Source organism: Streptomyces tropicalis, from assembly GCF_029269835.1.
Classification (GTDB): Bacteria; Actinomycetota; Actinomycetes; order Streptomycetales; family Streptomycetaceae; genus Streptomyces; species Streptomyces tropicalis.
The window spans coordinates 170,874-227,591 of record NZ_JARJBB010000009.1; the positions used below are offsets into that span (position 1 = coordinate 170,874).

A 56,718-nucleotide genomic window follows, 5' to 3' on the forward strand; every position below is an offset into this window, starting at 1 on the left:
CCGCCGGCCGCCATCGGGATCTGGCCGGACACGTACACCTGGCTGCCGCTGCGCACCGCGGGCGCGTAGACGCCCCTGGGCGGGCTCACGCCGGGCAGGGAGAGCCCCAACTCCCGCAGGCGCGCACGGATGTCGAGCATCCGCCGATGCTACCGTCCGCTTACGGGCGGACGCCAGGAGTGAGGGCGGTGCTACTTGCGGGCGCGCAGGCCGAGCGGGTCCGCGATCTCCCGCACCATCACCCGTCCCGCCTCGACCTCCAGCGCCTCGTCGCCGACGCCCTGGTCGGTGTCCAGGCCGTCCAGCTCCTCCAGGGGCTGGTTCAGCCGGACGTGGGCCACCAGGGACTGCAGGGCGCGCAGGGCGGCGGAGGCGGTGGAGCCCCAGTTGGAGAAGTACGAGAACTGCCACCACCACAGGGCCTCGGTGGTGCGGCCGGCCCGGTAGTGGGACATGCCGTGGCGCAGGTCGGTGACGACGTCGGCCAGGTCGTCGGAGATCCGCGCGGGCACCGGCGCCCGGCGGGGCTCGTAGGGGTCGAAGACCTCGGAGTAGACGTCGATCGGCTCCAGCAGACGGGCGAGGTTCTCGCGCATCACGTCCACGTCCTGCTCCGGACCGGAGTCGGGCTCGTAGCGCTCGTCGGGGACGATGTCCTCGTGGGCGCCGAGCCGGCCGCCGGCCAGCAGCAGCTGCGAGATCTCCAGGAGGAGGAAGGGCACCGCCGAGTCCGGCTCGTCGCCCTTCGCGACCTCCGTGACCGCGACCAGGAAACTCTCGATCTGGTCCGCGATCTGGACCGCGAAGTCGTCGGGGTTCTGGCTGGTCGCGTGCAGCGTCGCGTCAGACATCTAGGAGTCGTCTCCCCTCGAAGGCGCGGCCGAGGGTGACCTCGTCCGCGTATTCCAGGTCGCCACCCACCGGGAGGCCGCTGGCCAGGCGTGTGACCTTCAGGCCCATCGGCTTGATCATGCGGGCGAGGTACGTGGCCGTAGCCTCGCCCTCCAGATTGGGGTCCGTGGCCAGGATCAGCTCGGTGACGGTGCCGTCCGCGAGCCGGGCCAGCAGCTCCCTGATGCGCAGGTCGTCCGGACCGACGCCCTCGATGGGGCTGATCGCGCCGCCGAGGACGTGGTAGCGCCCGCGGAACTCACGCGTGCGCTCGACGGCGACGACGTCCTTGGGCTCCTCGACGACGCAGATGACGGCGGGGTCGCGGCGGGCGTCGCGGCAGATGCCGCACAGCTCCTCCTGCGCCACGTTGCCGCAGGTCGCGCAGAAGCGGACCTTCGCCTTCACCTCGAGCAGGGCCTGCGCGAGGCGCCGTACGTCCGCCGGCTCCGCCTGCAGGACGTGGAAGGCGATCCGCTGGGCGCTCTTGGGACCGACGCCGGGCAGCCGCCCCAGCTCGTCGATGAGGTCCTGGACCACGCCTTCGTACAACGGGGAAGCCTTCCTCGATCCGGGTGCGGGCGGACGGGGCCGCGCGCACTGTCAGTACGTACCGTAGTCGGCGACCGGCTTCCCGAGGAAGGCGGTCCGAAGGGGCGCGTGGGGTGAACGCCGGACGTGCGGGGCGAACGTCAGATCGGCAGTCCCGGAATGCCCCCGCCGCCGAGCCCCTGGGCCAGCGGGCCGAGCTTCTGCTGCTGGAGGGCCTGGGCGTTGGCGTTGGCCGCCTGGACGGCCGCGACGACCAGGTCGGCGAGCGTGTCGGTGTCCTCCGGGTCCACCGCCTTCGGGTCGATCCGCAGGGCGCGCAGCTCGCCCGAGCCGGTGACGGTGGCCTGCACCAGACCGCCGCCCGACTGGCCCTCGACCTCGGTCTGCGCCAGCTCCTCCTGCGCCCGCTGCAGGTCCTGCTGCATCTTCTGGGCCTGCTGGAGCAGCTGCTGCATGTTGGGCTGGCCACCACCGGGAATCACGATCGGCTCCTGCTTTCTCACGGCTGTCCGGGGCGGGGCCCCGTGCGGAACCCCGTTGTGCACGAGCCTACGTGCTCCGGGCGGACCGCGCCCCGCCACTCTTTCGGGTGAGTTCCGGGTGTGTCCTCTACCTGATCACGGCCCTCTTCCGGGCGGAAAACCGGCGCATCCGGCCGCTTCGCCACCCGTTGGGCGGTAGGAAGGGGTCCGGCGCACGGGCGGCGGGCGCCGGTTCGGGTCGGGTGGACGCCGTACGGCCGGGGCGGTGTCACGCACCGTGGTCAGGAGGGAGTGCCGGGTGGGTCAGCCGGAGATGCAGCCCGAGGGGCCGGCTCACGACGGACGGGGCGAGGGGGCGGCCGGGCTGCGGCCGGGCGGGCCGACCGGGCGGCCCTTCCCGCACGGCGACTGGGGGGAGCCGGCGCACCGGCTGGACGAGCTGTACCGGTGGGTGGAGCAGGGGGCGCTGCAGACGGCGTCCTGGTACCTGGCGGACCGGGTGTGGAAGCGGCGCGGTGCGCGCGGCCTGAGGTGCGGTGCCGCGGCGGGGGCGGTCGCCGCGGCGGCGCTGCCGCTGCTGGACCTCACCGGCGCGGTCGGCGGGGTGGCCCCGTGGGGGTATCTGGCGCTGCTGCTGTCGGTGGCGTGCGTGGCGATCGACCGGTACTTCGGGGTGACGTCCGGCTGGATGAGGGACGTGGCGACCGCGCAGGCGGTGCACCGGCGGTTGCAGGTGCTGCAGTTCGACTGGGCCTCCGAGAGCGTGCGGGAGGTGCTGGGCCCGGCGGAGGGGACGGCCGGTGAGGCCGCCGAGCGGTGCCTCGGGGTGCTGCGGCGGTTCTCCGAGGACGTGACGGAGCTGGTGCGCACGGAGACCGCGGACTGGATGGTGCAGTTCCGGGTCGGGGCGGCGCCGCTGGGCATCCAGTCGGCGGTTCCGGGCGGTGCCCGCCCGGAACCGCAGGGCGGACACGGCCGCTTCCCGCTCCCCCCGCCGAACGGCGCCCGCCCGAACATGCCCCGCCAACGGCCCCCGGAGCCACGCTGACCGACCGCCGGGTCTACGGCCCCCCGGGGCCGGGCGCCGGGTGCCGGGCGCCGGCCGGGACCACGGTCCGGCGGGCGCACCGCCGGGGTCCGGCCGGCACCCCACCGGGCACGGGCCGGCGCGTCGACGGGGCGGCCGGCCGGACCGCCGGGCCCCGGCGGCACTGGGCGGCCCGGGCCCGGAGCCGGGGCCTCAGAAGGCCGACCGATGAGGCCCGCGGGTCCCGCGGCCGCGGTGATCCGGCCGTCCCGGCTCCGGCCGGATCACTGCCGGGTGTACGTGAGCGATTCGCCGGTGTCCGTGTTGACCCGGCGGAGGGTTCCGTCCGGGAGGAGGGTGACCTCCGTGGCCGCGCCCGGGGTGCAGGCCGACATGGGGTGGCCGCTGGTCACGGCGGACGGGCCGATCTCCAGGGGACCGCCGGTGTCGGGCTGCTGGGTGAGCCGGGCCTCGAACACGCAGTGGTAGCTGCCGCCTCCGTCGGTGGGTCCGTCCGCGACGAGGGTGAGCACGGCGGCGCCGACCCGGCCCTGGGTGAGGGTGAGCCGGCGGGGGTTCTCGCCGAAGGCGTTGGTGATGGACGCCGTCCAGGTGCCGAGGTACCCGGCGGGGACCGCCCCCTCCGCGGCCGGCGGCGGGTCCGGCTGCCCGTCGGCCGGGGTGGTGCCGGGCGCGGTCGAGCCGGGGGTCGCGGGGGCGCCGTCGGCCGTGGTGACCCCGCCGGCACCCTTGCCGTCGTCGCTGCCGCCGCCCCTCATGAGCGCGTACACCGAGCCGCCCGCGCCGAGCGCGACGACCAGGGCCACCGCGACCAGCAGCGCCGTGGAGCGGCCCGAACCGCGCCCCGGGGTCTGCGCCGGGAAGGGGGCGGGGCCGTAGGGCGGGGTGGATCCGGCCGGCGGCGGCCCGTACGGCGGGGTCGCGCCGAGGCCGCCGTACGGGTGCGCGGCGGGGGTACCGGCGGACGGGGACCCGGCGGGCGGGTGGCCGTACGCGGCGGGTCCGGGGTGCTGGTGCGGATAGCCGTAGGCGGGGTAGGCGGGCGCCGGGCCGGGCGGCGGGGACTGGCCCGCGACCATGGTCGGCAGGTGGTTCACCGGGGGCTGCGCACCGCCCGGGGCGCCCGGGGGCCGAGGGGTCGGCGCGGCGGCGGAGGGTGCCGGGCCCGGTGCGGGACCGTCCTTCCCCGCCCCCCGCACGTCCGCCGCCACCTGCGCGCCCGCCGCCTCCGCCGCGTCCTCAGGGGTTTCCGCGTCCAGCAACTGCACCGCTCCGCGCCCGAGTTGGGCGACCAGGGCGCTCGGCAGCCAGGGGTCGCGGAAATGCCCCTCGGCGACGGTGTCCTCCGCGCCGGTGCGGGCGAGGATCTCGTCCAGTGCGGGCCGGCCGGCCGGGTCCTTCCTCAGGCAGGCGCGGACCAGGTCGGCGATCCCCTCGGGCACGCCGTCCAGGTCGGGCTCCTCCTCGGCGATGCGGTACATCAGCGCGTGCACGCCGCTGTCCGCGCCGCCGAAGGGCAGGGAGCCGGTCGTGGCGTAGGCGAGCACCGAGCCGAGGCAGAAGACGTCGCACGCGGTCGTCACCCGGTCGCCGCGGACCTGCTCGGGCGCCATGAAGCCGGGCGAGCCGACCAGCGCGCCGGTGCGGGTGAGCCCGCCGTCCGTGACGGTCTCCAGCGCCCGCGCGATGCCGAAGTCGATGACGCGCGGCCCGTCGATGGTCACCAGGACGTTGGACGGCTTGAGGTCGCGGTGGATCAGCCCGGCGGCGTGGATGTCCTTCAGCGCGCTGGCCAGCCCGGCCGCGAGGATCCGCACCGACCGCTCGGGCAGCGCTCCGTGGTCGTGCCCGACGACCTGCTGGAGGCTGGGTCCGGCGACGTATCCGGTGGCCACCCACGGCACGGCGGCCTCGGTGTCGGCGTCGAGCACGGGCGCGGTCCAGTGCCCGCCGACCCGCCGCGCGGCCTGCACCTCCTGGCGGAAGCGGGCCCGGAACTCCTCCTGCTCGGCCAGCTCCTGCCGCACCAGCTTCACGGCGACGGTGCGGCCCCGGTCGGAGCGGGCCAGGTACACCTGCCCCATCCCGCCCGCGCCGAGCCGCGCCAGCAGCCGGTAGGCCCCGATGCGCTGTGGATCACCGGCTCCGAGTTTCTGCACGACTCCGCCGCCTCCCCCGATATCCCCCGATACGCCCCTGTGCGACAGATCGAGGATAGTGCGGCACCGGGGAGCGGCGCCGGGACTGCTGTCTACGGTTCCGTAACGGCGCGGCTGTCGACAACCTGTCGCGGAAACCCGCGGACCGCAGACAGGACGCCGATACCGCGTCCGGATCGCGGGCATTTACGCTCGCCCGCATGACCCCTCAGCCGAATCCCGAAGCCGGGGCAGCCGTCAAGGCCGCCGACCGCGCGCACGTGTTCCACTCCTGGTCCGCGCAGGAGCTCATCGACCCGCCGGCCGTGGCCGGCGCCGAAGGCTCGTACTTCTGGGACTACGACGGCAAGCGCTATCTGGACTTCAGCAGCGGGCTCGTCTTCACGAACATCGGCTACCAGCACCCCAAGGTCGTCGCCGCGATCCAGGAGCAGGCCGCCACCCTGGCCACCTTCGCCCCGGCGTTCGCGGTCGAGGCGCGGTCGGAGGCGGCCCGGCTGGTCGCCGAGCGCACCCCGGGCGACCTGGACAAGATCTTCTTCACCAACGGCGGCGCGGACGCCGTGGAGCACGCGCTGCGGATGGCCCGGCTGCACACCGGCCGCCCGAAGGTCCTCTCGGCCTACCGCTCGTACCACGGCGGCACCCAGCAGGCCGTGAACCTCACCGGCGACCCGCGGCGCTGGCCGTCCGACAGCGGCACCGCCGGCGTGGTCCACTTCTGGGCGCCCTTCCTCTACCGGTCCCGCTTCTACGCCGGGACCGAGGAGCAGGAGTGCGCCCGCGCCCTGGAGCACCTGGAGACGACGATCGCCTTCGAGGGGCCGTCGACCGTCGCCGCGATCGTCCTGGAGACGGTGCCGGGCACCGCGGGGATCATGGTGCCTCCGCCCGGCTACCTCGCCGGGGTGCGCGAGCTGTGCGACAAGTACGGGATCGTCTTCGTCCTGGACGAGGTCATGGCCGGGTTCGGGCGGACCGGTGAGTGGTTCGCGGCCGACCTGTCCGGTGTGGTGCCGGACCTGATGACCTTCGCCAAGGGCGTGAACTCCGGCTATGTGCCGCTGGGCGGTGTGGCGATCTCGCGGGAGATCGCGGACACCTTCGGCAAGCGGCCCTACCCGGGCGGCCTGACGTACTCCGGGCACCCGCTGGCGTGCGCCGCCGCGGTCGCGACGATCAACGTGATGGCCGAGGAGGGCGTCGTCGAGCACGCCCGGCGGATGGGCGCCGAGGTCCTCGCGCCGGGCCTGCGGGAGCTGGCGCAGCGGCACCCGAGCGTCGGCGAGGTGCGCGGCACCGGCATGTTCTGGGCGCTGGAGCTGGTCCGCGACCGGGAGACCCGGGAGCCGCTGGTCCCCTACAACGCGGCCGGCGAGGCCAACGCGCCCATGGCCGCCTTCGGCGCCGCCGCGAAGGCCGGCGGCCTGTGGCCGTTCATCAACATGAACCGCACCCACGTGGTGCCGCCGTGCAACGCGAGCGAGGCCGAACTCAAGGAGGGCCTGGCCGTCCTGGACTCCGCGCTGTCGGTGGCCGACCGGTACACGGTGTAGTTCCCGGGGCCCGGATCACCGGTCGGGCGGGCGGCCCGAACGCGTAAGGTGGCGTGTTCGTAGACCTACACGTACGAGCACGCCACCGGCACGCGCAAGGAGACGCCCCGACCATGCCCGGCATCAGCGGCACCGGCGCCGTGACGCGCAGTACCCTGCGGCAGCAGATCGCGGACGCACTGCGGGACGAGGTCCTGGGCGGACGGCTCCAGCCGGGGCAGGAGTTCACGGTGAAGGAGATCGCCGAGCAGTACGGCGTCTCCGCGACTCCGGTGCGGGAGGCGCTCGTCGACCTGTCGGCGCAGGGCCTGCTGGAGGCCGTCCAGCACCGCGGCTTCCGGGTGCACGAGTACTCCCTGGACGACTACCGCGAGATGCTCCAGGCGCGCGCCCTCGTCATCGACGGCATGTTCCAGGCCCTCGACGCCGGGCACGAGGCCTTCCGCGACCCCGGCGACCCGCGCACCGCGGCCACGCTCGCCGTGGTCCGCCGCCGCGGCGAGGAGGCGCAGCGCGCGGCCGGAGCCGGCGAACTGACCGTGCTGATCGGCTACGACCTGCGTTTCTGGCGCGAGTTGAGCGCGCTGTTCGGCAATCCCTACCTCGGCGACTTCCTGCACCGGCTGCGCCTGCAGTCGTGGGTGTGCGCGGTGCAGTACCTGCGCCGGCTGCCCGATCTGCGCGGGGTGCTGTGGGCCGGGCACACCGGTCTCGTGGACGCCCTCGGGGCCCGCGACACGGTGGCCGCCCGTGCGGTCGTCGCCGCCTACAACGCGCACTCCCTCGGCCTCCTCGAGCGGCTGGCCGCCGCATGAGCAGGTCCGCCACCGGCGTCGTGGACCTGTCCGTGGTCGTACCGGCCTACAACGAGGAGCGGCGGCTCGGCCCCACCCTCGACGCGGTCGGCGCCTACCTCACCGACAACGAGGGCCGCTTCGGCAGCTGGGAGATCGTCGTCGCCGACGACGGGTCCACCGACGGCACCGGCGGCCTGGTGACCGCCCGCCAGGATCCGCGGGTCCGGCTCGTCGCGGCGGAGCGCAACCGCGGCAAGGGGCACGCGCTGCGGATCGGCGTCGCCGCCACCCGCGGCCGGCGGGTGCTGGTCACCGACGCCGACCTGGCCGCCCCGATCGAGGAGCTGGAACACCTCGACAAGGCGCTCGTCGAGGGCTGCGCGGCGGCGATCGGCTCCCGCTCGGTGTCCGGCGCGACGATAGAGAGCCGCCAGCACCGGGTCCGCGAACTGCTCGGCCGGGCCGGGAACCTGCTCATACGGCGGGTCGCGGTGCCCGGGATACGCGACACCCAGTGCGGCTTCAAGCTCTTCGACGGCGACCTGGCCCGCACCGCCTTCGCCGCCTCCCGGCTCGACGGCTGGGGCATCGACGTGGAGGTGCTCCAGCACTTCCACCGCGCCGGCTGGCCCGTCGCCGAGGTGCCGGTCCGCTGGTCCCACCAGTCCGGCTCCAAGGTCGGCGCGCTCGACTACGGCCGGGTGCTCGGCGAACTCGCCCGGCTCAAGGCCCGTTCGCTGCGTCCGGCCGACCTCCTCGCCACCGCCCTGTTCCTGCTGATGGCGGTGGCGCTGTACTCGGGCCGCCTGGTCGACCCCGGCCACCGCTACCTGCCGGACTCGCTGCAGGACCAGAACCAGTGGGAGTGGTTCTTCGCGGTGACCGCGGACAGCACGGCCCATCTGCGCAATCCGTTCTTCAGCGACCTGCAGGGCTTCCCCGACGGCGTGAACCTGATGGCCAACACGGCCATGCTGGGCCTGTCGGTGCCGTTCACACCGGTCACCCTGCTCCTCGGGCCGGCCGTCGCACTCAGCGTCTGCATGACCCTGGGCCTCGCCGCCACCGCCGTCTCCTGGTACTGGCTGATCGTCCGGCGGGTGGTGCGGCGGCGGGCGGCGGCCTGCGTCGGCGCGGCCCTGGCCGCCTTCGCGCCGCCGATGGTCAGCCACGCCAACGCGCACCCCAACTTCGTGATCCTGTTCATGATCCCGCTGCTGATCGACCGGGCGCTGCGCCTGTGCGAGGGCACCCGCGTCCGGCGGGACGGGATCGTGCTCGGGCTCATGGCCGCGTACCAGATCTTCCTCGGCGAGGAGCCGCTGCTGCTCGCCGCGATCGGCATGGCGCTGTTCGCCGCCGCGTACGCGGCCGCGCGCCCGGACGTGGCCCGGCGGGCCTGGCGGCCGCTGCTGCGGGGGCTGCTGATCGGCGCCGCGGTGTGCCTGCCGGTCGTCGCCTACCCGCTCCACTGGCAGTTCGCGGGACCGCAGAGCTACCGCAGCGTCCTGCACGGCGACAACGCCGGCAACAGCCCGCTGGCGCTGCTCGCCTTCGCCGAGCGGTCCCTCGCCGGGAACGCGGCCACGGCGAACCGGCTCTCCCTCAACCCCACCGAGCAGAACGCCTTCTACGGCTGGCCACTGGCCCTGCTGGCCTTCGCGATCACCGTACGGCTGTGGGAGCGGGCCCTGGTGAGGGCGCTGGCCGTCACGGCGGCGGGCGCGGCGCTGCTGTCCCTGGGCCCGAGGTTCCGCATCCCGCTGACCGACACGGTCTACCCGGGACCGTGGGCGCTGCTCGCCCACCGGCCGCTGTTCGAGTCGGTCATCGAGGGCCGGGTGGCGATGGTCTGCGCGCCCGCGCTCGGCCTGCTGGTGGCCCTCGCGCTGGACCGGCTGGCGGCCGTCCGCCGCGTGGGCACCCTCTACACGGGCCTGCTCGCCGTCAGCCTCGCGCTGCTGCCGATCGTGCCGGCGCCGCTGCGCACCGAGGAGCGCCCGCGGGTGCCGGAGTTCATCGCCGACGGCCTGTGGAAGCCGTACGTGCGCGCGGGCGAGTCCCTGGTCCCGGTGCCGCTGCCGGACCCGGCCGGGGCGGAGGCGCTGCACTGGCAGACGGCCGCGCACCTCGGCTTCCGGCTGCCCGGCGGCTACTTCAACGGCCCCTACGGCCCCGACCGGATCGGCATCTACGGCGCGTCGCCGCGCTACACCTCCGACCTGCTGCGGGACGTGCGCTACAGCGGGTCGGTGCCGGCGATCGGTCCGAACTGGCGGGCGCAGGCACGGGCCGACTTCGCCTTCTGGCACGCGGGCGTGCTCGTCCTCGCCCCGCAGCCGAACGACGGGCCGCTGCGGGAGACGGTGTCGAAGCTGGTGGGCCGGCCCGGGAGGTGGACGGGCGGCGTATGGGTATGGGACCTGCACGAGGGACGCTGAGCCCGGCCGCACCGACTACGCTGCCATGACCACGGTGCGATGGGCCGCCGTGCGACCGATCTTCCGTGCGTCCGACCCGCGCGCAGCCGCCCACCGCGCACCGGTTCTGAGTTGAGGAGCCCTCTTTGGCCTGTGACCTGTGGCTGGTACCGCTCGTCGACGTGTTGTGCCACACGCCCGACAACCCGTTCGCCGAGGAGCTCGCACAGTACAACGCCGTACTCGCCGAGAACGGTCTCCCGCCGGTCCCGGTGTACCAGTACATGCCGGGCCTGTCCGGGGACGTCGCGCCGGTGGCGGGCTTCGACTACGACGCGCTGCACTTCCTGCGCCGCGCCTACCTGCTGCAGCTGTGCGGGCTGCCGCTGACCCCGGTCGGCGAACTGGGCGGCGACTACGAGCAGTTGCTGGAGATGTTCGAGTCGACGGCCCAGCAGTCCCACCTGGTGTGGCACTACGACCACGCCGGCGCCTACGTGCCGCTGGACTTCCCGCAGCCGCTGTCCACCGAGGACATGCTCGCGGGCGGGGGCCCGCTGGGGTCCTCCCAGGCCCTGCTGCGGGAGCTGGAGCAGGTGGCCCCGGCCCTCGGCATCGACCCGGCCAATCCGCCGGCGGCGCCGGAGCCGCCGTCCGCGCCCACCGAGCTGGAGCAGCCGGCCGCGCCCGCGCCGTACGATCCGAGCCCCTTCGCCCGGGAACGCCACGTGTGGCTGGGGCTGCACGCGGCGGCGACCCGCAGCCTGGCCCAGGGCTCGATGATCGTCTTCAGCTGACCCGGTCCCGGCGGCGGCGGACTGCGGGGCGGGCGCCCCGAGGGGCGCCCGCCACCGCGGCCCGGCCGGTGTCCCGGCAGGCGCTAGAAGACCGGCGTGCCGGCCTGCGTCAGACGCCAGTTGACGGCGGCGAAGTCCGCCGGGTCGAGGCTGCCCTTCGCGGTCACGTAGTCGATCATCAGCTGGCGGATCTCGTTGGTGGAGCTGTAGGCGATGTCGGCGGCCGCGATGTGCGGGTAGCCGGAGCCGCCGTTGGCGCGGTAGTTGTTCACCGCGACGACGAAGACCTGGTCGGCTGCGACGGGGGCGCCCTGGTAGGTGAGGTTCTTGATCCGGGAGCCCTCCGGCTGGGCGATGTCGATGTCGTAGTCGACGCCCGACGCCGTGTCGTACATGTAGTCCCAGAAGTTGTTGGCGTTGGTGAGGGTGGCCGTGTCCACCTTCGTGCCGGCGGGGACCTGGTGGTAGTACTTCGCCGCGTACTCGAGGTAGTCCTTGAGCTGCGCGCCCGTCAGCTTCTTGCCGTACAGGGTGTTGTCGTAGATGTAGAGCCCGGCGATGTCCTTGATGGTGACGCTGCCCTGGGGGATGTCCGCCGTGCGGCTGAAGGGCGCGGCGACCGAGATGAGCGGCAGCGCCGCGTCGGCCGCGGACAGGCCCGCCTTCACCGTGTCCGCCTGGACCTTGTGGATGAAGTCCATGATCGGCACGTCCTTCCAGCAGGAGTCCGCCGCCGAGAGGTCCTCCGTGCAGGTGCCGACCGCCGTGTTGACGTACTTCACGACCAGCTCGTGGTCGGCCTCCAGGAGCCGCTTGATCTCCGGGTCCTCGTCCACCGTGTTCGGGTTGAGGGTCTGCGCCTTCTTCCCGGTGACCTTCCACTGGCCGTGGTGCAGTTCGAGCTCGAAGTCGAAGACGCTGAGGCGGTAGCCCCAGCAGTACGGCTCGGACAGCAGGACGTCCTCGCCGGTCTGCTCGTTCTTCACCGTGTACGACGGGACCTCGGTGTGGGTGTGGCCGACGAGGATGGCTTCGATGCCGGGGACCTGCGCGGCGACGAGGTTGGAGGCGTTCTCCACGTAGGGGAGTTCGTCGCCGTAGGAGGACGAGCCGTCGAGGCCGGAGTGGTCGGTCAGGAAGACGACGTCGCAGCCGAGGGCGCGCAGCCGCGGCACGTACTTCTTCGCCTGCTCGACCAGGCCGGGGAAGACCATCTTCCCGCTGACGTTGTCCTTGTCCCACAGCGCGATGCCGGGGTTGGTCAGGCCGAGGATGCCGACCTTGATGTCGGGGGCTCCGGGCACGCGGATCCGCTTGACGGTGTACGGCTGGAAGGCCGGACGGAGCGTCTTCGCGTCCAGGGCGTTGGCGCCGAGCAGCGGGAAGCGGCACTGGCTCTCGAACTTGCGCAGGACCTCGATGCCGTAGTTGAACTCGTGGTTGCCGAGGGCGGCCGCGTCGTAGCGCATGTGGTTCATCGCGACGGCCATGGGGTGCCGGGGGCCGCGCTTGCCGCCCGTGCCGGTGATCGGGTCGACGCGGGCGAAGTAGTAGGCCAGCGAGGTGCCCTGGATGATGTCGCCGGCGTCGACCAGCAGGACGCGGTCCTCGCCCTTGGCCGCGCGCTGCTGCTTGATGAGGGTCGCGACCCGCGCCACGCCCACGGAGTTGCCCGCCTTGTCCTTGTAGGGCGCGTCCGCGTAGTAGTCCCAGTCGAAGACGTGGCTGTGCAGGTCGGTGGTGCCCAGGACGGAGAACGACCAGGTGCGCGGCGGTCTTCCGGGGGTGGGTCCGGAGGGCGCGCGCTCGGCGGCCGCGGCCGGCGTGGGCGCGGCCGCTCCGGCGACCGAGACGGCCGCACCGGTGACGGCCGACTTCTGGATGAACTGCCGGCGGTTCATCGGGTTGACGGGCATTCAGGGCTCCTCGGTCTGGGACGGCGGAAAACGGCACTACCCGCGTAGATGCTTGCGCCACCCAGGTTCCGCGGGAAACCAGGAAATCCCCATGTACAGGTCAAGGAAGCGTATGGCACGACGACGCCCCCGGGGCGGCCGGGGCCGTCTCCGGGGGCGTCGTGTGCACGGGCGCGGGACGGACCGCACGCCCTGCCCGCTCTACAGGAACGAGTTGACCTCGATCGTCTCGTCGCGGCCGGGGCCCACGCCGATCGCGGAGATCGGGGCGCCGGACATCTCCTCCAGCGCCCTGACGTAGTTCTGCGCGTTCTTCGGCAGATCGGAGAAGGACTTCGCCTTGGTGATGTCCTCGGACCAGCCCGGCAGGTTCTCGTAGATCGGCTTCGCGTGGTGGAAGTCGGTCTGCGAGTACGGCAGCTCCTCGACGCGCTCGCCGTCGATCTCGTAGGCCACGCAGACCGGGATCTGCTCCCAGCCGGTGAGCACGTCGAGCTTGGTCAGGAAGAAGTCCGTCAGGCCGTTGACCCGGGTCGCATAGCGGGCGATGACCGCGTCGAACCAGCCGCAGCGGCGGTCCCGGCCCGTGGTCACACCGCGCTCGCCGCCGATCCGGCGCAGCGCCTCGCCGTCGTCGTCGAAGAGCTCGGTCGGGAAGGGGCCCGACCCGACACGGGTGGTGTACGCCTTGAGGATGCCGATGACCCGGCTGATCTTCGTCGGCCCGACACCGGCACCCGTGCAGGCGCCGCCCGCGGTCGGGTTGGAGGAGGTGACGAAGGGGTACGTGCCGTGGTCGATGTCCAGGAGCGTTCCCTGGCCGCCCTCGAAGAGGACCACCTTGTCGTCGTCCAGCGCCTGGTTCAGGATCAGCACCGTGTCCGCGACGTACGGCTTGATCTGCTCGGCGTAGCCCAGCAGCTCCTCGACCACCTGGTCCACGGCGATCGCGCGCCGGTTGTACAGCTTGGTGAGGACCTGGTTCTTGACGTCGAGGGCCGCCTCGACCTTCTGCGTGAGGATCGACTCGTCGTAGAGGTCCTGCACGCGGATGCCGACGCGGTTGATCTTGTCGGCGTAGGTCGGGCCGATGCCGCGACCCGTGGTGCCGATCTTGCGCTTGCCGAGGAAGCGCTCGGTCACCTTGTCCACCGTCACGTTGTACGGCGTGATGACGTGCGCGTTTCCGCTGATCAGGAGCTTGGACGTGTCGACGCCACGCTCGTTCAGACCGCTCAGCTCGGAGAGCAGGACCGACGGGTCGACGACGACGCCGTTGCCGATGACCGGCGTACAGCCGGGCGAGAGGATGCCGGAGGGGAGGAGGTGCAGGGCATACTTCTGGTCCCCCACGACCACCGTGTGGCCGGCGTTGTTGCCGCCCTGGTAGCGGACCACATAGTCGACCGAGCCACCGAGCAGGTCGGTGGCCTTCCCCTTGCCCTCGTCACCCCACTGAGCACCGAGCAGCACAAGTGCGGGCACGCGCGTACACCCCTTCCGGGCGGGGCATGTCCAAGGTCAGGGGCGTACGCGGCGGGTCGACCACCGCGTGCACCGCGACCGCCGTTGGCCGCACGAACCGTCGGACCGGATGCCCCGGAATAGACGAAGCCCCTGGCGCAATAGCGCAAGGGGCTCTTGCACAAAGATGCTACCCGAGGAAGCGAGGCAGGACCGAGGTGGCGACTTCCGACCAGTTGCTGGTGGTCATCGACCCGGTCGCCCGAAGGACCGACGGCGAGTCGGTGCGCATCGCGAAGGACGTGCTCGGCGCGGGTGCGCACACCAAGGTGTGCCTGCCCGAGGGGCCCGAGGAATTCGCCCGCGCCCTGGCCCGCCGCGGCGCCCGCCGGCCCGTGGTGGTGGGCGACGACCGGGCGCTGCTGCGGGCGGTGTCGGTGCTGCACCGGCAGCGCGAGCTGGCCGAGTGCGCCCTGTCGGTGGTGCCGGTGGGAGGCGTGCTGTCCCTGGCCCGCGCCCTGGGGCTGCCGACCGGGGCGGTGGCCGCGGCGCGGGCGGTGCTCGACGGCGCCGAGCGGCGCCTGGACCTGCTCGTCGACGACAGCGACGGCGTGGTGCTCGGGGCGCTGCGCATCCCGCCGCTGTCCCCGGGGGAGGTCCCGGCGGGTGCCACGGCGCTCTCCGCCGAGGCGGACCGCCCGTTCCTGCGCACCTGCCAGTCCCTGGTCCGCACGCTGGTGGCCCGGCCGCCGCGGACGGCGGAGCCGGCCGTGACCGGGCCCGCCCGGCTGCGGGTGGAGGTCGACGGGGCGACGGTGGTGGACCTGGACCAGCCGGTGGAGGCGGTGTCGGTCCGGCCGGGCGCCCCGGGGCTGGCCGAGGTCGTGCTCCAGCCGGTGTCGACGGGCGTGGAGGCCGCCGCGCTGCGGGTGGAGGGCCGCTCGGTGACCGTCTCGGGCGCCGACTTCCGCTACCGGGCGGACGCGGTGGTCTCGGGGCCCGTCCGCACCCGGACCTGGACGGTGCGCGAGGCGGCCTGGCGGCTCACGCTGCCGGCGTGAGCGGCCGCCGGAAGCCGCCGGGGCGTCCGGCGGGGGATCCGGCGGCGGGGGCCCGTCACGGGGTGCCGAAGAGGCGCTCCCGGTGGGCCCGCCAGCGTTCCATCATGGTCTCGACCTCGTGCTCGACGAACTCGAAGAAGGCCAGCGTCTCGGTGAGCCTGCGGCCCGCCGGGGTGTCCGCGCCCAGGCTGGCCACGCCCTCGCGCAGCGCGTCCTCCCACCGCTTGATGATGGCCTCGCGGCTGGTCAGGGCCTCGTACCACTGGTCGCCGTGGACCCGGTACCGCTCCCGCCGCGAGCCGGGCGCCCGCTCGCGCGACACCATGTGCACCTGGGCCAGGTAGCGCACGGCTCCGGACACGGCCGCAGGGCTGACCTTCAGCTGCTCCCCCAGCTCGGCGGAGGTCAGCGCGCCGGTGTCGGAGGCGAGGAGCGCCGCGAAGACCCGTCCGGGCATGCGGGGCAGGCCGGCCTCGACGAGCTGCGCCGCGAAGTGCTCCACGAATCGCGACACGGACTCCGGGTCCCGCTCCGCCGCCTTCGGCTCGGTCATGTCCGGATCATCTCCCCTGTTCGGACGCGGTGGTCAGTCTACCGGGCGGTTTCCATTGTTTTATAGCTTCACAAATTTCTGAAAGAAGCGTACGTTCTGAAGCATGACCAAGGCCATCACCGTGTCCGGGCTGCACAAGTCCTTCGGCCGGACCCACGCCCTGGACGGGCTCGACCTCGACGTCGCGGCCGGCGAGGTGCACGGCTTCCTCGGCCCCAACGGCTCCGGCAAGTCCACGACCATCCGGGTGCTGCTCGGGCTGCTGCGCGCCGACGCGGGCGCCGCGCAGGTGCTGGGCCGGGACCCCTGGCGGGACGCGGTGGAGGTGCACCGGCGGATCGCCTACGTCCCCGGCGACGTGACCCTGTGGCGCAACCTCACCGGCGGCGAGGTCGTCGACCTGTACGGGCGGCTGCGCGGAGGGCTGGACCGGCGGCGCCGGGCGGAGCTGGTCGAGCGGTTCGAGCTGGACCCCACGAAGAAGGGCCGGACGTACTCCAAGGGCAACCGGCAGAAGGTCGCCCTGGTCGCCGCCTTCGCCTCGGACGTCGACCTCCTGGTGCTCGACGAGCCGACCTCGGGACTGGACCCGCTGATGGAGGAGGTCTTCCGGCGGTGCGTCGAGGAGGAGCGGCAGCGCGGGCGCACCGTCCTGCTCTCCTCGCACATCCTCGGCGAGGTCGAGGAGCTGTGCGACCGGGTCAGCATCATCCGCCGCGGCCGGACCGTCGAGAGCGGCTCGCTGGCGGACCTGCGGCACCTCACCCGCACCAGCGTCCACGCCGAGCTCGCCGGGCCGCCCGACGGCCTCTCCGGGCTGCCCGGCGTCCACGACCTCGACGTCCGGGGCCGCCGGGTCCGCCTCCAGGTCGACACCGACAAGCTCGACGCGGTGCTGCGGTCGCTGACCGCGTCCGGGGTGCGGTCCCTGACGTCGACCCCGCCGACGCTGGAAGAGCTGTTCCTGCGCCATTACACCGGCGACGGCGACGGCAGCGCGGACGCCGGGGACGGCGCCGGCGCCGCCGGTCCTCGCGGCGGGACGGCCTCCGGGGTGACGCGATGACGGCCGTGACCGCCGCGCTCCGGCCGCGGAGCGACCGCCCCTGGGCGGGCACCGGCACCCTGCTCCGGTTCGCGCTGCGCCGCGACCGGGTGATGCTGCCGGTCTGGGTCGCGGTGACCGCGCTGATGGTGCTGTCCATGCCCGGCGCCCTGGCCGGCCTGTACGGCACCCCGGCGGCCCGCGCCGACCTGATGCACCAGATGGCCGCCAACACCTCCCTGCGGGCGGTGGTCGGCCCGGTCCTCGGCGACTCGCTGGGGGCGCTGACCGCGTGGCGGGTCGGCGTGTACGCGGCCGCGCTGGCCGCGGTCATGAGTCTGCTGGTCGTCGTCCGGCACACCCGTGACGAGGAGGAGAGCGGGCGCCAGGAGCTGCTGTCGGCGGGGGCGGTGGGGCGCCGGGCGCCGCTGGCGGCCGCGCTGCTGACCGCCGCGGCCGGCGACGCGGTCCTCGCCCTGCTGATCGCCGCGGGCCTGACCGGGCAGGGCACCGCCGGGGCACTGGCCTTCGGGCTCGCGGTGGGCGGCGCGGGCCTGGTCTTCGCCGGGGTGGCGGCGATCGCCGCCCAGCTGACGGAGAGCGCCCGGCTGGCCCGGGGCCTGACCGCGGCCGTCCTCGGCGCCGCGTTCGTGCTGCGGGCGGCCGGTGACTCGGCCACCACCGACGGCTCGTCGGTGCTGACCCGGCTCTCCCCCCTGGGCTGGGTGGAGAACGTCCGGGCCTACGCGGGCGAGCGCTGGTGGGTGCTGCTGCTGTTCGCCACCACGGCGGCGGCCCTGGCCGCGGCCGCCCACGCCCTGGCCGCCCGCCGGGACGTCGGCATGAGCTTCCTGCCCACCCGGCCGGGACCCGCCGAGGGCCGGCTCGCCACCGCGGGCGCGCTGGCCCGGCGGCTGCAGCGGGGCGGTGTGCTCGGCTGGAGCGCCGGCTTCTTCGTCGCGGGCGTCGTCTACGGCGGGCTGACGGACGGCGCCGCGAAGCTGGTCGGGGACAACGCCCGGGCCCGTGAGATCTTCCAGCGGATGGGCGGGCAGGCCGGCCTGGCGAACGCGTTCCTCGCGGCGATGGTCGGCATGCTGGGCGTGATCGCCGCGCTCTACGTCACGGCGTCCGTGCTGCGGCTGCACGGCGAGGAGACCGCGGGCCGCGCCGAGCCGGTGCTGGCGGCCTCCGTGGGGCGGCTGCGCTGGGCCGCCGGGCACCTGGTGATCGCCTTCGGCGGGACGGTCCTGATCATGCTGCTGGCGGGGCTGGGCCTCGCGCTCGGCCACGGCACGGGGCTCGGCCCGATCCTGGGGGCGTGTCTGGTGCAGGTGCCGGCGGTATGGGTGGTCGGCGGTCTGGCCGTCCTGCTCCACGGGATGCTGCCGCGCGCGGCGGCGGCCGCGTGGGGCGTGGCCGTCGCGGTCCTGCTGATCGGCTGGGTCGGCCCGGCGCTGGACCTCCCGCGGACGGTGCTGGACCTCTCGCCCTTCGGTCACCTGCCCAAGATGCCCGGCGCCGCCATGGACTGGCCCCCGGTCCTGGCCCTCACGGCTCTCGCCGCGTGCCTGAACGCCGCGGGCCTGACGGCCCTGCATCACCGCGACATCACGACGTGACGGGTGTGCCGGGTCCGGAGGGTTTCGGAACTCAGTCGACGTGGTCCTTCAGCTTCCCGGTGTCGAGTTCGATCCCGAGGGGATCGGGAAGCACGAGCACGGCGCCGAACGGCACCGTGCGACTCAGGCGGTACCCGACGCCCGGGTCGGGGTCGCTGTAGAGCTTCACGACGCAGGCGTCCCGGTCGATCAGCAGGTAGAGCGGAACACCCGCCGCGCCGTAGGCGACCGGCTTCTCCTGCCGGTCGCGCCGGTCGGTGTCGGCGTCGTACGACGTGACCTCGACGGCGAGGAGCACACCGTCAGGATCGGCCCACTCTCCGTGCCCGGCGAAATGGTCCTCGGGCACGACCACCGCGTCGGGCCGGGCCCTGCCGCCGCGGTACTTCTCCACCCGCAATCCCCTGCCCTGGTACACGTCGAGGTCGGGGCGGGCCTGCATACAGCGCTTGCTCAGCCACACCACGATGGTGTCGTGGTCGCCATCGGCCGCTTTCCCGACCCTGATCCGTCCGTCGATGAACTCGAACCTGACGGTGTCGTCGGTCTCCCTGGCCGTGAAGTCGGCGATCCTCTCGAACTCGTCCACCGACATCTGGGGCGTGTGCAACGAGCGCTCTGCCATGACCGTCATGGTGCCTCCCCTCGCAGGCAGGCAGACACCAGCTTGACGAGCCGGGGGCGGCCACCGGCCGGAATCGCCCGGCGATCAGCCGAACGGGTGATCAGGCGACCCGCACGTCCAGCCCCTCCAGCCCCCGGATCACGAAGTTCGGCTTCCGCCGCGGCTCCGCCGCGAGGCGCAGCGAGGGGGCCCGCTCCAGCAGCGCCGCCATGGACGCGGCGAGCTCCATCCGGGCCAGAGGGGCGCCGATGCAGTAGTGGATGCCGGCGCTGAAGGAGATGTGCGGGTTGTCCGCGCGGGTGAGGTCCAGGCGGCCGGGGTCGGCGAACACGGCCGGATCGTGGTTGGCCGAGCCGAAGAGCAGGGCGATCTCGGAGCCCCGGGGGATCACCGTGCCGTCGATGTCGACGTCCTCCAGCACCCAGCGCTCGAAGAGCTGGAGCGGGGTGTCGTAGCGCATCAGCTCCTCGACGGCGGACGGGATCAGGGAGTGGTCGGCGCGCAGGGCGGCCAGCTGGTCCGGGTTGCGGAACAGGGCCCACCACCCGTTCACCGTGGCGTTCACCGTCGCCTCGTGGCCGGCGTTGAGGAGGAGAACCGCGGTGGAGATCATCTCCTGCTCGGTCAGCCGGTCGTCGTCCTCGTCGTGGGCCGCGATCAGCCCGGAGATCAGGTCGTCCCCCGGCTCCTTGCGGCGGGCCGCGATCAGCTCCCGCAGGCACGCGGAGAACTCCACCGACGCCCGCACCGCGCGGTCCGCCACCTCCGCGGAGGGGTTCAGCTCGTACATCCCGCAGATGTCCGCCGACCAGGGCCGCAGCTGCGCCCGGTCCGCCGGGGGGATGCCCAGCATCTCGGCGATCACCGCCACCGGCAGCGGCTCCGCGACGTCCGCCAGCAGATCGCCGCCGCCCCGCGCGACCAGCTTCCCCGCCAGCTCGTGGGCCAGGCCCCGCACGTACGGCCTCAGCCGCTCGACGGTGCGCGGGGTGAACGCCTTCGACACCAGGCGCCGGATCCGGGTGTGGTCCGGCGGCTCCAGGTCGAGCATTCCGTGGTCGTTGAGCGTGTGGAAGGGCTCGTGCTCCGGCGGCGGTGCAGTCCGCCCGAAGTCCTCGTGCGTGAACCGGTGCTGGTACGTCCGCCCCAGCCGGCGGTCCCGCAGCAGCGCCGAGACGTCCGCGTGGTGCGGCACCAGCCACTGGTCGGTCCGCTCGAACCGGACCACCCGGCCGCGGGCCCGCAGCCCGGCGTAGGCCGGGTAGGGGTCGGCGAGGAACGCCGGGTCCCAGGGGTCGAACTCCTGCCCGCTCCGCGAAGCTGCCATGCCCGGACGCTAGCCCGCCCTCCCCCTTCCTGACCAGGGGCGGGCGGGGGCGCCGCCCGGGACCGGCCCGGAGGCCTCCGGGGTCACCCCGGGGTCACCAGCCGGGCCTCGTAGGCGAAGACCGCGGCCTGGGTGCGGTCCCTCAGGCCCAGCTTCACCAGGATGCGGCTCACATGGGTCTTGATCGTGGACTCGGCGACCACCAGCCGCTCGGCGATCTCCGCGTTGGACAGGCCCTGGGCGATCCGCACCAGCACCTCCGTCTCACGCTCGGTCAGGTCGCCGTAGGACGCGCTGCCGGGCAGGGCCGGGACGGGGGCGTCGGAGAGCCGGGAGAACTCGGTGATCAGACGGCGGGTGACCGAGGGGGCCAGGAGCGCCTCGCCGGCGGCGACCACCTTGACGCCGTCGGCCAGTTGGCGTGCCGAGGCGTCCTTCAGCAGGAAGCCGGAGGCGCCCGCCCGCAGCGCCTGGTACACGTACTCGTCGAGGTCGAAGGTGGTGAGCACCAGCACCTTCGCCGTGCCGTCCGCGGCGACGATCTCGCGGGTGGCCTCGATGCCGTTCAGTTCCGGCATGCGGATGTCCATCAGCACGACGTCCGGGGCGAGTTCACGGACCCGCTCGACGGCCTCGCGGCCGTTGACGGCCTCCCCGACGACCTCGATGTCCGGCATCGCGTTCAGCAGCACCGAGAAGCCCTCGCGGACCATCATCTGGTCGTCCGCGATCAGCACCCGGACGGCGGGGCCCGTCATGCGGCGGCCTCCTCGTCGCCCGGGCGCGGGGCCGCGGGGCCGGCCGGCAGGAACACCGTCACCTCGTAGCCGCCGTCGCCCGAAGGCCCCGCCGTCATCCGCCCGTTCAGCATCGACACCCGCTCCCGCATGCCGGTCAGGCCGTGCCCGGCGCCGGGCGTGGGCCGCTCCGGGGCCGGTCCCGACGGCGGGCCGTTGACCACGCGCAGGCCGAGTCCGCCGATGACGTGGCCGACCTCGACGCGGGCGGCGGCGCCCGGCGCGTGCCGCAGGGCGTTGCTCAGCGCCTCCTGGACGATCCGGTACGCCGACAGCTCGACGCCCTGCGGGAGTTCGCGCACCGCGCCGGTCACCGCCTTGTCCACCGCGAGACCCGCCTCCCGCACGTTCGCCAGCAGCCGGTCGAGGTCGGCGAGTGTGGGCTGCGGCGCCTGCGGGGCCTCGTAGTCCGCCGCGCGGACCACACCGAGGACGCGGCGCAGCTCGGTGAGCGCGGCCACCGCGTTCTCCCGGATCGTGGCGAAGGCCTTCTCCAGCTCCGGCGGCGGGTTCTGCACCCGGTAGGGGGCGGCCTCGGCCTGGATCGCGACCACGGACATGTGGTGGGCGACGACGTCGTGCAGCTCGCGCGCGATGGTGGTGCGCTCCTCCAGGAGGGTGCGGCGTGAGCGTTCGTGCGCGGTCACGGTCTGCTCGGCGGTGACCTGCCGTTCGGCGCTGCGGCGGACGTGCCAGACGGTGACGGCGAGCAGCACGAAGGCGTACAGCGTCAGCACGGACGCGGAGTTGCTGCTGAAGCGCCGGCCGAGCGCGGTCTCCAGGACGAACGCGTAGGCCGCGGTGACGGCCCACATCCACGCGGCGGTGCGCGGCCGGGTGCGGATCGCCACCACGGTGACCACCACCGCCTGCGCGACGAGGCTGCCGGGCTGCCAGGGCCAGTCCCCGGCACCGCCGGCGATCACCGACGAGACCGCGGTGCCCGCGAGCGACGCCCAGAAGGCGCCGACCGGGCGGACCAGCGTCAGCAGCACCGGGACCAGGGCGAGCAGGCCCGCCACCGGGGCCGCCGGGCTGTCCGCCGTGCCGGCCCAGGCGACGAACGCCGCGAACAGGCCGGCCGCCGCGACCAGGACGTGCCGCCGCCACACCGCGAACGCGCCCCCGCGGCCGAGCAGCCGGCCGCTCGGCGCGGCCACGCTCCGGCAGGGCAGCGGGCGGTAGGCGAACGCGTCGTGGAACAGGTCCTGCCGCAGTCCCCGCAGGGCCTCCGCGGCCGCGCGGTACTCGGGGCTGCGCGGCACGTAGGGGCGGAAGCCGCCGTCCGGCGCCGGGTGCGTCTGGGTCGTCTCGGTCACGCTGGAAACGGTAGGCGCCGGCGGGTGACGGGGTCGTCAGCAGTGAGAGGGTTCTCCGGCATCCGTCTCAGGTACTACGGAGCCCGACGGGCCCGGCCGGGTAGCGGGTCCGCGGCGCCGTGCGCCCGCGACCGGCGCGGCGTGCGGGGTCCGTCGCCGGCGCGGCCCGCACGCGCCTCCGCCCGTCCACCGGGCGCGCCGCCCCTGGCCGGCTCCCCCGCTCCGGAGCGTCACCCCCGGCCTGCCGCCTGTGCCCGTGCCCGGGGCGGCGGGCTCCCCCGACTCCCCCCGGCCCGTCCCGCTCCCGCTCGCGGTCTCCGGTCCCCGGCCCATGGCTCTCCTCCCCCGTGCACCGCCCCTCCACCGGGGCCGTCCACCGGGGACGTCACGGAGCGGGGGCCGTCGTCCGCGTCATGCCGGGGAGCCGTCCTCGCGGGCGGCTCTCAGGTACGACGGGTATGACGCGGCGGCGCTCACCAGGCGAGCTGGGCGATCTCCTCGGTGACCACCGCGCCGGCGTCGGCGGCCGGGTCGATCAGCGGGAAGTGGCCGACGTCCTCCAGGAGCGTCAGCCCCACGACCTCGCCGGCCCGCGCGGCCGCGTCGGCGTAGGACTCGGCGACGGCCTGCGGCACGACCGTGTCGGTGCGGCCCTGCACGAGGGTCGTGGCGATGCCGGTCGGCAGCAGCAGCGCCGGGTCGGCGTACGGCTGCCGCTGCGCGAAACAGTCCTCGCCTCCGAGGAGCTGGCGGGCGGCGCCGCCGCACACGTCCAACTTCCCGGCGACCGCGAAGTCGGCGATGGGGGCGAGGGCGACCACGCCGCGCAGGGCGGGCGGGCCGGGCAGGCGCCAGGGGGCGTCCGCGGGCAGCACGTGCCGGGCCGCGGCCCACAGGGCGAGGTGGCCGCCCGCCGAGTGGCCGGTGAGCACGGTGCGGCGCGGGTCGGCCTGCGGGAGGGCCCGGCGGGCCAGGTCCGGCAGGGCGTCCAGCGCGGCCGCCACGTCGTCGAAGGTGTCCGGCCAGCGGCCCGCGACCGGGGGGCCGTCCGGCGCCGGGCCGGGGGCGCCGCGCCGGTACTCGACGCTGGCCACGGCGAAGCCCCGGCGGGCCAGGAGGCCGGCCAGCGGGCTGATGTGACGGCGGTCGTACGGGGCCCGCCAGGCACCGCCGTGCAGCACCACGACCAGTGGCGCCGAGGCGGCGGCGTCCGGTCCCGTGCCGTGCGGGGCGTACAGGTCGACGACCTGGTCCGGGTGGTCGCCGTACGCGGCGGTGGCGTCGGGCTCCACCGGCGGGTGCGAGAAGGCCGATTCCTCCTCGGCGGCGTCGCGGGGCGTGTCGGCGTCCGGCATGCTCCAACCTCTCAAGGACGTAACGGACTTGACGGACGGGGAGGTGATCCGGCCGTTGGCGGGGACGGTATCAGGCCGTTGACGTGCGCGGACAAGGGGATGTCACGCTCGGTGAGCGGTAAACGGTTCTGCTGTTTCGTTAGGCTGTCGCCGTGTTCGCGGCGGAACCCGGCCCGCCCGACGGAGGCAAGGAGGCCGCCATGCCCGCCGAGTCCGGCACCGCCCACCCGGCCGACCCCGGCCCCGGCACGGGCGCCGACCCCGGCACCGTGCGCCCCGGCGGCCGTACCGCCCGGGTCCGTGCGGCCGTCCTGCGCGCGGCCGGGGACGTCCTGGCCGAGCAGGGCTTCGCGCACCTCGACCTGGCCGACGTGGCCCGGCGGGCCGAGGTCGGGCGGACGACCGTGTACCGCCGGTGGGGCTCGGTCACCGCGCTGGTCGCCGACCTGCTCGTGGAGATGGCCGAGACGTCGCTGCCCCGCACGGACACCGGTTCGCTCTCCGGCGACCTCGCGGCCAACGCGGCGCTGGTGCAGCGCACCCTCGCGGACCCGCGCCAGGGCGCGCTGTTCCGGGCGGTCGTCGCCGCCGCGGCCTGCGACGAGCGCACGGCCGCCGCCCTGCGCCGGTTCTACGAGGTCCGCGTCGCGGAGTGGGCGCCGTGCGTCGAACGGGCCGCCGCCCGCGGCGAGGTGCCGCCGGGCACCGACGCGGGGACGGTCGTCCGTGCGGTGTCGGCACCGCTGTACTACACGCTGCTCACCACCGGCACGGCTCCCGACGCCCCGGCCGCCGCACGGGCCGCACGCGCCGCGTGCGCCGCCGCGGCGGCCGGGGTGTACGTCACCGGCCCCTGACCGGTCGGGGGGACGGACCGGGACGCGGTCCTACGCCAGCGTCCGGGCCAGCACCCGTGCCGCCCGGTCCACGTCGGCGAAACCGACGTACAGCGGGGTGAAGCCGAAGCGGAGCACGTCCGGGTGCCGGAAGTCGCCGACCACGCCCGCCTCGATGAGCCGCTTCATCACCTCCCCCGCGTCCGCGCAGCGCAGCGCGACCTGGCTGCCCCGCTCGGCGTGCGCGGCGGGCGTCAGCGACTCCACCCGCCCGGCCGGGACGCGGGCGGCGACGCACTCCAGGAAGAAGTCCGTCAGCGCCAGCGACTTGGCCCGGACCGCTTCGACCGGCACCCCGTCCCACACCTCCAGCGCCGCCTCAAGGGCCAGCAGCGAGAGGATGTCCGGGGTGCCGACCCGTCCGCGCAGCGCGCCCCCGGCCGGCTCGTAGGCGGACCGCATTCCGAACGGCTCGGCGTGCGAGTTCCACCCCGGCAGCGGGGAGTCGAAGCGGTCCTGGAGATCCCGGCGCACGTACAGGAAGGCCGGCGAACCGGGCCCGCCGTTCAGGTACTTGTACGTGCAGCCCACGGCCAGGTCCACGCCGTGCCCGTCCAGCCCGACCGGCAGGGCGCCCGCGCTGTGGCACAGGTCCCACACGGCGTACGCGCCCGCCGCGTGCACCGCGGCCGTCAGCCCGGGCAGGTCGTGCAGGCGCCCGGTGCGGTAGTCGACGTGGTTGAGCAGGACCGCCGCGGTGCGCCCGGACAGCGCCTGCGGCACCTGGTCGGGCGTCACGGGCACCAGCGTGCAGCCGGTCATCCGGGCCGCCGACCCGGCGATGTAGCCGTCCGTGGGGAAGGTGGTCGCGTCGACGAGGATCTCGTCCCGCCCGTCGTCCGCGGCGCGGGCCATGCGGACCGCTGCCACCACCGCCTTGAAGACGTTGACGCTGGTGGAGTCACCCACGACGATCTGCCCCGGTGCCGCCCCGACCAGGGGGGCGATCCGGTCGCCGACCCGCTCCGGCGCGGTCCACCAGCCGCTCTCGTCCCAGGAGCGGATGCGCAGTTCGCCCCACTGGCGGCGGACGACGTCCTCCATCCGGCCGGGCACCGCGGCCGGCAGCGCGCCCAGCGAGTTGCCGTCGAGGTAGACGGTCCCGTCGAGCACGAACCGGGCGCGCAGCGCGGCCAGCGGGTCCGCCGCGTCCGACTGCCGGGCGCGCAGCGCGAGTTCGTCCACCGCGTCGGGACGCCCGCCTCCGGACGTGTCCCGGTCGGCGCCGGAGCCGTCCGACTGCGGTGCGGAGCGCGTGAGTTCAGACATGGGACCTCGCCGTCCAGAGCTCGGGGAAGACGTTCTTGCGGGCCCGCTTCTCCAGCCAGGCCACGCCCGCGGAACCGCCGGTGCCGGGCTTGGCGCCCATCGCCCGCCGGGTGGCGACGAGATGGTCGTTGCGCCAGCGCCACACCAGCTCGGCGACGTCGGTCAGCGCCTCGCCGAGCCGGGCGGTCTCGGCCGCCGGGTCGCCGGAGTAGACCTCCGCCCAGACGGCCTCCACCCCGGCGTGCGGCTCGCGGCGCAGCGACACGTCGCGGTCGAGCACGGCGTCCGGGACGGCGTGCCCGCGCCGGGCCAGCAGCCGCAGCACCTCGTCGTACAGGCTCGGCTCGTGCAGCGCCTTCTCCAGCTCGGCGTGGACCCGGGGCGCGCCGCGGTGCGGGACGAGCATCGACGCGGACTTCTCGCCGAGCAGGAACTCCATCCGCCGGTACATCGCCGACTGGAATCCGGAGCCCTCGCCCAGCGCGCTGCGGTACGAGTTGAACTGGGCCGGGGTGAGTTGTCCCAGCGGCCGCCAGGAGGCGTTCAGCGCCTCCAGCTCCCGGGCCGACCGCTTCAGCGCGGCGATCGCGGTCGGCACGTCGTCCGAGCGCAGCGCCCGCGCGGCGGTCTCCCACTCGTGCACGACGACGGTGAACCACAGCTCCATCACCTGGGTCGTGACCAGGAACACCATCTCACCCGGATCGTCGGAGAGGGTGTGCTGAAGGTGGGTGAGCACGTCCGCCCTGACGTAGTCCTCGTAGGGCGTGGTGCCGTCGAAGTCGAGATGCGGGGTCTCGGGCTCGTGGGTCGCGTACGCGGTGCCGTACGACGTCTCGTACGCACTCCCGTGCGACGGGCGGGCCGGTTGGGACATCGCTGTCTCCTGCATGAACTCCGGGTAGCGGTCCGCCCCTGCCGATGCCGGCACGGGGGCCCCGGTCCCCACCCGCATCCTGCGCATCACCCGGGGAGTTCGCAAGGCCTGCCCGGCCGCCCTGGCGGGCCCGTCCGCCTGCGGTTTCGGCCCAGGGTCCGGGCGGCCGACGGCGAGGGGTCCTTCAGGCCGGTGCGCTGCCGGCCCTTCACACGGCTGGTGCCGGTACGCGGAGAGGGGACGGCGTGAAGACCGGCAGGCCGCCCGGTTTCGTCGATCGGTCACTCGTCGGAATCGGGCCGGGCAGGGCGGCCGTGCACAGCGACGGTCAGGATGTGTTCAGGTGGCCGGTGGCACGGTCGGGCAGCGTGACATACGAGACGTCCGAGAGTCCGGTGGTGCCCGAGGCCGGCCAGGCAGCCTCTCCCCTGCATCGGCTGCGCTGGAACAAGGTGCCCGAGGTCACCGTCCGCTTCTGGTTGATCAAGGTGCTGTGCACCACGGTGGGCGGGACCTGTGCCGACCTGCTGGACGAGAGGGCCGGTCTCGGGCTGACCGGTGTCTCGCTGCTGATGAGCGCGCCGCTGGCCGTCGTGCTGGTGGTGCAGTTCCGCTCCAAGGGCCACCGGCCGGGCGTGTACTGGCTCGCCGTCGCCCTGATCAGCGTCGTCGGCACCCTGGTCAGTGACGACCTCACCGACAGCATGGGTGTGGCGCCGGAGGCCACCACCACGGTCTTCGCGATCGCCCTGGTGATCGTCTTCGCCCTCTGGTACCGCACCGAGCGCACCCTGTCGATCCACCACATCGACACCACCCGCCGCGAAGCCTTCTACTGGCCGGCCGTGCTGTTCACCTTCGCCCTCGGCACCTCCGCCGGCGACCTGGTCGCCGAGAGGACGGGCCTCGGCCACTGGGTGTCCGCCGTGCTCTCCGCCGCCGCCATCGCCGCGATCGCGCTCGCCCGGTTCTCCCTCGACCTGAACGCTGTCTGGAGCTTCTGGCTCGCCTACGTCCTCACCCGCCCCCTCGGCGCCTCCGTCGGCGACTACCTCTCCCAGCCCGCCGGCGACGGCGGGCTGGGCCTCGGCACCGTCGTGACCAGCGCCCTGTTCCTCGCCGTCGTCCTCGCCCTGGTCGTCCATCTCTCCGTCACCCGCAAGGACGTCACCGAACCGGAGCAGGCAGAGGTGCCTGCGGCCTGAGCCGCCGCAGTCCCCCGGGCCGTCGCCACAGGGAGGACCCCGCCGCCCCGGCCCGTCCGTGCAGGCCGGCAGGTGACCGGTCGTACCGAGGTGACATTCCCCACGCCCCAGGCGCCCACGTAGTCAGGATGTGTACAGGTTGGTCGGGCCAACCTCGTCGCATGACAACGACAAGCGAGGCACACACACGCAGCGGGCGGCTCCTGCTGAACAAGGTTCCCGAGGTCACCATCTGGTTCTGGGTGATCAAGATCTTGTGCACGACCGTCGGTGAGAGTTTCGCCGACTGGATCAACATGAAGCTGGGCGTCGGCCTGGTGAACACGGCCTGGATCTTCACCGCGGTGTTCGTGGTGGTTCTGGGCGTCCAGCTGCGGCTCAAGCGGTACGTCCCGTTCCCGTACTGGCTGACCGTGGTCGTGGTCAGTGTCACGGGCACGCTGTACACCGACATCCTGACCGACCAGCTCAACGTGCCGCTGTGGATCAGCTCCGCCGTGTTCTCGGTCCTGCTCGCCGTGGTCTTCGGCGTGTGGTGGCTGCGCGAGCGCACCCTCTCGATCCACTCGGTCACGACCCTGCCGCGTGAGTCGTTCTACTGGCTCGCCGTCCTCGTCACCTTCGCGCTCGGTACCGCGACCGGCGACTGGACCCTCGAGCTCACCGGCTGGAGCCCGGGAGTCTCGGTCCTGCTGCCGCTCGGCCTCATCGCGGCGACCACGTTGCTGTGGAAGTCCGGCGCGAACCCGGTGCTGTCCTTCTGGATCGCCTACATCCTGACCCGCCCGCTGGGCGCCAACATCGGCGACTGGCTCGCCTCCCCGAAGGTCGCCCAGAGCCCGGGCGACCCGACCGGCCTTGCACTGGGCACCTTCACCACCAGCCTGATCTTCCTCGGCCTGATCCTGGCGACGGTCGTCTACCTGACGGTGACGCGCTCGGACGTGACCGAGACCTACGAGGCCACACACACCCCGCAGGTCACCGCCGACCCGCGCCGGGAGCGCATCGCGCTGGCGGGCTTCGGCCTCCTCGCCGTCGCCACCGGGGGCCTGCTGGTCTGGGCCCACAGCCAGCCGCACGTCGGCCCGGCGCCGGAGACCGACGCCACCTCCACCGCTCATCTCGCCCCCGGCCAGGCCGTGAAGAAGTTCCCTCCGGCGAAGGTCGGCGCCCTGAGGGCACTCGCATCGACCTCGCTCAAGGACTCACGGTCGGGGAACGCGGCCGGGGCCCACGCCGCCGCCCAGTCCCTGCGTGATCTCTGGGATGCGGACCAGGCCTCGCTGCAGCCGCTGGACAACACCGGCTGGACGTTCATCGACGCCCAGATGGACAGCGTCCTGAAGACCTTCGGCATCGACCACCCGAATCCGCCGATGTCGCCGGCGCACCAGCAAGCCGAACTCGCCATCCTCCTCGCGGACATTCGCTGACAGACGTCATCCGCGTCGGGATCGCAGGCGCCGGCCGCCGAACGATGTGTGCGCATCCCGCAGCGGGGCGAGGAGTGGATCGAGGATCCGCCCCGGATCCTCGGCATGGCCCCCGGGCCTGACCGCCCAGGCGCCCGCATGGACGAAGCCGGGCCCCTGCCCCCATGGGCCCGGCCTTCGTCTGTCACCCGGGCACCGGCTCGATGTCCGCCGGATCGCGGATCGGCCCGTTGGCCGCGGGCCTGACGACGACCGCGCGGAAGACCTTGAGAACGGCGGCTCGACGCTCCTCATCACCGTGGTTCCTGCCGGGGCACGCATACCTGAACTGCGAGGACGTCCTCGGCTTCCGGTGCGGCGGGAAGGCCCGCATCGTGGTGCCGCATCTTCCGCACCGGGTGGCAGACTGCATCCATGACGACGCACAAGAACCTGCTCGGCGGCCCGGAGCCGACGTACCTCCCGGAGAACGAAGAGGCGTGGCGCCTCCTGGGCGAGGAGTCCCAGCCTCCGGTCGAGGTCGCGGCGAAGCACCCGACGTTCTCACTCGCCTGGGCCATGCTCGCCGAGGACGCCTTCGAGGCGGGGCGAGTGGTCGAGTCGTACGCGTACGCGCGCACGGGGTATCACCGCGGTCTGGACGCGCTCCGCCGGGCCGGGTGGAAGGGGCACGGCCCCGTCCCGTGGGACCACCGGGCCAATCGCGGGTTCCTGCGCTGCCTCGCCGCCCTCGCCCGCGCCGCCGGCGAGATCAACGAGAAGGACGAGACGGAACGGTGCTGGCAGTTCCTCAAGGACAGCAGCGCCGAGGCGTACGACGAGCTGAAGCGGTAACAGTCACCGCAGTTCGAAGGAGTGTGCCGCCGCTCCTCAGGAATCGGCGGCACCCGGACTCCCGGGCCCGCGCCGGGCACCGGCCCGGGGCGTGTCACGGGCGCGGGGCCGGGCCGTCCCCGGGGCCGGAGCGGCGTCCGCCGCCGGGGCCCTGGCCGCCCGCCGGGCCTGACGGGATGTCCGGGGTGCCCCGGCCCGTGGGGCGGGAGCCGTTCTCCAGGGGCGGTGCCGTCACGCAGCCGTGGGTGCGGCACTCGGGGTGGCGGCAGCCCGGGACCGGGCGGCGGACCGTCGCGCAGGCCAGGACCGACGCCGCCACCAGCACCCCCGCGCAGATCGGCATGGCCCGCCGGAACGCGGCGTCGAAGACGTCCGCCGAGCGGTACGCCTCCGGGCCCATCCCGGCCAGCAGTGGCAGCGCGGCCACCGCGAGCAGCCCTGCCGCACGGGCGGCCGCGTTGTTGATGCCGCTGGCCAGGCCCGCCCGCGCGGTGTCCACCGAGGCCAGCACGGTGGCGGTCAGCGGCGCGACGAGGGTGACCATGCCGGCGCCCATCACCAGCAGCGCCGGCAGGACGTCGGTCGGGTAGTCCGCGCCCTTGCCGACCCGCAGCATCAGCAGCATCGCCCCCGCGCACAGAAGCGGCCCCACGGTCAGCGGGATCCGGGGGCCGATGCGGTCGGCGAGGGCGCCCGAGCGGGCCGAGAACAGGAGCATGAGGGCGGTCGTCGGCAGCAGGGCGGTGCCCGCCTGGAGCGCCGAGTAGCCTGCCACCACCTGGAGCTGGAGGGCGGTGAGGAAGAAGAAGCCGCCGAACGCCGCGTACACGCACAGGGTGACCAGGTTGACCGCGGTGAACTGGCGGGAGGCGAAGATGTCGAGCGGCATCATCGGGTCGGCCCGGCGCTTCTCCACCGTGACGAAGGCGACGCCCGCCGCGACGCCCGCGACCGCGGACAGCACGATCGCCGGAGAGCCGCTGCGGGCCTCGATGAGCGCATAGGTGACCAGGGCCAGGGAGAGCGCGCCGAGCACCGCGCCGAGCACGTCGAAGTGCCGGTGCCCGCCGGACCCCCCGGTCCCCGGCTCCCCCGCCGCGACCGGTGCGGGCGAGGAGGACTCCGGGACGTGCCGGACGGCGACCGGGGCGCAGACCAGGGCCAGCGGGACGTTGAGCAGGAACACCCAGCGCCAGCCCGGCCCGTCCACCAGCCAGCCACCGACGAACGGGCCCACGGCCGCCCCGATGCCGCCGAAGCCGGACCACAGGCCCACCGCGCGGGCCCGGTCGTCCGGGTGGAAGGACGCCTGGATGAGCGCGAGGGAGCCGGGGGTGAGCAGGGCGCCGCCGATGCCCTGCAGGGCCCGGGATGCGACCAGCACGGCCGGGTTCGGGGCGAAGCCGCACAGCAGGGAGGCGGCGGCGAACCAGACCACGCCGAGCACGAAGATCCTGCGCCGCCCGTACCGGTCGCCGAGGGAGCCGCCGAGCAGGATCAGCCCGGCCAGGGTGAGCATGTACGCGTTGACCGTCCACTGGAGGGCGGCCAGGCTCGCGTCCAGGTCCTCGCCGATACGGGGCAGCGCGACGTTGACGACGGTGGAGTCCAGCAGGGCCATGCTGGAGCCGAGCACCGTCGTGAAGAGGATCCAGCGCCCGGCGGGGGTGGAGATCCGCACGGCGGGAGCGTGCTGCGCGGTGACAGCCATGGGGGGATCATCCCGCGCCCGCCGCCGCGCGGCCAGACGGACGACGGGCCCGGGCGCGGAGCGCGCCGGGCCCGTCACCGGCCGTCGGGGACCGCCGGCTACTTGATGCGGGTGCCCGTGGAGCGCAGGTTGCCGCAGGCCTCGACGACGCGCTGCGACATCGACGTCTCGGCGAGCTTGCCCCAGGTGCGCGGGTCGTAGGCCTTCTTGGAGCCGACCTCGCCGTCGACCTTCAGCACGCCGTCGTAGTTGCGGAACATGTGGTCCACGACCGGGCGGGTGAAGGCGTACTGGGTGTCGGTGTCGATGTTCATCTTCACGACGCCGTTCTCCAGGGCGGTGCGGATCTCGTCCTCGGTGGAGCCCGAGCCGCCGTGGAAGACGAAGTCGAACGGCTGGCTGCCGGCGGACAGGCCGTACTTCGCGGCCACGCCCTCGTTGAGCTCCTTCAGGAGGTCGGGGCGGAGCACCACGTTGCCCGGCTTGTAGACGCCGTGCACGTTGCCGAAGGAGGCGGCGAGCAGGTAGCGGCCCTTGTCGCCGAGGCCGAGCGCCTCGGCGGTGCGGATCGCGTCCTCGGCCGTCGTGTAGAGGGAGTCGTTGATCTCGTGGGAGACGCCGTCCTCCTCGCCGCCGGTCGGGGTGATCTCGACCTCGAGCACGATCTTCGCGGCGCGGGCGCGCTCCAGCAGCTCCTGCGCGATGGCGAGGTTGTCGGCGAGGGTCTCCGCGGAGCCGTCCCACATGTGGGACTGGAAGAGCGGGTCCAGACCGGCCTGGACGCGCTTCTCCGAGAGGGCGATCAGCGGGCGCACGTACCCGTCGAGCTTGTCCTTCGGGCAGTGGTCGGTGTGCAGCGCGATGTTGACCGGGTACTTCTCGGCGACGATGTGCGCGAACTCGGCCAGCGCGACGGCGCCGGTGACCATGTCCTTGTCGTACTGGCCGCCCAGGAACTCGGCGCCACCCGTCGAGATCTGGACGATGCCGTCGCTCTCCGCCTCGGCGAAACCGCGCAGCGCCGCGTGCAGGGTCTGGGAGGACGTCACGTTGATGGCCGGGTAGGCGAACTTGCCTGCCTTCGCCCGGTCGAGCATCTCGTTGTAGACCTCGGGGGTTGCGATGGGCATCTGTCCGCTCCTCGTATGTGCGGGTTTGCGTGCTGCGTACTGAAGGCCCTGACCTAGGGGGTGACGTCATCGTCGGCCCCATCTTCGCAGACAGGACCGGATCCCAAGGACACCCTGTCCAGCCTGTGGATAACGGGTCGGCCGGACCCGCCGCGCGGGTCCGCCGCCGTCGTCGCGGCGGCCCGGCGCGGGCGGGTGGCCCGGAGGGACCCGGGGGGACCTAGTCGAGGTCCAGGTCGTCCTTCGAGTACGCGAACACGTAGGGCACGCCCGCCTTCTCGGCGATCGCCTCGGCGGCGCCCGTCGCCCGGTCGACGATGGTGGCGACCGCGACGACCTCGGCACCGGCCTCGCGCAGCGCCTCGACCGCCGTGAGCACGGAACCGCCGGTGGTGGAGGTGTCCTCGACCGCGAGGACGCGGCGGCCGGCGACCTCGGCGCCCTCGATCCGGCGCTGGAGGCCGTGCGCCTTGCCCGCCTTGCGGACCACGAACGCGTCCAGCGTCCGGCCGCGGGCGGCGGAGGCGTGCAGCATCGCGGTGGCCACCGGGTCCGCGCCCAGGGTGAGGCCGCCGACCGCGTCGAAGTCCAGGTCCGCGGTCAGGTCGAGCATGACCTGGCCGACCAGGGGCGCGGCCACCCCGTCGAGGGTGATGCGGCGCAGGTCGATGTAGTAGTCGGCCTCCTTGCCCGACGACAGCGTCACCGTGCCGTGCACCACGGCCTTGTCCTTGATCTGCTGGAGCAGCTCGCCCCGTACGTCACTCATGGCAGCCAGCTTAGGGGCGGCGCCACGTCCAGGTCGTCGTGGCCTCCAGCGGCTCCAGCGGTGTGACCAGGCGCGGCCGGGTGTTCAGGCCGTCGGGCGGCCCGGTCTGCGGCTCCACGCACACCGCGGCCTCCTGCTCGTCGTAGACGACGACCCACTCCTCGGGGCTGGTCACCTTCAGTTCCAGCCAGCCGGGCCAGGTGAGGGTGACGTCGACGCCGCCGGGCATGCCGAAGCAGTCGTCCCAGGGGCCGGGCAGGGGGTCGAGGCGCTTGCCGGTGGGCAGGTGGTCGGCGCCGCGCTCCTCCTGCCAGGCGGGGCCGAAGTCGAGCCGGGCGTCCTCGGCGGCGGTCCCTCCCAGGTTGCGCCGGAACCACGGGTGCCACCCGATCTGCGCAGGGAAGGAGGAGCCGTACGTCTCCACCGACATCGTCAGGGTCAGGGAGTCCTCCGTCAGGGCCACCACCTGGGTGACACGCCCCGGATAGGGCCACGGCTCGACCAGGTCGTACGTGAGGACCGCCTCGCTCCGGGAGGCGCGGGCCGTGCGCCAGGCGCCGTCCCGGACGGTGCCGTGGATGGCGTGCGGCGGGGAGTTGAGCGGCATCTGGTGGACGGTGGCGCCGTCCATGAACCGGCCGTCGCGGATGCGGCCGCACCAGGGGACCATCGGGAAGCAGCCGAACCGCTCGCCCTGGCGGAGCAGTTCGAGGCCGCCGACGCGCAGCCCCCCGATCCGGCCCCCGTTGCCCGGCTGCACGGTCGCCTCCGCGTCGCCCGCGGTCAGCGTGATGTCTTCGTTGCTCACGCCACGAGGCTACTGGGCCGATCAAGAAGGCGGGATACGCCCGGTCCGTGCGGCGTCCGGCGGCGGACCGGTGTCGACGGGCCGTCGGCGAGGCGCCCCGGTTCAGCGGCGGCGGCGCAGCGCGCGGCCGACCACGATCGCGGACGCCACCACCAGGGCCGCCGCAGGGGCCGCCCAGCGCAGGGTGGGGCTGGTGGAGACGGTGAGCGGGGCGGGCACCGGCGCGTAACGGCCGCGGGGCGGGGCGTGGTCCACCTCCTCGGCGCTGCGGCCGATCATCGTGCGCCGTGCGTGGGCCGCCTCGGCGGGCGGCTCGCCCGCACCCGTGAAATCCTCGGCCCGCGCCGGTCCGGCACCACCGCCGGCCCGGCCCCGGGACACCTCCCCGGCACCCGGCCCGGCCCCGGTGTCCGCGTCCGCGTCCGCGTCCGCGGCAGTGTCCTTGTCCTTGTCCTTGTCCATCTCCGGCTCCGGCGTCGCTTCCGTTTCCGTTTCCGCGGGAGCCGCGTCCCCGTCGGACCCCCCGTCTCCTTCCGCCCCACCGGCCCCGTCCCCCTCGGCGGAGTCGGATGCCGCAGCGGGACCGGACGGCTCGGCGGCGTCGGGCGTCCCGGCCGGGCCGACCGGCTCGGCGGGCCCCGCGGCCCCGGCGGGCCCGGCCGCCCCCTCCGCCCGTTCCGTCTCCGCCGTTCCCGTCCCCGCGGCCAGGTTTTCCGCGAAACGGTTCAGCAGGCGGGTGCCCGCCGAGTGCACCGCGTCCCGGGGCAGTTCGGCGACGCGGCCGTCGGCGGTCGCGGTGCCCGAGACGGCGAGGACGCAGCCCCCTTCGGCGTCCCGCACCCGCAGGATCAGCGCGAGCGTGACCGAGCCGGTGCCGCGGGACTCCGCCGCGTCGCCCGTCACGTCGGTCCCGCCGTCGTCGCGGGCCGTCAGGCGGACGGCGCCGCGGTAGGTGATGGAGTGGCCGCCGACGCGCACCTTCAGGCGCCCCGCGACCGGGTCGGCGCCCGGGTCCTGCTGGAGCCCCGGGACCGCCCGGGCCACCTGTGCGGGGTCGGCGAGCGCCACCCGCAGCAGCCGGGCCGGGACCGGGACGAACACCTGGTGCTCCATGTCAGCCGAGGGTACCCAGTTTGCGCGCCGGGGATACGTTCCCGGCGCCATCGGTCCGGCCGGTGTTGGTGCGGCCCCCGCGGCGTCCGGCACCCTCCCCGGCCGCCGCCCCGCACCGCCCACGTCCCCTGTCCGGCGCCCCGTCAGTCCCCGTACCGCGGATGCACCAGGGTCGACGGGGGCAGACCCGCCACCCGGGTGCGGTCCGCGGCGCGCGCGTCGGCGGCGAGCACGGCCGGGGTGAGCGTGGCGGGCCGCGGGGCGCCCGGGTCCGGGCGGAGGCCGGGCGGGGTCCGGGCGGCGAGGACGAAGCCCCAGTCGCCGGGTCCGCGGGAGGCCGCCGCCCCGCGGGCGGGCGCGGCGGCGGGGCCCGCGCCGGGCCCGGGGACGCGGTAGGGGGCGGTGCGCAGCCCGGCGGCGCGGATCGTCGCCTCGACCGTCCAGAACACCCGCGGCCGGGAGGCGACCGGACCGGCGTGGACGACCAGCCGCCCGTCCGCGGCCAGGGCCCGCCGGGCCAGCCCGTAGAACTCCTGCGCGTAGAGCTTGGTGCTGTCGGTGACGGACGGGTCGGGCAGGTCCTCGATGACCACGTCGTAGGAGGCCGGGGGCGTCCCGCGCAGCCGGCCGAAGGCGTCGGCCGCGACCGCGTGGACGCGCGGGTCGGCGTACGCGTGGCCGTTGAGCCGTGCGAGGGCCGGATCGGTGCGGGCCAGGCGGAGGACGCCCGGGTCGGGCTCGACGACGTCGACCCGCCGGACGCCCCGGTGGCGCAGGACCTCGCGCACGGCCAGCCCGTCGCCGCCGAGGACCAGCACGCGGGCGTGGGGTCCGGCCATGACGGGGCGGACGAGCGCCTCGTGGTAGCGGCGCTCGCCGGGGCCGCCGGCCCGCAGCCGCCCGTCGAGGTAGAGGTCCAGGGGCCGCCCGCCGCTGCCGCCGGTGAGGACCACCTCCTCGGAGCCGGTGCGCGGTGCCACGCGGGCCTCCGCCCCGTAGACCGCGTGCCGGGCGGCGCGTTCGAAGTCGTCGACCAGGGCGGCGGCCGAGGCGAGCAGGCCGAGCACGGCGAGGTTCGCGGTGAGCAGCAGCCGGCGGCCGCGCGGGGTGAGGTCCCGCCGGAACAGGCCGAGCACGAGGGCGCCGCCGGCGACCACGTTGACCGCGCCGGTGAGCAGCGCGCCGGTCAGCTGGCCGAACATCGGCAGCAGCAGGAAGGGGAAGGCGAGGCCTCCGACGAGGGCGCCGACGTAGTCCGCGGCGAACAGGTCGGCGACGGCGCCGCCCGCGTCCTGGCGCCGGATGCGCTGGATGAGTTCCATCAGCAGCGGCACCTCGGCGCCGATCAGCAGGCCCATGGCGAGGGAGAGGGCGACCAGCAGGCAGCGCGGCCCGTCCGCCCACATGCCGCCCCAGCCGCCGGTCCAGGCGAAGACGGCGTACAGCGCCATCGCGCTGCAGCCGCCGACGAGCGCGAGCACCGCCTCGACCGCGCCGAACGCGCCGGCGGCGTGCCAGCGCAGCCGCTTGGCCAGCAGTGAGCCGATGCCCATGGCGAAGACCATGACGGACAGCACCACGGACGCCTGGGTGACCGTGTCCCCGATCAAGTACGAGGCGAGAGCGACGAGTTCGAGCTCGTACACCAGTCCGCAGGCCGCACAGACGAAGACGCCCGCGAGGACGAGGAACCTGCCGGTTCCCGGCCGGACGGGCAGCGTCGCGGGTCCGCCCCAGGGCGGTGCCGGGCAGGGCGGGGCCGGGGCGTGGTGTTCGATCACGACTGCGACGTTACGTCACGGCCGTGGCACGCTTCGTCACCCACACGTGTGGAATAAGAGGCGCCTGGGGCACGGGAGTTTGAACGGCTCAATGTGCTCGCGCCAGCGCCGACCGGCGCGCCCCGACGGTGGTACGGGTGGCCACCAGTTGGCCGTCCTGCGGGTAGGCGTGCCAGGTCCGCCAGTGCACCTGGCCGCCGTGCCGCTGCGCGAGCATCGCCGTGAACGCGTGCGGGCTGCCCGGGAACACCCCGGCCAGGCCGTGCGGATGGTCGCAGACGAGGGCGAGCAGTTCCTGGGCGCGGCCGGCGAAGGACCCCGGGGACAACTTCTCGACGCGGGCGGCGAACTCGTACTCCCAGTCGTCGACCCGCTTGGCGACCCCGAGCGGCAGCGGCGTGCTGGAGCCCGAGATGCAGGCGACCGTCTCCGAGCAGATGCCCCGCTCCTCTTCGAGGAGCACCTGGTGGGACGCGCCCAGCAGTCTCAACTGGACTCTCACGCCTTCCAGTTCGAGGTCGAGCGTGGCCAGCGCAGGGAGCGGCTCACGCCCCAGAGCCCAGGCGAGGTCGGCCGCGCGCGTGTCGGTGTAGGAGGTCTTCAGGGTCGTGAGCATGGATCGGCTCCGCTTGCACGCAAAGAATGAAGAAAGGGGAGGTGTGGGGCCGACGCACCCCGGTCGACACAGGGGGACGGCCCGGTCAGCCCAGTTCAGGAAGGGGTGCGGGGCGTCCGAGGGGCTGCGTCGGTGATGTAGAGGGAATCATGGACGGCGGTTTCGCCACAGCGTTTTTACCCAACTTCGTGGGGTTTCCATCCCCTAGAGGGCCCCACAGCTCAACTGTTCAACCATCAGGTGCGCCGGCGCACACCGGCCTGCGACCGGGCGCCCGCCCGGAGTGCTCTCCCGGCGGGCGCCCGCGCGGATGCGGCTCCCCCTGGGAGCCGGGCTGCCCCGTGTCAGCTGCCTCCGCCGCATCCGCCCCCGCAGCCCGAACCCCCTCCGCAGGAGGATCCGCCGCCGCAGGAGGAGTGACCCCCGCAGGAGTGGTGCCCGCCGCCGTGGTGGCCACCGCCGTGGTGTCCGCCCGACGACGAGCCGCCGCCGTCCCCCGCGGCCCACCAGGCGCCGCTCGCGCCGCCGGACCCGGCGGAGGCCGACGAGCTGCGCGATCCCTTCCGCAGGGACGTTCCGTGAAGCGTGCGCCGGCGGGAGGTCAACGCCGCGCGCACCGCCACGAGTCCCACCAGCACTGCCAGGGCGATGCCGACGATCATGACGTCACCCTCCTTTCCGCGCGTCCCGCGAGGCGGCCCCCCGTGGGCGCCCCGTGCGCTGCGTGACGGGGGGATGCCCGGCCGCCGCGCGGGCCAAAGCACACTTGAGGAACTTCTGAGGGTCGACGCCAGGAAAACGCCCCTGACCTGCACAGAAGAGCAGATCGACGGCCGTCGGGGTCTCACCGGGTCGCCACACGGTCCCGCTCCCCCTTGGGCGCCGAGTCGGTCGAGGATGACTGCGCCTGAGCGCTTCAGTTGACGAGTGGGCCGTTCTCCGGCGGGGCTGCTCCGAACCGGCGGCTGCTACCGTGCCGCCTGATCGGCGGGGAGCCGGCTGCGCGGTGGGAGGCGGAATGGCCACGGTCCCGGTGTTCCTGATCTTTGCCGTGGCGGCCTTCGCCCAGTCGGTGACCGGGTTCGGATTCGCCCTGGTCGCCGTCCCCCTGCTCGGATCAGTCATCGATCCCAAGGCCGCCGTGGTGACGGTCGGAGAGGTCAGCCTCCTCCTGACCACCGCCACCGCGATGGCCGACCACCGCCATGTGCGCTGGCCGGTCGCGCTGGCGTTCTCCGGGACAGCCCTGCTCGGCATGCCCCTGGGGCTGCTCGTCCTGTCCGAGGTGTCGGCGTCGACGCTGACCGCGCTGATCGCCGTGGTGGTGACGGGGTGTGCCGCCATCGTCTGGCGCGGGTGGAAGTTGGAGCCGACACCGCTGAGGGTCGGCGCCGTCGGAGCGCTTTCGGGCCTGCTCCTGACCGCCACCGGTACCTACGGTCCGCCCCTGGCGACGGCCGTCCGCACGTTCGGCCTGGAGCCGCGGGCCTTCCGCGCCACCCTCGCGGCGGTGTTCACCTTCAGTGGGGCACTGGGCGTCGCCGGGTTCTTCTGGTCCGGCGAAGCGAGCCGAAGCACCTGGCAGCTGTGCCTGGTCGGCGGGCTTGCCAGCGCGATCGGAGGATGGACCGGAAGCCGGGTACTGAGCTCCCTCGACGGAGCACACTTCCGCAGGATCGTTCTCGGCGCGCTCCTTCTCAGCGCCGCAGTGGCACTTGCCCGGGCAAGCACGCTCCTGTGAGGACGCACGTGCCGTCTGCGTCCGGGTGATCGATGAGCCACCGCACGGCTGCTGCCGCCCACCACGCAGCGAGCACGCATGCCGCCGTGGGGCTGCGGTGCGCCCGGGTCAGGAACGTGCGCTTCCCCACGATGTCCCCCTCCGTGCCGGACGACCTCCACCCGCTGCTCCCCTGCGCACGGGCGGGGAGCGGCTCCTCCCCTGCTCCGAGGCGGTGCTCCGGGTGCCAGCACAGGTGCCCGTCGGCGAAGCGGTGTTGAGGAACCACAGAGCTTCGGCGCAGGATGGCCGCCATGACCTCCAGCGCACGCCCGCCCCTGAACCGCCGGCTCACCGAGTTCGGGACGACGATCTTCGCCGAGATGTCCGCGCTCGCGGCCCGCACGGGCTCGATCAACCTGGGCCAGGGCTTCCCGGACACGGACGGCCCCGAGGAGATCCGCGAGGCGGCGGTGCGCGCGCTGCGGGACGGGCGCGGCAACCAGTACCCGCCGGGGCCGGGGGTCCCGGAGCTGCGCGCGGCGGTCGCGGCGCACCAGCGGCGCCGTTACGGCCTGGACTTCGACCCGGACACGGAGGTCCTGGTGACCGCGGGCGCCACGGAGGCCATCGCCGCCTCGCTGCTGGCGCTGCTGGAGCCCGGGGACGAGGTCGTCGCCCTGGAGCCGTACTACGACTCCTACGCGGCCTGCATCGCGATGGCGGGCGGGAAGCGGGTGCCGGTCACGCTGCGCCCGGACCCGGAGCGGGCCCGCTTCCGCCTCGACCTGGACGAGCTGCGCGACGCGGTCACCGACCGGACCCGCCTGCTGCTGGTCAACACCCCGCACAACCCGACCGGCACGGTCCTCACCCGCGAGGAGCTGACCGCGATCGCCGCGCTGGCGGTGGAGCGGGACCTGCTGGTCGTCACGGACGAGGTGTACGAGCACCTGGTCTTCGACGGCGCCGAGCACGTGCCGATGGCGACCCTGCCCGGGATGCGCGAGCGCACGGTGACCATCGGCTCGGCGGGCAAGACCTTCTCCTTCACCGGCTGGAAGGTCGGCTGGATCACCGGGCCCCCCGGCCTGGTCACGGCGGTGCGCTCGGCGAAGCAGTTCCTGACGTACGTGGCGTCCGGGCCGTTCCAGTACGCGGTGGCCGAGGCGCTGGGCATGCCGGACTCGTACTTCGACGCGTTCCGCGCCGACATGCGGACCAAGCGCGACCTGCTGGCGGGCGGCCTGGAGCAGGCGGGCTTCGCGGTCTACAGGCCGGCCGGCACGTACTTCGTCACCACCGACATCCGCCCCCTCGGCGAGAGCGACGGCTTCGCCTTCTGCCGCACGCTGCCCGAGCGCTGCGGGGTGGTCGCCATCCCGAACGCGGTCTTCTACGACCACCGCGAGGAGGGCGCCCCCTTCGTCCGCTTCGCCTTCTGCAAGCGGACGGACGTGCTGGAGGAGGCCGCGGCCCGGCTCAAGACCCTCGGGGGTTAGCGGGGGGAGCGGGCGTCCGCCTCGGGCTCCGGGCGGACAGGACCGTGTATCCCTCGGGGAACTCGGTGTGCACGATCGCGTCGACGGCTCATGGACGGCTCCTTCCCGTGTGTGGTCAGGACACGGCGGACAGTGCCTTGTCACCGGGCCCGGCGGTACGGCCATGGTGATGCCCCGGGGCTCCGGACCTGCATTCCCGGCAGTGGCCGGGCTCCGGTGCGCGGAAGGCGCGCTCGCAGCCGTCGCAGGTCTGGAACGGGTGCACGGCCGGTCGCCCCGTGACCTGTGGGTCCGGTGGCGCGGGCGGCGCGGGCAGCGGGGTCTCCCGGAGGCGGAAGGCGAGGATCCGCGCCGGACGGGTCAGGAGCTCGTCGGGGAGCCGTGCGGTCAGCAGCGCCGTGACCTGCGACGGTGCCACACCGGCCGCGAGCCACTGGGCGACGGCCGGCGCGAGACGCACGGCCTCCCGTCCGGACAGGACGAGACGCGGATCGACGCGGCGGAGCGAGGTCAGGACGGCGAGCGCCCGGGGGTCGGCGTCGGCGAGCGAGGCCGGCTCCTGCGGCTCTTCCCCTGCCATGGTGGGCGACGCCTCGGCTGCGGTCGCCGGTGGGGGCGCGGCCTCCTCGGCGGCCGGAGACCTCCGGGGGCGGCGCGGCCCGGGCGGTCGCGGCGGCCCGTCCGGGGCCGGGCCGCCGCCCGGTACGTCGTGGACGTACGTGCGGGTGCGGATCCGCCCGGTGGGCAGGCGCTCGCGGCGGCGTTCCAGGTAGCCGGCGGCCTCGAGTTCCCGGAGCGCGCGCGAGATCAGGATCTCCCCCTCGGTGAAGTGCTCGCACAGGGCGGCGATGGTCACAGGAGAGCCGGTGGGCAGGGAGAGGATGTACACCGCCACGCCGACCGTGACGGCGCTCCCGCGCCGCTGGGCGAGGGCGTTGGCGACCACGGTGAAGTCGGCCGTGAGGCGGGTGCGTACGTGGATCACGCCGGAGGTCGGAGCTCCGGCGTCGGCGCGCAGGCGCGCGTTAGACTGCGGGTCAGCCATCGGGAAGTGGGTCTTCCTGAGCGGTCAGGCCCTCGATCGGGATTGCCGTCCCGGCCGGGGGCCGATCTGTCTGCGGTTGTCGCGGCGAACGTAGCCGTCCCCGTCCCACCCCTGCAAGCCGGTCACCCGGACGGGTGACGCCCGCCGTCCGGCGCGGGGAGGGTGGGTGGGCGGGTGGTTCTTTCCCCCGGTTCTTTCAGGAGGCCAGTGGCCCGCCGGGCCCTCGCGGACGAGGGCCCGGTGAGCCCGGGCGACGGACGGCGGCCGGGGCCCGGCCGCCTCAGGGACGGCGGTGCCCGGCCGTCAGGCCGCCTATGAAGGCGGTCCAGGCGGCGGCTCCGAAGCACAGCGCGGCGCCGTGCGGGACCTTGCTGTCACGGACGGGGACGACGGCCCGGAACCCGTCGGCCACCTCCACGCAGTTCCCGCCCTCCTGATTGCTGTAGCTGCTCCTGCGCCACGCGGCGGCGATCAGATCGGGACGGGACATTCGCTCCACGGTTGTAGCCCTCCATCGCGGATCGGATCATGTCGAGCGACATGAGCGGGGGCAGGGCGTTCGCCCGTAGCCGATCGTAGGTCACCGTGAAACGCCCGACCTCGGCCGGATCCTCGACAAGTTGGCCGTAGTGCGCGCCTTCCGTGTAGGCGACTTCGGAGCCGTCGGGCAACGTCAACACCGTGAGGGAACCGCCCATCGCGTCGTGCTCGCCCTGGTCGAATGGCAGCACTTGGACGGTGACGTGGTGCTCCGACGCCGTGTTGAGCAGCACCTCCAACTGCGCGCGCATCGCCTCGCGCCCGCCGATCGGGCGCCTGAGGACCGCCTCGTCGAGCACCACCCAGAGCTCCGGCCGGTCGGACGACCTGAGCCGTTCCTGCCGCGTCATGCGGACGGTGAGCCGCTCCTCCAACTGGTCGTCACCGCTGAGCGTCAGGCCGACACTCAGGACGGCTCTCGCGTACTCCCTGGTCTGCAACAGGCCGGGCACCACGTGCGCCGCGTACTCACGGATGGACACGGCCCGCTCCGAGTGCGCGATGAACGCCCGCGACCAGTCCGGAAACGCCTCCCGGTACACGTACGGCCACAGCTCGACCAGCAGGTCGTCCGCGCCGAGCGCCGCGTCCAGCGCACGCGCCAGCTCCAGCGTCGGCCTCGCCCCGGACGCCCGCTCGATCTGCGTGATCCGCGTGCTCACCACGTGCGTCATGGCACCGAGCTCCGCCTGGGTCAGTCCGGCCGCCGTGCGGAGCCTGCGCACCCGTACGCCGAACAGCGCCGCCATCGACGCACCGGGGTCAATTCCGTGGGCCAAGGCATCACTTCCGTTCCTTACGAGCCGAAAAGTAAGGCTGCGACACCTGTCGAGCGTAGGGCGATCGGCCCACCCTTGAGCACGGAACGTGACGACTCGCGTGCGTCGCGGAAGCATCGGCCCGACGGAGAGGGACGGACAAACCGTGTCGACAGGAACGACCACCCCGGGAGGCGGGCCGCGGCGAGGCGCCGCGGCCCCTGCGGCGGAGACCGCCGCGCCCACCGGCGCGACCGGCGAACTGCGCGTGCTCGCGGCCCGGTTCACCTCCTCGCCGCGTGGTGCGCAGCTCGCCCGGCGTCTCGCCGTCCGGCAGATGGAGGAGTGGGACCACCCGCCGGCGTCGGACGCGTCGTGCACGGTCGCCCTCGTCGTCGGCGAGCTGGCCGCGAACGCCGTGCGGCACGGGCGGGTCCCCGGACGCGACTTCGGCCTGCGGCTCACCCTCGACACGGCCACGGGCACGGTGCGTGTCGAGGTCTCGGACGCCGCCGCCGCGAGGCGTCCGCCCGAGGCCCCGCCCTCGCCCCGCCCGGAGGGCGAGTCCGGCCGGGGACTGCTCCTCGTGGACGCCCTGGCCGTCCGCTGGGGGTCGGCGCCGCGCCGCTCCGTGGGCAAGACGGTGTGGGCGGAGGTACCGGTCGGGGCGACGAAGGCCGGCCGGGCGACCGGTTCGGAGGACGACGCGGACAGAAAATATCCGAGTACGACCGTTTCATCCCGCAATATTCCTATGTGACCCACGTCAGTACGCCCGGACCCTCCCGCGCCCTCACCGAGCCGGACGCCGGCGGGCGCGTGCGGCTCCGCATCCCGCCCGCGGCCACGGCCGTCGCCCTGTTCACGGCGGCCCGGCTGCTGGGGCTCGCCTGCGTCGTGGCGACCGCCCGGATGCACGGCAAGCACGCGCTCGCCCTGCTGGGCCGGTCCTGGGACTCGATCTGGTACCTGGCGATCGCCGTCCACGGGTACGGCCGGACCCTCCACCCCCGCCCCGGGATCGTCCACAGCGACCTCGCGTTCTTCCCGCTCTACCCCGTGCTGGTCCGGGCCGTGCACATGATGACCCCGCTGAGCGGGGGCGCGGCGGGCCTGGTCGTCGCCTGGACCGCGGCCGCGGTGGCCGCCTGGGGGATCTACGCGGTCGGCGCCCTGCTGCACGGGCGGGCCGTCGGCACCGCGCTGGCGCTGCTGTGGGGGCTGCTGCCGCACTCGGTGGTGCTGTCGATGGGGTACACCGAGCCGGTGCTCACCGCCTGCGCGGCCTGGTCGCTGCACGCGGTCCTCGGCGGGCGCTGGGTGCGCGCGGGCGCGCTGGCCGCGCTGGCCGGCCTGTCCCGGCCCAACGGGTTCGCGGTCGCCGTGGCCGTCATGGCGGCGGCGGCCGCCACCCTGGTGCGCGAGCGCGGCCGGGCCTCCCCCGGGGTGTGGACGGGCGCCGCGCTCGCCCCGCTGGGCTGGACGGCGTACGTGCTGTGGGTGGGGCGGCGGAGCGGTGACCTGCTGGGCGGGTACGTGCGGGTGCAGCGCCTGTGGGGCTCGCGCTTCGACTTCGGCCGGGGCTCACTGCGCTTCGCCAAGCACCTGGCACTCCAGCGCGACGCCCTGCTCTTCTCCATGGCGCTGGTGCTGGTGGCGGCGGCCGTGCTGCTGTTCGCGCTGCTGCTGGCGGACCGCGCGCCCCTGCCGCTGACCGTCTACAGCGGCGTACTGCTCGCCGTGGCGCTCGGCGACGCGGGCTTCTTCCAGTGCAAGCCCCGCTTCCTGCTGCCCGCCTTCCCGCTGCTGCTGCCGCTGGCGCGGGCCCTCACCCGTACGGCGAGAGCCCGGCCCCGGCACGCGGCCGTGGTGGCCTGTGCCCTGGCCGGGCTCTCCAGCGGCTACGGCGCGTACCTCGTCGTGGTCACGCACACGCCGCTGTGAGGGGCGCGTAGGGCTACGCGTCGTCCTCGGGGGTCTCGGGGTCGGCCTGGTCGACCTCCTGCTCGATGCCGAGCTGCTCCACGAGCCACTTGTCGAACTCGATGGCCGCACGCACCCAGCTGACCGTCGAGGACACGAAGTGCTCCAGGCTGACACCCACGCCGATCAGCATCTGCGCCTCGCCGATGAAGCGGACGGTGCCGTCGTCGTGGGTGTGCGTGTAGACCTTGGGCCACAGGGTGCGGCGGTTCCAGTCGTCGGCGGCCTCCAGCAGCTGCGCCTTCTCGTCGATCTTGTGCGGCCGGTCGTAGAACGTCCGCACCGAGAAGACCTGCTGGTCGGCCTCGCCCCGGAACATGAAGTACGTGCGGAACTGCTCCCACGGCGCCGCGAGGTCGCCCTCTTCGTCGACGACGTACTTGAGCTCCATCTGGTCCAGGAGCTGCTTCACCAGGTCCTGATCCGGCACGACGGGGCCCGCCGGTCCTTGGGGCTGCGGCTCGGGCTGGCCCCCGAAGTTCGGAATCGAGGACGGGTCGATGCTCACCGTGATTTTCCCTTCGTACGGATCCCGCCATCCTCTCCCATCCGGGGAGGGTGGTGGCAAGCCCCGACGCCCCTGTCAGCCCACGGCTGACACGATCCGGTCACCGGGGCGGGCCGCTGTACGGGTACCCGCTCCCGCGCGGCCCTGACGAGTCCGGCCGCACCGATCCGGGGCACCTCGCGCGAGGCCCCGGGGACGCTCCCTCCGGAGCGCCCCCGGGCGCCGCGCCTACAGCGTCTTCCCGGTCGCCGGGCCGACCAGCAGGCCCTCGCCGAAGCGGTCGACGCGGACCGTGTCGCCGTCCCGGATCTCCCCGGAGAGGATCTCCCGGGCCAGCCGGTCGCCGATCGCGGTCTGCACCAGGCGGCGCAGCGGGCGCGCGCCGTAGGCCGGGTCCATGCCCTCCTCCGCGAGCCAGGCCAGCGCCGCGGGCGTGACCTCCAGGGTCAGGCGGCGCTCCGCCAGGCGCCGGGCCAGCCGGTCGATCTGGAGTTGTGCGATCCGCTCCAGCTCCGGCCCGGTCAGCGCCTGGAAGACCACGAGGTCGTCGAGGCGGTTGAGGAACTCCGGCTTGAAGGAGGTCCGCACCACCTCCAGCACCTGCTGCCGCTTCTCCTCGTCGCCCGTGAGCGGGTCGACCAGGAACTGGCTGCCGAGGTTGGAGGTGAGCACGAGGATGGTGTTGCGGAAGTCGACCGTGCGGCCCTGCCCGTCCGTCAGCCGGCCGTCGTCCATCACCTGCAGCAGGATGTCGAAGACCTCCGGGTGGGCCTTCTCCACCTCGTCGAGCAGGACGACGCTGTAGGGCCGGCGGCGCACCGCCTCGGTCAGCTGGCCGCCCTCCTCGTAGCCGACGTATCCGGGCGGGGCGCCGAGCAGGCGGGCCACGCTGTGCTTCTCGCCGTACTCCGACATGTCGATGCGGACCATGGCCCGCTCGTCGTCGAAGAGGAAGTCGGCGAGCGCCTTCGCCAGTTCGGTCTTGCCGACGCCGGTCGGGCCGAGGAAGAGGAAGGAGCCCGTCGGGCGGTCGGGGTCGGCGATGCCCGCACGGCTGCGGCGCACGGCGTCCGACACGGCCCGTACGGCCTCGCCCTGGCCGATGAGCCGGCGGCCGATCTCGTCCTCCATGCGCAGCAGCTTCTGCGTCTCGCCCTCCAGCAGGCGCCCGGCCGGGATGCCGGTCCAGGAGGCGACGACGTCCGCGATGTCGTCGGGGCCGACCTCCTCCTTGACCATGGTGTCGCTGGAGGCCTCCTCCTCGGCCTCGGAGGCGGCCTCCAGCTCCTTCTCCAGGCCCGGGATCTCGCCGTACAGCAGCTTGGAGGCGCTGTCGAAGTCGCCGTCGCGCTGGGCGCGTTCGGCCTGGCCGCGCAGGTCGTCCAGCTTCTCCTTCAGCTCGCCGACCCGGTTGAGGGACTGCTTCTCCTTCTCCCAGCGGGCGGTCAGGCCGCGCAGCTCCTCCTCCTTGTCGGCGAGGTCGCGGCGCAGCTTCTCCAGCCGGTCCCGGGAGGCACGGTCGGTCTCCTTGCCGATCGCCAGCTCCTCCATCCGCAGCCGGTCGACGGCACGCTGCAACTCGTCGATCTCGACCGGCGAGGAGTCGATCTCCATGCGCAGCCGGGACGCCGACTCGTCGACCAGGTCGATGGCCTTGTCGGGCAGGAAGCGTGAGGTGATGTATCGGTCGGACAGGGTCGCGGCCGCGACCAGGGCGCTGTCCGCGATCTGCACCTTGTGGTGGGCCTCGTACCGGCCCTTGAGGCCGCGCAGGATCGCCACGGTGTCCTCGACGGTCGGCTCGGCGACCAGCACCTGCTGGAAGCGCCGCTCCAGCGCCGGGTCCTTCTCGATGCGCTCGCGGTACTCGTCCAGCGTGGTGGCGCCCACCATGCGCAGCTCACCGCGGGCCAGCATCGGCTTGAGCATGTTGCCCGCGTCCATCGCGGAGTCCCCGCCGGCACCGGCGCCGACGACGGTGTGCAGCTCGTCGATGAAGGTGATGATCTGCCCCTCGGAGTCCTTGATCTCCGACAGGACGGTCTTCAGCCGCTCCTCGAACTCGCCGCGGTACTTCGCCCCGGCGACCATGGCGCCCAGGTCCAGCGCGACCAGCCGCTTGTCCTTCAGGGACTCGGGCACGTCGCCCTTGACGATCCGCTGGGCGAGCCCCTCGACGACGGCGGTCTTGCCGACGCCGGGCTCCCCGATGAGGACCGGGTTGTTCTTGGTGCGGCGGGACAGCACCTGCACGACGCGGCGGATCTCGTGGTCCCGGCCGATGACCGGGTCGAGCTTGCCCTCACGCGCCGCCTCGGTGAAGTCGGTGCCGAACTTCTCCAGGGCCTTGTACTGGCCCTCGGGGTCGGGTGTGGTCACCCTGCGCCCTCCCCTCGCCTTGCGGAATGCGTCCTGGAGCTTCTTCGCGCTCGCGCCCTGCGCGGCGAGCGCCTCGCCGGCCGCGCCGCCCTTGGCGGCGACGCCGATCAGCAGGTGCTCGGTGGACAGGAACTCGTCGCCGAGGTCGGCGGCCCGCGCCTCCGCGTCCGCGATCACGGCGAGCAGCTCGCGGTCCGGCTGCGGGGGCGCGACCGTGGACCCGGTCACGCTGGGCAGCCCGGCGAGGACGCGCTCGGCGCCGGCGCGGACGGACGCCTGGTCGGCGTCCACGGCGGACAGCAGGTCGATGATGTTCTCGTTGTCCCGGCCCCCGAGCAGTGCGAGGAGCAGGTGGGCGGGGGTCAGGTCCGCATGCCCCTCGGACACGGCCCGGCTGCCGGCCGCTTTGATCGCGTCCCGGCTCCTGTTGGTCAGCTCGGCGTCCACGGTCGCTTTCTCCTCCCAGATGTCGGCGCACTGCCTCGTCTCCCGGCACTGACTCAGTCAGCGTACACAAAGTTGAGTCTATTCCACTCAAGGGTGAGGTTGAGTCTCTTTCACTCAAGGCCGGGCGCGGGCGGTCCGACGGACTAGGTTCCCGGCATGGGCACCACGAACGCACAGGACCCGGGCGCTCCCGACGCGCCGTACCTCGACTTCTGGCGGGAGCGGCACCTGTGCACGCTGACCACGCTGCGCCCCGACGGCACCCCGCACGTCGTCCCCGTCGGGGTGACCTACGACCCCGGGGCGCGGCTGGCCCGGGTGATCGCCAGCGGGACCAGCGCCAAGGTGCGGCACGTACGGGCCGCCGGCGAGGAGGGCGCGCCGGTCGCGGTCTGCCAGGTGGACGGGCGGCGGTGGGCGACGCTGGAGGGCCGCGCCGCCGTCCGGACGGAGCCGGAGCGGATCGCGGAGGCGGAGCGCCGGTACACCGAGCGGTACGGGCGGACACCGCGCCCCAATCCGTCCCGGGTCGTCATCGAGATCGAACTGACACGGGCCCTGGGGCACGGCTGAGACGCACCACCGCCCCGAACGGCGCTTTTCAGCCACGGCGAGAATGCGATGGTGTCCGGAGATGTCCGGGAAAACTGCAGCGGCGTCACCGTGTTCAGGTCACGGTGACGCCGCTGCGGGGGGAAGTACCTGAGCGATCTGTTACGACGGGGGAATCGCGTCAGGCACTGCGGGGGGTGGCCGAGATGGTCCGGAGGTCCGGCGGGTTCGGCGCCACCTGCCGATGGTCCCGCTGGTCCAGGTTCACAAAGATCATTCCGTAGCGTACGGCGCACCGCACCGGCTGCGGCGCCCCCCGAGGCCGTCGCAGACACCGGTACGCCCGCACGTCCCCGTCCTCGTCCCGCGTGACGACGACCGGCTCTCCGAAGACGGTCACCATCAGCGAGTCACCGCTGTGGGGGATGGCGGTGACCAGGTCGATGAAGTGCCAGCCGGACCGGTAGGCGGTCGCCATCTCGCGCCGGAAGGAGCGGTCGTCCGGAGGCGTCGTCACCGGGAGTCACCACCTGGGGCGGCCTGCGCGCCGCCGCCCGGCGCCCGGGAGACGACCACCACCGGCCAGGCACTGTCGGCCCGCGTGTCACTCTTCGCGCCGGCGCCGCCCGCAGACGTGCCCGAAACGGCTATGGCCGGCCAGGCACTGTCCGCCCGAGTATCACCCTTCGCACCAGCGAGGCCACTCAACGCACCGAAGGCCACAACGGTGGAGAAGGCTGCTACAAGCACCGAGCGAAGCATTCTCTTACGCATAGTCGGCTTCGTCCTCACTTGAAGGTCCCCTCTTCCCCCGTCGAGTACGACGATGGCTCATTCGGGCACGTCATGGCCACACAATCGGTGCATCATGTTCCTGCATGTTCAGGACCCTGGGGGGTGGAGATTTGACAACAAATCGGACGAAGGTGGCACATCCCCACGCGATGACCGAGATGTGCGAGGAAGGCGGTCGTCTCTACGCGCACGCACTCCGCCTGGGACGCATCGCCCGCACCGACGTGGAGTCCGCCCCCTGTCTCCTCGAGTTCGCACTCCTCCACCCCGACCCCGAGGACGCCGGCTGGCTGCGTCCCGTGCCGCCGGCGGTCGCGCTCGCCCAGCGGCTCAATCCCATCGAGCAGGAGATCACCGACCGGCGCCGCCTGTCGATCGACCTGTCGGACGCATTCGAGCCATTCATGGCGCTGAGCGCCCAGGCGGCCGTGCCGACGGACTCCGTCACCGTGCTGGAGGGCGGTGAGCGCATCAACGCCGCCCTCAACCTGGCCACGAGCCAGTGCCACTCCGAGATGCTCACCATCCAGCCCAGCGGCAACCGCACCGAGACCAGCCTCCTGCAGGGCCTGGAGCGCGACCGCCCGCTGACCGAGCGCGGCGTCCGGATCCGCACCCTCTACCAGCACACCGCCCGCTACAGCCCCGAGAAGCTCGCCTACGTCGCCCAGCTCTCCGCCGGAAAGGCGGAGTACCGCACGATAGACGAGCTGGTGGAACGGCTGATCATCTGCGACGAGACGGTGGCGTTCATCCCGGCCCGCGACGACCAGCAGGTCGCCCTGGAGCTCCGGCACCCGGGCCTGGTGCGCTACCTGATCAAGCTCTTCGAGTTCCTGTGGGACCGGGCCGTGCCGCTGAGCACCGGCGCCCCGTACGAGACCGCCTCCGGGGGCATCACGGAGGTCCAGCACTCCATCGCCAAGCTCCTGGTCGAGGGCCACGTCGACGAGGCCATAGCCCGCCGGCTGGGGATGAATGTACGCACCTGCCGGGCCCACATCGCCAAGCTCGCGACCGCCCTCGGCAGCGGCAGCCGGGCCCAGCTCGGCTATCTCATCGCCCAGTCGGGCCTGCTGGAGCAGCAGCGCTGACACAGGCGCTCAGCGCACGGGGGAGGACCCCGCACCGGGCACGCCGATCGGAGCGGGCTCGGAGGCGCGCGGCCGGCCGTCCAGGCCCGCCTGGGCGATGCGGACGCCCAGCTGCGTCCGGCTCGCGGCGCCCAGCGTCTCCGACAGCCGGGCGATGTGCGCGCGGCAGGTGCGCACGCTGATGCCCAGCCGCTCGGCGATCACCGCGTCCTGGTGGCCCTCCGCCAGCAGCGCGGCGATGGACTGCTCGCGGTGGGAGATGCCCTCGATGCCGGTGTCCGGCAGCGCGGCGGTCAGCGGGATCGCCAGCCGCCACAGCCGCTCGAAGACCGTGACGAGGTACTCGATGAGCGCGGGGTGGCGCAGCTCCAGCGCCATGGTGCGGTCGGTGTTGGCGGGGATGAAGGCGACCGTGCGGTCGAAGAGGATCAGCCGGTCGATGACCTCGTCCAGGGTGCGCGCCTCGACCGTGTCGCCCATCAGCTCCAGGTAGGTGAGCAGTCCCTGGCCGTGCCGGGCCACATGGGTGTAGAGGTCGCGCATGCGCACCCCGCGGCCGCGCAGCGCCAGGGCGCGGTGCAGGCCCTCCGACAGCTCGTGCTCGCGCCGGATCCCGCCCGGCTGCACGCTGAGGACCTCGGTGGTGCAGGCCGCGGTCGCCTCGTCCATCGCCGCCTGGATGCGGGAGAGTCCGTCGAGGACGCGGATCGCCGAGCCCTCGACCGTGGCCGACGGCGGCTGGACCCGCCGGCCGAGCCCCGCGTAGCGCTCGAAGGCCGCGACCACCGAACCCACCCGGCGGTGGCTCTCACTGACCTCGTCGTACATCCCCCGCAGCAGCCGGGTCATGACCTCCTGCGGTGCGGTGGGCACCAGGAAGTCCATGTCGTCGGGGTCGGGGTGCAGCAGCGCCAGATCGAGCAGGCAGGGCACCGGTTCGGCGTCCAGGCGTGCCACCCGGCCGCGCCGCACGGCCCGGGAATACACGCGATCCCCGGCCTCGCACAGTCGGTCGGCACCGTGAGGATGCTGCTCCGCCCCGTGCCCGGCCATGGCCCATCCCACCCCCGGTTTCCGCCTCTTCCGCAGCGCAACTATGCGCGGCCGGGACCGGCTCCGCAACACGGCTCCGCCCGGGTCGGTCGCCGGAAAACACCGGTATGCGGGGCTGTGTACCGGCCGCCGACTGGCGCATTGCCGCACGGTGGTGACGGCGCACCGGCCCGCACGGGGCGCACCGCACCGGCCCGCACGGGGCGCACCGCACCGGGGCCGCGCGCTCCGCGGTCCGGGCCCGGCGCCGCGCACGGACGGCGGGTGGCGACGGGGGCGGCGGAGGGTGCGGACGGCGACGGTGCGGGCCTTCGCACCCGTGAAGCGGGCCGCCGGGCCGCGGAGGAGAGCCGACGGGCCCGCACCGGCCGCTACTTGAGGCCGGCCGCCGCGCAGGCCGCCCGGTACCTGGACGTGCAGATCTCGGACACCTTGTAGATGCCGTCGGCGAGGACCGTGGACTTGATGTTGGACTTGGTCAGGGCGACCACGGAGACCAGCTGCGCCGGGATGCTCCGGTCGGTCGGGCTGTTCACCTTGTCCCGGGTCAGGGAGTCGAACTGGATGTCCTTGCCCTGGACCTTGGCGACCGCCATCTCGGCCGCGTTCTCGGCCTCGGTCGGGTAGGACTTGTAGACGCTCATGTACTGCTCGCCCGCGACGATCCGCTGCACCGCGTCGAGTTCGGCGTCCTGCCCGGTGATCGGCGGCAGGCTGGTGACGCCGGCCGCCTTGTACGCCTTGATGACGCCCGCCGCCATGCCGTCGTTGGCCGAGTAGACGCCGGCGATGCCGTTGCGGCCGAAGGTGTTGATGGCCTCGGCCATGTTGGCCTGGGCGTTCTCCGGCTTCCAGCCCGCGGTGTCGTAGGACCTGGCGACCGTCACCTTGCCGTTGAGCTCGGACAGCGCGCCCGCCTTGAACTGCTTGGCGTTCGGGTCGGTGGGCGAGCCGTTCATCATGACGATCCGGGTGGAGGGACCGGCGTTCGGGCCCAGCGCCTGGAGCAGGGAGCGGCCCTGCACCTCGCCGACCAGTTCGTTGTCGAAGGAGATGTAGGCGTCGATCGGGCCCTCGGCGAGCCGGTCGTAGGCGATGACCGGGATGCCCGCGTCCTTGGCCTTCTTCACGTCCCCGGCGATGGCGTGCGAGTCGACCGCGTCGACCAGGATGACGTCGACCTTGTCGTCGATCATCTGCTGCATCTGGCTGCTCTGCTTGCCCGGGTCCGCGCCGGCGTTGGCGTACTCGACCTTGCCGCGGCCCTTGGTGAGCTCGGAGACCTGCTGCTTGATGATGGGGTAGTCGAACTTGTCGTACCGCGTGTTCGCCGTCTCCGGCAGCAGCAGACCCACCGTCATCTCGTCGCCCTTGGTGGGCGTCGCGTCGCCACCGCTCCCCGACACGCCGAGCGCGCCGCAGGCGGCCAGCGAGAGGGTCAGCGTGGGCGCGGCCACGGCTATGGCGATACGACGCATCGAGGTGCTCACTTCTGGTGCCTTCCGGACGTGGCCGCAGCATTGCGGCCCAGATGACTGAAAAGCCAACGCGTCGGCGGGTACCGGCGTCAAGCGAAACCACTTAACGAGATGACAACACCACGCTCCGCTTTCACTGTGAAGGCCTCGCGTAACCGCCTCCGTACACTCTCTACGGGCTGTTCACCCAAAGGGGGTTCACCGGCGGGCAAAGATCCGCGCAACCGGGCCGGTTCCTCCTGTTTCGTCAGCATGGCGCGTACGCCCGCCCGTTCGTTCCTCGGACGTCCGGGCGAACGAACCCGGCCGGGACGGCGTGCGGGCACACCGGTCGTCCCCTCGGGCACATCCCGTCCGCCGTGGCGGCCGTGGGGCGCGGGACGGGAGTGCGGCGGGCGGCGCAGCACGAAGGGCCGGGAGGGTGGTGCCCTCCCGGCCCTTCGTGGTGCCCGCGTGCGGCGCGCGGTGCGGTCAGTCCGAGGACTGCTGGCGCTTGGGGCGCCACACCACCAGCGCGCTGGTCTGCTGAACCTCCTGGTACGGGACCAGGTCCCGCCGGTAGGAGGCGTGGACGGCGGCCTCGCGCTGGCGCATGGCGGCCGCCGCGCCGTCGAGGGCCGCCTGCATCTCCGCGAGGCGGGACTGCAGCGCGGCGACCTGGTTCTCCAGTTCGATGATGCGCTTGATGCCCGCCAGGTTGATCCCCTCGTCCTGCGACAACTGCTGCACCTGGCGGAGCAGTTCGATGTCGCGGGCCGAGTAGCGGCGGCCCCGGCCCGCGGTGCGGTCCGGGGAGACCAGGCCGAGCCGGTCGTACTGACGGAGGGTCTGAGGGTGCAGTCCGGACAGCTGGGCGGCCACCGAGATGACGTACACCGGTGTGTCTTCCGTCAGTTCGTACGGGTTTCGACGGCGGCCGTCCATCTCACTCATGCTCCCTTCGCGGCCTCGAACAGCTCCGCCCGCGGATCCTCGTCCGCGGTCGCCTCGCGATACGCCTCGAGCGCGTCACGAGCCTTCCCCGACAGGTCCGCCGGGACACTCACCTCGACGGTGACCAACAGGTCCCCATGGGTGCCGTCCTTGCGGACCGCGCCCTTGCCCCGGGCCCGCATCGTACGGCCGTTCGGCGTGCCCGGGGGCAGCTTCAGCGTGACCGGGGGCCCGCCGAGCGTCGGGACGCGCACCTCGCCTCCGAGGGCCGCCTCCGCGAAGGTGACGGGCACCGTGACGGTGAGGTTGTCGCCCTTGCGGCCGAAGACCGGGTGGGCGCCCACATGGACGACCACGTACAGGTCACCGGCCGGGCCGCCGCGCTCGCCCGGCGCGCCCTTGCCCCGCAGCCGGATCCGCTGGCTGTCGGAGACGCCGGCGGGGATACGCACCTGCATCGTCCGGGACGACTTGGCGCGCCCCGAGCCCTTGCAGACCTCGCACGGGTGCTCCGCGATCAGGCCGCGGCCCTTGCAGTCCGGGCACGGGTCCGTCAGCGAGAAGCCGCCGCCGGAGCCGCGGGCCACCTGTCCGGTGCCGACGCAGGTCGGGCACACGCGCGGTGTGCCGTTCTTGTCGCCGGTGCCCGAACAGGCCTTGCACGGTGACTGCGAGGACATGCGCAACGGGACCGTCGCGCCCTCGATGGCCTCGGTGAAGCTCAGCGTGACCTCGGACTCGATGTCCTGGCCGCGCCGGGGCTGCGTACGCGTGCCGCCCGCGCCGCCCCGGTTGAACAGGCCCCCGAAGACGTCGCCGATGCCGCCGCCGAAGCCGCCGGCGCCCCCGGCACCCCCGGCGCCTCCGCCCTGGGCGCCGCCTCCGAAGAGGTCACCCAGGTCGAAGTTGAAGTTGCCGCCGCCCGCGCCCGGCCCCGGGCGGAACCCGCCGCTGCCGAAGAGGGCGCGGGCGTCGTCGTACTCCTTGCGCTTCTTGGGGTCACCGAGGATGTCGTTCGCCTCGGAGATCTCCTTGAAGCGCTCCTCGGCCCGGGTGTTGCCCTTGTTGGCGTCCGGGTGGAACTCGCGGGCGAGCTTCCGGTACGCCTTCTTGATCTCGGCCTCGGTGGCGTCCTTGGGGACGCCGAGGACCTTGTAGTAGTCCTTCTCGATGAAGTCCTTGGTGCTCATCCCCGACGCCCCTCCTTCCGTGCGTGCGTGTCGGCGTCAGCCCTCCTCCGGGCCACCGCTCTCCTTGTCCTCGGCCGGCTCCGCGGCCTCGGCCGTGCCCGACTCCTCCGCCGGCTTGACGGTCTGCGCACCCGGCTGGGGCTCGGCGACGGCCACCCGCGCGGGGCGGATGGTGCGCTCGCCGATGCGATACCCCGGCTGCAGGATCGCCACGCACGTCGTCTCGGTGACGTCCGGCGCGTACGAGTGCATGAGGGCCTCGTGGATCGTCGGGTCGAAGGGCTCGCCCTCCTTGCCGAACTGCTGCAGCCCCAGCTTCGCCGCCACGGTCTCCATCGACTCGCCCACGGACTTGAAGCCGCCGACCAGTTCGCCGTGCTCCCGTGCGCGGCCGACGTCGTCGAGCACGGGCAGGAGCTCGGTCAGGAGGTTCGCGATGGCGATCTCCTTGACCGCGATCCGGTCGCGCTCGACCCGGCGCCGGTAGTTCTGGAACTCGGCCTGCAGCCG

Annotated in this window: 51 protein-coding genes (2 of these 51 running past the window's edge); 18 read left to right on the top strand and 33 right to left on the bottom strand. The window is 73.6% G+C overall.

What is annotated here, in order from left to right; translation table 11 throughout:
- From P3H78_RS19345 to P3H78_RS19360, 4 genes are all read right to left on the bottom strand, one after another.
- Positions 1–140 carry the 5' end (the start) of a RidA family protein gene (locus P3H78_RS19345; protein ID WP_276110291.1) on the bottom strand. 325 nt of this gene lie to the left of the window's left edge, so the window shows 140 of its 465 coding nt (coding positions 1–140); the start codon lies at positions 138–140; its stop codon lies beyond the left edge, outside the window.
- A gap of 51 nt (positions 141–191) precedes the next feature.
- A complete protein-coding gene (locus P3H78_RS19350; RefSeq protein WP_276110292.1) occupies positions 192–851 on the bottom strand; it encodes a DUF5063 domain-containing protein in 660 nt (219 codons plus the stop codon).
- Entirely contained in the window at positions 844–1,443 is a 600-nt protein-coding gene (recR, locus tag P3H78_RS19355; protein ID WP_276110293.1) for a recombination mediator RecR, read from the bottom strand. The genes P3H78_RS19350 and recR overlap by 8 nt, the downstream gene beginning before the upstream one ends.
- Positions 1,444–1,583: 140 nt before the next feature.
- Positions 1,584–1,925 carry a YbaB/EbfC family nucleoid-associated protein gene (locus P3H78_RS19360; RefSeq protein ID WP_276110294.1) on the bottom strand — a complete coding sequence of 114 codons (342 nt, stop codon included), beginning with the start codon at positions 1,923–1,925 and terminating at the stop codon, positions 1,584–1,586.
- Between the two features lie 298 nt (positions 1,926–2,223).
- Here P3H78_RS19360 and P3H78_RS19365 point away from each other — a divergent pair, with 298 nt between their 5' ends.
- The gene (locus tag P3H78_RS19365; protein ID WP_276110295.1) at positions 2,224–2,973 is read left to right on the top strand and encodes an SLATT domain-containing protein; all 750 of its coding nucleotides are present in this window, start codon (positions 2,224–2,226) and stop codon (positions 2,971–2,973) included.
- 263 nt (positions 2,974–3,236) lie between these two features.
- On the opposite strand, the gene P3H78_RS19370 is transcribed toward P3H78_RS19365, so the two are convergent.
- Positions 3,237–5,132, bottom strand: a complete 1,896-nt coding sequence (locus P3H78_RS19370; RefSeq protein ID WP_276110296.1) for a serine/threonine-protein kinase — start codon at positions 5,130–5,132, stop codon at positions 3,237–3,239.
- Positions 5,133–5,332: 200 nt separating this feature from the next.
- On the opposite strand from P3H78_RS19370, the gene P3H78_RS19375 reads away from it, so the two are divergent.
- The 4 genes from P3H78_RS19375 to P3H78_RS19390 all read left to right on the top strand — a co-directional run bounded on the left by P3H78_RS19375 (position 5,333) and on the right by P3H78_RS19390 (position 10,702).
- Entirely contained in the window at positions 5,333–6,688 is a 1,356-nt protein-coding gene (locus P3H78_RS19375; protein WP_276110297.1) for an aspartate aminotransferase family protein, read from the top strand.
- A gap of 113 nt (positions 6,689–6,801) precedes the next feature.
- A complete protein-coding gene (locus tag P3H78_RS19380; protein WP_276110298.1) occupies positions 6,802–7,503 on the top strand; it encodes a GntR family transcriptional regulator in 702 nt (233 codons plus the stop codon).
- Complete coding sequence (locus P3H78_RS19385) at positions 7,500–9,926, top strand: dolichyl-phosphate beta-glucosyltransferase (RefSeq protein ID WP_276110299.1); 2,427 nt, start codon at positions 7,500–7,502, stop codon at positions 9,924–9,926. The genes P3H78_RS19380 and P3H78_RS19385 overlap by 4 nt, the downstream gene beginning before the upstream one ends.
- A gap of 125 nt (positions 9,927–10,051) precedes the next feature.
- The gene (locus P3H78_RS19390) at positions 10,052–10,702 is read left to right on the top strand and encodes a putative DNA-mimic protein (protein WP_276110300.1); all 651 of its coding nucleotides are present in this window, start codon (positions 10,052–10,054) and stop codon (positions 10,700–10,702) included.
- 83 nt (positions 10,703–10,785) lie between these two features.
- On the opposite strand, the gene P3H78_RS19395 is transcribed toward P3H78_RS19390, so the two are convergent.
- The gene (locus P3H78_RS19395; RefSeq protein WP_276110301.1) at positions 10,786–12,618 is read right to left on the bottom strand and encodes a bifunctional metallophosphatase/5'-nucleotidase; all 1,833 of its coding nucleotides are present in this window, start codon (positions 12,616–12,618) and stop codon (positions 10,786–10,788) included.
- 201 nt (positions 12,619–12,819) lie between these two features.
- The gene (locus P3H78_RS19400; protein ID WP_276110302.1) at positions 12,820–14,103 is read right to left on the bottom strand and encodes an adenylosuccinate synthase; all 1,284 of its coding nucleotides are present in this window, start codon (positions 14,101–14,103) and stop codon (positions 12,820–12,822) included.
- A gap of 197 nt (positions 14,104–14,300) precedes the next feature.
- On the opposite strand from P3H78_RS19400, the gene P3H78_RS19405 reads away from it, so the two are divergent.
- Positions 14,301–15,143 (top strand): diacylglycerol kinase family protein, encoded by an 843-nt coding sequence (locus tag P3H78_RS19405; protein ID WP_276110303.1) that lies wholly within the window; start codon positions 14,301–14,303, stop codon positions 15,141–15,143.
- A gap of 55 nt (positions 15,144–15,198) precedes the next feature.
- Here P3H78_RS19405 and P3H78_RS19410 read toward each other — a convergent pair whose 3' ends face one another.
- Entirely contained in the window at positions 15,199–15,696 is a 498-nt protein-coding gene (locus P3H78_RS19410; RefSeq protein ID WP_276110304.1) for a GbsR/MarR family transcriptional regulator, read from the bottom strand.
- 103 nt (positions 15,697–15,799) lie between these two features.
- On the opposite strand from P3H78_RS19410, the gene P3H78_RS19415 reads away from it, so the two are divergent.
- Positions 15,800–16,762 carry an ABC transporter ATP-binding protein gene (locus P3H78_RS19415; RefSeq protein WP_276110305.1) on the top strand — a complete coding sequence of 321 codons (963 nt, stop codon included), beginning with the start codon at positions 15,800–15,802 and terminating at the stop codon, positions 16,760–16,762.
- Positions 16,759–18,363, top strand: coding sequence for an ABC transporter permease (locus tag P3H78_RS19420; RefSeq protein WP_276110306.1), 1,605 nt, complete (start codon positions 16,759–16,761; stop codon positions 18,361–18,363). Before P3H78_RS19415 ends, P3H78_RS19420 begins: the two co-directional genes overlap by 4 nt.
- A gap of 31 nt (positions 18,364–18,394) precedes the next feature.
- Here P3H78_RS19420 and P3H78_RS19425 read toward each other — a convergent pair whose 3' ends face one another.
- From P3H78_RS19425 to P3H78_RS19445, 5 genes are all read right to left on the bottom strand, one after another.
- Positions 18,395–18,997: a Uma2 family endonuclease gene (locus P3H78_RS19425; protein WP_276110307.1), complete on the bottom strand. Its 603-nt coding sequence runs from the start codon at positions 18,995–18,997 to the stop codon at positions 18,395–18,397.
- 91 nt (positions 18,998–19,088) lie between these two features.
- Positions 19,089–20,315, bottom strand: a complete 1,227-nt coding sequence (locus tag P3H78_RS19430; RefSeq protein WP_276110308.1) for a cytochrome P450 — start codon at positions 20,313–20,315, stop codon at positions 19,089–19,091.
- A gap of 83 nt (positions 20,316–20,398) precedes the next feature.
- Complete coding sequence (locus tag P3H78_RS19435; RefSeq protein ID WP_276110309.1) at positions 20,399–21,073, bottom strand: response regulator; 675 nt, start codon at positions 21,071–21,073, stop codon at positions 20,399–20,401.
- On the bottom strand, positions 21,070–22,431 hold the full coding sequence (locus tag P3H78_RS19440) for a sensor histidine kinase (RefSeq protein ID WP_276110310.1): 1,362 nt from the start codon (positions 22,429–22,431) through the stop codon (positions 21,070–21,072). The genes P3H78_RS19435 and P3H78_RS19440 overlap by 4 nt, the downstream gene beginning before the upstream one ends.
- Positions 22,432–22,904: 473 nt before the next feature.
- Complete coding sequence (locus tag P3H78_RS19445; RefSeq protein ID WP_276110311.1) at positions 22,905–23,786, bottom strand: alpha/beta hydrolase; 882 nt, start codon at positions 23,784–23,786, stop codon at positions 22,905–22,907.
- A gap of 200 nt (positions 23,787–23,986) precedes the next feature.
- Here P3H78_RS19445 and P3H78_RS19450 point away from each other — a divergent pair, with 200 nt between their 5' ends.
- The gene (locus P3H78_RS19450; RefSeq protein WP_276110312.1) at positions 23,987–24,643 is read left to right on the top strand and encodes a TetR/AcrR family transcriptional regulator; all 657 of its coding nucleotides are present in this window, start codon (positions 23,987–23,989) and stop codon (positions 24,641–24,643) included.
- Positions 24,644–24,673: 30 nt separating this feature from the next.
- On the opposite strand, the gene kynU is transcribed toward P3H78_RS19450, so the two are convergent.
- Positions 24,674–25,867: a kynureninase gene (kynU, locus tag P3H78_RS19455; protein WP_276110407.1), complete on the bottom strand. Its 1,194-nt coding sequence runs from the start codon at positions 25,865–25,867 to the stop codon at positions 24,674–24,676.
- 76 nt (positions 25,868–25,943) lie between these two features.
- Complete coding sequence (locus P3H78_RS19460) at positions 25,944–26,828, bottom strand: tryptophan 2,3-dioxygenase family protein (RefSeq protein WP_276110313.1); 885 nt, start codon at positions 26,826–26,828, stop codon at positions 25,944–25,946.
- A gap of 368 nt (positions 26,829–27,196) precedes the next feature.
- On the opposite strand from P3H78_RS19460, the gene P3H78_RS19465 reads away from it, so the two are divergent.
- The 3 genes from P3H78_RS19465 to P3H78_RS19475 all read left to right on the top strand — a co-directional run bounded on the left by P3H78_RS19465 (position 27,197) and on the right by P3H78_RS19475 (position 30,303).
- The gene (locus P3H78_RS19465; RefSeq protein ID WP_276110314.1) at positions 27,197–28,033 is read left to right on the top strand and encodes a COG4705 family protein; all 837 of its coding nucleotides are present in this window, start codon (positions 27,197–27,199) and stop codon (positions 28,031–28,033) included.
- A gap of 161 nt (positions 28,034–28,194) precedes the next feature.
- On the top strand, positions 28,195–29,469 hold the full coding sequence (locus tag P3H78_RS19470; protein ID WP_276110315.1) for a COG4705 family protein: 1,275 nt from the start codon (positions 28,195–28,197) through the stop codon (positions 29,467–29,469).
- Between the two features lie 414 nt (positions 29,470–29,883).
- The gene (locus P3H78_RS19475) at positions 29,884–30,303 is read left to right on the top strand and encodes a DUF3151 domain-containing protein (protein WP_276110316.1); all 420 of its coding nucleotides are present in this window, start codon (positions 29,884–29,886) and stop codon (positions 30,301–30,303) included.
- Positions 30,304–30,397: 94 nt separating this feature from the next.
- Here the strand turns inward: P3H78_RS19475 and P3H78_RS19480 are convergent, their stop codons facing one another.
- The 7 genes from P3H78_RS19480 to P3H78_RS19510 form a co-directional block, all read right to left on the bottom strand.
- Entirely contained in the window at positions 30,398–32,014 is a 1,617-nt protein-coding gene (locus P3H78_RS19480) for an MFS transporter (RefSeq protein WP_276110317.1), read from the bottom strand.
- 98 nt (positions 32,015–32,112) lie between these two features.
- Entirely contained in the window at positions 32,113–33,144 is a 1,032-nt protein-coding gene (gene fbaA / locus P3H78_RS19485) for a class II fructose-bisphosphate aldolase (RefSeq protein WP_276110318.1), read from the bottom strand.
- A 220-nt stretch (positions 33,145–33,364) separates the two neighbouring features.
- Positions 33,365–33,913: an orotate phosphoribosyltransferase gene (pyrE, locus tag P3H78_RS19490; protein WP_276110319.1), complete on the bottom strand. Its 549-nt coding sequence runs from the start codon at positions 33,911–33,913 to the stop codon at positions 33,365–33,367.
- 10 nt (positions 33,914–33,923) lie between these two features.
- Positions 33,924–34,721, bottom strand: coding sequence for an aldose epimerase family protein (locus P3H78_RS19495; RefSeq protein WP_276110320.1), 798 nt, complete (start codon positions 34,719–34,721; stop codon positions 33,924–33,926).
- Positions 34,722–34,823: 102 nt separating this feature from the next.
- Positions 34,824–35,834, bottom strand: coding sequence for an SRPBCC domain-containing protein (locus P3H78_RS19500; protein ID WP_276110321.1), 1,011 nt, complete (start codon positions 35,832–35,834; stop codon positions 34,824–34,826).
- 143 nt (positions 35,835–35,977) lie between these two features.
- Complete coding sequence (locus P3H78_RS19505) at positions 35,978–37,615, bottom strand: polyamine aminopropyltransferase (protein ID WP_276110322.1); 1,638 nt, start codon at positions 37,613–37,615, stop codon at positions 35,978–35,980.
- Between the two features lie 88 nt (positions 37,616–37,703).
- Entirely contained in the window at positions 37,704–38,231 is a 528-nt protein-coding gene (locus tag P3H78_RS19510) for a DUF2617 family protein (RefSeq protein ID WP_276110323.1), read from the bottom strand.
- A gap of 1,018 nt (positions 38,232–39,249) precedes the next feature.
- Here P3H78_RS19510 and P3H78_RS19515 point away from each other — a divergent pair.
- Positions 39,250–39,972, top strand: coding sequence for a sulfite exporter TauE/SafE family protein (locus P3H78_RS19515; RefSeq protein ID WP_276110324.1), 723 nt, complete (start codon positions 39,250–39,252; stop codon positions 39,970–39,972).
- Positions 39,973–40,256: 284 nt separating this feature from the next.
- Positions 40,257–41,453, top strand: a complete 1,197-nt coding sequence (locus P3H78_RS19520) for a pyridoxal phosphate-dependent aminotransferase (protein ID WP_276110325.1) — start codon at positions 40,257–40,259, stop codon at positions 41,451–41,453.
- Between the two features lie 115 nt (positions 41,454–41,568).
- Here P3H78_RS19520 and P3H78_RS19525 read toward each other — a convergent pair whose 3' ends face one another.
- From P3H78_RS19525 to P3H78_RS19535, 3 genes are all read right to left on the bottom strand, one after another.
- Complete coding sequence (locus P3H78_RS19525) at positions 41,569–42,498, bottom strand: hypothetical protein (RefSeq protein ID WP_276110326.1); 930 nt, start codon at positions 42,496–42,498, stop codon at positions 41,569–41,571.
- A 280-nt stretch (positions 42,499–42,778) separates the two neighbouring features.
- Complete coding sequence (locus P3H78_RS19530) at positions 42,779–42,916, bottom strand: DUF397 domain-containing protein (protein ID WP_276110327.1); 138 nt, start codon at positions 42,914–42,916, stop codon at positions 42,779–42,781.
- Positions 42,873–43,787, bottom strand: a complete 915-nt coding sequence (locus P3H78_RS19535) for a helix-turn-helix domain-containing protein (protein ID WP_276110328.1) — start codon at positions 43,785–43,787, stop codon at positions 42,873–42,875. The genes P3H78_RS19530 and P3H78_RS19535 overlap by 44 nt, the downstream gene beginning before the upstream one ends.
- 175 nt (positions 43,788–43,962) lie before the next feature.
- Between P3H78_RS19535 and P3H78_RS19540 the strand changes: the two genes are divergently transcribed.
- The gene (locus tag P3H78_RS19540) at positions 43,963–44,556 is read left to right on the top strand and encodes an ATP-binding protein (RefSeq protein WP_438827995.1); all 594 of its coding nucleotides are present in this window, start codon (positions 43,963–43,965) and stop codon (positions 44,554–44,556) included.
- A complete protein-coding gene (locus P3H78_RS19545; RefSeq protein WP_276110329.1) occupies positions 44,553–45,740 on the top strand; it encodes a putative hexosyltransferase in 1,188 nt (395 codons plus the stop codon). Before P3H78_RS19540 ends, P3H78_RS19545 begins: the two co-directional genes overlap by 4 nt.
- A gap of 13 nt (positions 45,741–45,753) precedes the next feature.
- On the opposite strand, the gene P3H78_RS19550 is transcribed toward P3H78_RS19545, so the two are convergent.
- The gene (locus tag P3H78_RS19550; RefSeq protein ID WP_276110330.1) at positions 45,754–46,287 is read right to left on the bottom strand and encodes a YbjN domain-containing protein; all 534 of its coding nucleotides are present in this window, start codon (positions 46,285–46,287) and stop codon (positions 45,754–45,756) included.
- 228 nt (positions 46,288–46,515) lie between these two features.
- Positions 46,516–49,113 (bottom strand): ATP-dependent chaperone ClpB, encoded by a 2,598-nt coding sequence (gene clpB / locus P3H78_RS19555; protein WP_276110332.1) that lies wholly within the window; start codon positions 49,111–49,113, stop codon positions 46,516–46,518.
- Between the two features lie 156 nt (positions 49,114–49,269).
- Here clpB and P3H78_RS19560 point away from each other — a divergent pair, with 156 nt between their 5' ends.
- Positions 49,270–49,686: a pyridoxamine 5'-phosphate oxidase family protein gene (locus P3H78_RS19560; RefSeq protein WP_276110333.1), complete on the top strand. Its 417-nt coding sequence runs from the start codon at positions 49,270–49,272 to the stop codon at positions 49,684–49,686.
- 160 nt (positions 49,687–49,846) lie between these two features.
- On the opposite strand, the gene P3H78_RS19565 is transcribed toward P3H78_RS19560, so the two are convergent.
- A complete protein-coding gene (locus P3H78_RS19565) occupies positions 49,847–50,182 on the bottom strand; it encodes a Rieske (2Fe-2S) protein (protein ID WP_276110334.1) in 336 nt (111 codons plus the stop codon).
- 427 nt (positions 50,183–50,609) lie between these two features.
- Here P3H78_RS19565 and P3H78_RS19575 point away from each other — a divergent pair, with 427 nt between their 5' ends.
- Positions 50,610–51,554: a helix-turn-helix domain-containing protein gene (locus tag P3H78_RS19575; RefSeq protein WP_276110336.1), complete on the top strand. Its 945-nt coding sequence runs from the start codon at positions 50,610–50,612 to the stop codon at positions 51,552–51,554.
- A 9-nt stretch (positions 51,555–51,563) separates the two neighbouring features.
- Here the strand turns inward: P3H78_RS19575 and P3H78_RS19580 are convergent, their stop codons facing one another.
- The 5 genes from P3H78_RS19580 to grpE all read right to left on the bottom strand — a co-directional run.
- Entirely contained in the window at positions 51,564–52,607 is a 1,044-nt protein-coding gene (locus tag P3H78_RS19580; RefSeq protein WP_276110337.1) for a helix-turn-helix transcriptional regulator, read from the bottom strand.
- A 371-nt stretch (positions 52,608–52,978) separates the two neighbouring features.
- On the bottom strand, positions 52,979–54,085 hold the full coding sequence (locus tag P3H78_RS19585; RefSeq protein WP_276110409.1) for a sugar ABC transporter substrate-binding protein: 1,107 nt from the start codon (positions 54,083–54,085) through the stop codon (positions 52,979–52,981).
- A 471-nt stretch (positions 54,086–54,556) separates the two neighbouring features.
- Positions 54,557–55,009, bottom strand: coding sequence for a heat shock protein transcriptional repressor HspR (locus P3H78_RS19590; RefSeq protein ID WP_276110410.1), 453 nt, complete (start codon positions 55,007–55,009; stop codon positions 54,557–54,559).
- A gap of 5 nt (positions 55,010–55,014) precedes the next feature.
- The gene (gene dnaJ, locus P3H78_RS19595) at positions 55,015–56,208 is read right to left on the bottom strand and encodes a molecular chaperone DnaJ (RefSeq protein ID WP_276110338.1); all 1,194 of its coding nucleotides are present in this window, start codon (positions 56,206–56,208) and stop codon (positions 55,015–55,017) included.
- Between the two features lie 36 nt (positions 56,209–56,244).
- Positions 56,245–56,718 carry the 3' portion of a nucleotide exchange factor GrpE gene (grpE, locus tag P3H78_RS19600; RefSeq protein ID WP_276110340.1) on the bottom strand. 225 nt of this gene lie beyond the right edge of the window, so the window shows 474 of its 699 coding nt (coding positions 226–699); its start codon lies beyond the right edge, outside the window — the gene reads right to left on this strand; its stop codon occupies positions 56,245–56,247.

What these genes read in the sequence shown, in the direction of transcription:
- P3H78_RS19590 (WP_276110410.1), bottom strand. Translation starts at nt 55,009, where the DNA reads ATGGACGGCCGCCGTCGAAACCCGTACGAACTGACGGAAGACACACCG.
- P3H78_RS19480 (WP_276110317.1), bottom strand. Translation starts at nt 32,014, where the DNA reads ATGGCTGTCACCGCGCAGCACGCTCCCGCCGTGCGGATCTCCACCCCC.
- P3H78_RS19520 (WP_276110325.1), top strand. Translation starts at nt 40,257, where the DNA reads ATGGCCGCCATGACCTCCAGCGCACGCCCGCCCCTGAACCGCCGGCTC.
- P3H78_RS19470 (WP_276110315.1), top strand. Translation starts at nt 28,195, where the DNA reads ATGACAACGACAAGCGAGGCACACACACGCAGCGGGCGGCTCCTGCTG.
- P3H78_RS19395 (WP_276110301.1), bottom strand. Translation starts at nt 12,618, where the DNA reads ATGCCCGTCAACCCGATGAACCGCCGGCAGTTCATCCAGAAGTCGGCC.
- P3H78_RS19535 (WP_276110328.1), bottom strand. Translation starts at nt 43,787, where the DNA reads ATGGCGGCGCTGTTCGGCGTACGGGTGCGCAGGCTCCGCACGGCGGCC.
- P3H78_RS19525 (WP_276110326.1), bottom strand. Translation starts at nt 42,498, where the DNA reads ATGGCTGACCCGCAGTCTAACGCGCGCCTGCGCGCCGACGCCGGAGCT.
- P3H78_RS19375 (WP_276110297.1), top strand. Translation starts at nt 5,333, where the DNA reads ATGACCCCTCAGCCGAATCCCGAAGCCGGGGCAGCCGTCAAGGCCGCC.
- P3H78_RS19475 (WP_276110316.1), top strand. Translation starts at nt 29,884, where the DNA reads ATGACGACGCACAAGAACCTGCTCGGCGGCCCGGAGCCGACGTACCTC.
- P3H78_RS19425 (WP_276110307.1), bottom strand. Translation starts at nt 18,997, where the DNA reads ATGACGGTCATGGCAGAGCGCTCGTTGCACACGCCCCAGATGTCGGTG.
- P3H78_RS19585 (WP_276110409.1), bottom strand. Translation starts at nt 54,085, where the DNA reads ATGCGTCGTATCGCCATAGCCGTGGCCGCGCCCACGCTGACCCTCTCG.
- P3H78_RS19380 (WP_276110298.1), top strand. Translation starts at nt 6,802, where the DNA reads ATGCCCGGCATCAGCGGCACCGGCGCCGTGACGCGCAGTACCCTGCGG.
- P3H78_RS19430 (WP_276110308.1), bottom strand. Translation starts at nt 20,315, where the DNA reads ATGGCAGCTTCGCGGAGCGGGCAGGAGTTCGACCCCTGGGACCCGGCG.
- pyrE (WP_276110319.1), bottom strand. Translation starts at nt 33,913, where the DNA reads ATGAGTGACGTACGGGGCGAGCTGCTCCAGCAGATCAAGGACAAGGCC.
- fbaA (WP_276110318.1), bottom strand. Translation starts at nt 33,144, where the DNA reads ATGCCCATCGCAACCCCCGAGGTCTACAACGAGATGCTCGACCGGGCG.
- P3H78_RS19515 (WP_276110324.1), top strand. Translation starts at nt 39,250, where the DNA reads ATGGCCACGGTCCCGGTGTTCCTGATCTTTGCCGTGGCGGCCTTCGCC.
- P3H78_RS19460 (WP_276110313.1), bottom strand. Translation starts at nt 26,828, where the DNA reads ATGTCCCAACCGGCCCGCCCGTCGCACGGGAGTGCGTACGAGACGTCG.
- P3H78_RS19560 (WP_276110333.1), top strand. Translation starts at nt 49,270, where the DNA reads ATGGGCACCACGAACGCACAGGACCCGGGCGCTCCCGACGCGCCGTAC.
- P3H78_RS19420 (WP_276110306.1), top strand. Translation starts at nt 16,759, where the DNA reads ATGACGGCCGTGACCGCCGCGCTCCGGCCGCGGAGCGACCGCCCCTGG.
- P3H78_RS19500 (WP_276110321.1), bottom strand. Translation starts at nt 35,834, where the DNA reads ATGGAGCACCAGGTGTTCGTCCCGGTCCCGGCCCGGCTGCTGCGGGTG.
- P3H78_RS19350 (WP_276110292.1), bottom strand. Translation starts at nt 851, where the DNA reads ATGTCTGACGCGACGCTGCACGCGACCAGCCAGAACCCCGACGACTTC.
- P3H78_RS19450 (WP_276110312.1), top strand. Translation starts at nt 23,987, where the DNA reads ATGCCCGCCGAGTCCGGCACCGCCCACCCGGCCGACCCCGGCCCCGGC.
- P3H78_RS19385 (WP_276110299.1), top strand. Translation starts at nt 7,500, where the DNA reads ATGAGCAGGTCCGCCACCGGCGTCGTGGACCTGTCCGTGGTCGTACCG.
- P3H78_RS19580 (WP_276110337.1), bottom strand. Translation starts at nt 52,607, where the DNA reads ATGGCCGGGCACGGGGCGGAGCAGCATCCTCACGGTGCCGACCGACTG.
- P3H78_RS19575 (WP_276110336.1), top strand. Translation starts at nt 50,610, where the DNA reads ATGACCGAGATGTGCGAGGAAGGCGGTCGTCTCTACGCGCACGCACTC.
- dnaJ (WP_276110338.1), bottom strand. Translation starts at nt 56,208, where the DNA reads ATGAGCACCAAGGACTTCATCGAGAAGGACTACTACAAGGTCCTCGGC.
- P3H78_RS19510 (WP_276110323.1), bottom strand. Translation starts at nt 38,231, where the DNA reads ATGCTCACGACCCTGAAGACCTCCTACACCGACACGCGCGCGGCCGAC.
- P3H78_RS19445 (WP_276110311.1), bottom strand. Translation starts at nt 23,786, where the DNA reads ATGCCGGACGCCGACACGCCCCGCGACGCCGCCGAGGAGGAATCGGCC.
- P3H78_RS19415 (WP_276110305.1), top strand. Translation starts at nt 15,800, where the DNA reads ATGACCAAGGCCATCACCGTGTCCGGGCTGCACAAGTCCTTCGGCCGG.
- P3H78_RS19410 (WP_276110304.1), bottom strand. Translation starts at nt 15,696, where the DNA reads ATGACCGAGCCGAAGGCGGCGGAGCGGGACCCGGAGTCCGTGTCGCGA.
- P3H78_RS19435 (WP_276110309.1), bottom strand. Translation starts at nt 21,073, where the DNA reads ATGACGGGCCCCGCCGTCCGGGTGCTGATCGCGGACGACCAGATGATG.